The sequence below is a fragment of the methane-oxidizing endosymbiont of Gigantopelta aegis genome (assembly GCF_016097405.1).
In the GTDB taxonomy this organism is placed as follows: Bacteria; Pseudomonadota; Gammaproteobacteria; order Methylococcales; family Methylomonadaceae; genus Methylomarinum.
Genome location: NZ_JAEHGD010000001.1, coordinates 803,503 through 861,173 on the forward strand (window position 1 = coordinate 803,503; position 57,671 = coordinate 861,173).

At 44.3% G+C, this 57,671-nt stretch carries 51 protein-coding genes and 4 pseudogenes (2 of these 55 only partly in view); 20 read left to right on the forward strand and 35 right to left on the reverse strand.

The window, feature by feature from the left end; all coding sequences use genetic code 11:
- On the reverse strand, positions 1 to 557 hold the 5' portion of the coding sequence (locus JEU20_RS04055) for a DUF1775 domain-containing protein (RefSeq protein ID WP_198243773.1). It extends 268 nt beyond the left edge of the window; only the first 557 of its 825 coding nucleotides appear in the window; the start codon lies at positions 555 to 557; its stop codon lies off the left edge, out of view.
- Positions 558 to 744: 187 nt separating this feature from the next.
- Between JEU20_RS04055 and JEU20_RS04060 the strand changes: the two are divergent.
- Positions 745 to 1,823: pseudogene (locus tag JEU20_RS04060) on the forward strand (ISAs1 family transposase).
- Between the two features lie 93 nt (positions 1,824 to 1,916).
- Here the strand turns inward: JEU20_RS04060 and polA are convergent.
- A complete protein-coding gene (gene polA, locus JEU20_RS04065; RefSeq protein WP_425356674.1) occupies positions 1,917 to 4,640 on the reverse strand; it encodes a DNA polymerase I in 2,724 nt (907 codons plus the stop codon).
- 136 nt (positions 4,641 to 4,776) lie between these two features.
- On the opposite strand from polA, the gene JEU20_RS04070 reads away from it, so the two are divergent.
- Genes JEU20_RS04070 through JEU20_RS04095 form a run of 6 tightly spaced genes read left to right on the forward strand, consistent with a single transcriptional unit; the run spans position 4,777 to position 9,602 of the window.
- Positions 4,777 to 5,100 carry a phosphoribosyl-ATP diphosphatase gene (locus JEU20_RS04070; protein WP_198243775.1) on the forward strand — a complete coding sequence of 108 codons (324 nt, stop codon included), beginning with the start codon at positions 4,777 to 4,779 and terminating at the stop codon, positions 5,098 to 5,100.
- Between the two features lie 3 nt (positions 5,101 to 5,103).
- Positions 5,104 to 5,319 (forward strand): twin-arginine translocase TatA/TatE family subunit, encoded by a 216-nt coding sequence (gene tatA, locus JEU20_RS04075; protein ID WP_198243776.1) that lies wholly within the window; start codon positions 5,104 to 5,106, stop codon positions 5,317 to 5,319.
- 2 nt (positions 5,320 to 5,321) lie between these two features.
- Positions 5,322 to 5,621 carry a Sec-independent protein translocase protein TatB gene (gene tatB / locus JEU20_RS04080; RefSeq protein WP_198243777.1) on the forward strand — a complete coding sequence of 100 codons (300 nt, stop codon included), beginning with the start codon at positions 5,322 to 5,324 and terminating at the stop codon, positions 5,619 to 5,621.
- Positions 5,614 to 6,366, forward strand: a complete 753-nt coding sequence (gene tatC, locus JEU20_RS04085) for a twin-arginine translocase subunit TatC (RefSeq protein WP_198243778.1) — start codon at positions 5,614 to 5,616, stop codon at positions 6,364 to 6,366. The genes tatB and tatC overlap by 8 nt, the downstream gene beginning before the upstream one ends.
- Complete coding sequence (locus JEU20_RS04090; RefSeq protein ID WP_198243779.1) at positions 6,367 to 7,212, forward strand: peptidoglycan DD-metalloendopeptidase family protein; 846 nt, start codon at positions 6,367 to 6,369, stop codon at positions 7,210 to 7,212.
- 32 nt (positions 7,213 to 7,244) lie between these two features.
- A complete protein-coding gene (locus JEU20_RS04095; protein WP_245395095.1) occupies positions 7,245 to 9,602 on the forward strand; it encodes a penicillin-binding protein 1A in 2,358 nt (785 codons plus the stop codon).
- A gap of 374 nt (positions 9,603 to 9,976) precedes the next feature.
- Here JEU20_RS04095 and JEU20_RS04100 read toward each other — a convergent pair whose 3' ends face one another.
- Positions 9,977 to 11,290 carry a citrate synthase gene (locus JEU20_RS04100; protein ID WP_198243780.1) on the reverse strand — a complete coding sequence of 438 codons (1,314 nt, stop codon included), beginning with the start codon at positions 11,288 to 11,290 and terminating at the stop codon, positions 9,977 to 9,979.
- A gap of 62 nt (positions 11,291 to 11,352) precedes the next feature.
- Entirely contained in the window at positions 11,353 to 11,556 is a 204-nt protein-coding gene (gene rpmE / locus JEU20_RS04105; protein ID WP_198243781.1) for a 50S ribosomal protein L31, read from the reverse strand.
- Between the two features lie 90 nt (positions 11,557 to 11,646).
- Between rpmE and JEU20_RS04110 the strand changes: the two genes are divergently transcribed.
- Entirely contained in the window at positions 11,647 to 12,420 is a 774-nt protein-coding gene (locus tag JEU20_RS04110) for an exodeoxyribonuclease III (protein ID WP_198243782.1), read from the forward strand.
- Here the strand turns inward: JEU20_RS04110 and JEU20_RS04115 are convergent.
- Together JEU20_RS04115 and nhaD are read right to left on the reverse strand one after the other, a co-directional pair.
- On the reverse strand, positions 12,395 to 13,750 hold the full coding sequence (locus JEU20_RS04115; RefSeq protein WP_198243783.1) for an AmpG family muropeptide MFS transporter: 1,356 nt from the start codon (positions 13,748 to 13,750) through the stop codon (positions 12,395 to 12,397). The genes JEU20_RS04110 and JEU20_RS04115 overlap by 26 nt on opposite strands.
- A gap of 88 nt (positions 13,751 to 13,838) precedes the next feature.
- Positions 13,839 to 15,149, reverse strand: a complete 1,311-nt coding sequence (gene nhaD / locus JEU20_RS04120) for a sodium:proton antiporter NhaD (RefSeq protein WP_198245860.1) — start codon at positions 15,147 to 15,149, stop codon at positions 13,839 to 13,841.
- Positions 15,150 to 15,402: 253 nt separating this feature from the next.
- Here nhaD and JEU20_RS04125 point away from each other — a divergent pair, with 253 nt between their 5' ends.
- From JEU20_RS04125 to JEU20_RS04135, 3 genes are all read left to right on the forward strand, one after another.
- A complete protein-coding gene (locus JEU20_RS04125) occupies positions 15,403 to 17,058 on the forward strand; it encodes a nitrite/sulfite reductase (RefSeq protein ID WP_198243784.1) in 1,656 nt (551 codons plus the stop codon).
- The gene (locus JEU20_RS04130) at positions 17,045 to 17,500 is read left to right on the forward strand and encodes a DUF934 domain-containing protein (protein ID WP_198243785.1); all 456 of its coding nucleotides are present in this window, start codon (positions 17,045 to 17,047) and stop codon (positions 17,498 to 17,500) included. The genes JEU20_RS04125 and JEU20_RS04130 overlap by 14 nt, the downstream gene beginning before the upstream one ends.
- A gap of 387 nt (positions 17,501 to 17,887) precedes the next feature.
- Complete coding sequence (locus JEU20_RS04135; RefSeq protein WP_198243786.1) at positions 17,888 to 18,703, forward strand: ABC transporter substrate-binding protein; 816 nt, start codon at positions 17,888 to 17,890, stop codon at positions 18,701 to 18,703.
- Positions 18,704 to 18,754: 51 nt separating this feature from the next.
- Here the strand turns inward: JEU20_RS04135 and JEU20_RS04140 are convergent, their stop codons facing one another.
- The 3 genes from JEU20_RS04140 to JEU20_RS04150 form a co-directional block, all read right to left on the reverse strand.
- Positions 18,755 to 20,311: an IS3 family transposase gene (locus tag JEU20_RS04140; protein WP_198243245.1), complete on the reverse strand. Its 1,557-nt coding sequence runs from the start codon at positions 20,309 to 20,311 to the stop codon at positions 18,755 to 18,757.
- A 134-nt stretch (positions 20,312 to 20,445) separates the two neighbouring features.
- Positions 20,446 to 21,111, reverse strand: coding sequence for a sensor histidine kinase (locus JEU20_RS04145; RefSeq protein WP_198243787.1), 666 nt, complete (start codon positions 21,109 to 21,111; stop codon positions 20,446 to 20,448).
- Positions 21,101 to 22,726, reverse strand: a complete 1,626-nt coding sequence (locus JEU20_RS04150; protein WP_198243788.1) for a tetratricopeptide repeat protein — start codon at positions 22,724 to 22,726, stop codon at positions 21,101 to 21,103. Before JEU20_RS04150 ends, JEU20_RS04145 begins: the two co-directional genes overlap by 11 nt.
- A 248-nt stretch (positions 22,727 to 22,974) precedes the next feature.
- On the opposite strand from JEU20_RS04150, the gene htpG reads away from it, so the two are divergent.
- From htpG to galU, 5 genes are all read left to right on the forward strand, one after another.
- Positions 22,975 to 24,906 (forward strand): molecular chaperone HtpG, encoded by a 1,932-nt coding sequence (gene htpG, locus JEU20_RS04155; RefSeq protein WP_198243789.1) that lies wholly within the window; start codon positions 22,975 to 22,977, stop codon positions 24,904 to 24,906.
- 461 nt (positions 24,907 to 25,367) lie between these two features.
- Positions 25,368 to 25,685, forward strand: a complete 318-nt coding sequence (ppnP, locus tag JEU20_RS04160) for a pyrimidine/purine nucleoside phosphorylase (protein ID WP_198243790.1) — start codon at positions 25,368 to 25,370, stop codon at positions 25,683 to 25,685.
- 27 nt (positions 25,686 to 25,712) lie between these two features.
- The gene (locus JEU20_RS04165) at positions 25,713 to 27,938 is read left to right on the forward strand and encodes a fused MFS/spermidine synthase (protein ID WP_198243791.1); all 2,226 of its coding nucleotides are present in this window, start codon (positions 25,713 to 25,715) and stop codon (positions 27,936 to 27,938) included.
- A gap of 1 nt (position 27,939) precedes the next feature.
- Entirely contained in the window at positions 27,940 to 28,977 is a 1,038-nt protein-coding gene (gene lpxD, locus JEU20_RS04170) for a UDP-3-O-(3-hydroxymyristoyl)glucosamine N-acyltransferase (RefSeq protein ID WP_198243792.1), read from the forward strand.
- A 363-nt stretch (positions 28,978 to 29,340) separates the two neighbouring features.
- Positions 29,341 to 30,216 (forward strand): UTP--glucose-1-phosphate uridylyltransferase GalU, encoded by an 876-nt coding sequence (galU, locus tag JEU20_RS04175; protein ID WP_198243793.1) that lies wholly within the window; start codon positions 29,341 to 29,343, stop codon positions 30,214 to 30,216.
- An 11-nt stretch (positions 30,217 to 30,227) separates the two neighbouring features.
- Here the strand turns inward: galU and JEU20_RS04180 are convergent, their stop codons facing one another.
- From JEU20_RS04180 to JEU20_RS04190, 3 genes are all read right to left on the reverse strand, one after another.
- Entirely contained in the window at positions 30,228 to 31,109 is an 882-nt protein-coding gene (locus tag JEU20_RS04180; RefSeq protein ID WP_198243794.1) for a DMT family transporter, read from the reverse strand.
- 121 nt (positions 31,110 to 31,230) lie between these two features.
- Positions 31,231 to 32,622, reverse strand: a complete 1,392-nt coding sequence (pntB, locus tag JEU20_RS04185) for a Re/Si-specific NAD(P)(+) transhydrogenase subunit beta (protein WP_198243795.1) — start codon at positions 32,620 to 32,622, stop codon at positions 31,231 to 31,233.
- An 11-nt stretch (positions 32,623 to 32,633) separates the two neighbouring features.
- A complete protein-coding gene (locus tag JEU20_RS04190) occupies positions 32,634 to 34,199 on the reverse strand; it encodes a Re/Si-specific NAD(P)(+) transhydrogenase subunit alpha (protein WP_198243796.1) in 1,566 nt (521 codons plus the stop codon).
- 121 nt (positions 34,200 to 34,320) lie between these two features.
- Here JEU20_RS04190 and JEU20_RS04195 point away from each other — a divergent pair, with 121 nt between their 5' ends.
- Positions 34,321 to 34,785 carry a response regulator gene (locus tag JEU20_RS04195; RefSeq protein WP_198243797.1) on the forward strand — a complete coding sequence of 155 codons (465 nt, stop codon included), beginning with the start codon at positions 34,321 to 34,323 and terminating at the stop codon, positions 34,783 to 34,785.
- A gap of 202 nt (positions 34,786 to 34,987) precedes the next feature.
- Here JEU20_RS04195 and JEU20_RS15800 read toward each other — a convergent pair whose 3' ends face one another.
- Together JEU20_RS15800 and JEU20_RS15805 are read right to left on the reverse strand one after the other, a co-directional pair.
- Positions 34,988 to 35,884 (reverse strand): IS3 family transposase, encoded by an 897-nt coding sequence (locus JEU20_RS15800; protein WP_425356702.1) that lies wholly within the window; start codon positions 35,882 to 35,884, stop codon positions 34,988 to 34,990.
- Complete coding sequence (locus JEU20_RS15805) at positions 35,812 to 36,315, reverse strand: transposase (RefSeq protein ID WP_425356675.1); 504 nt, start codon at positions 36,313 to 36,315, stop codon at positions 35,812 to 35,814. The genes JEU20_RS15800 and JEU20_RS15805 overlap by 73 nt, the downstream gene beginning before the upstream one ends.
- A gap of 65 nt (positions 36,316 to 36,380) precedes the next feature.
- Here JEU20_RS15805 and JEU20_RS04205 point away from each other — a divergent pair.
- Positions 36,381 to 37,070 (forward strand): annotated as a pseudogene (locus JEU20_RS04205) (IS5 family transposase); the annotation flags it as partial.
- 440 nt (positions 37,071 to 37,510) lie between these two features.
- A complete protein-coding gene (locus JEU20_RS04210; RefSeq protein WP_198243798.1) occupies positions 37,511 to 38,383 on the forward strand; it encodes a PEP-CTERM sorting domain-containing protein in 873 nt (290 codons plus the stop codon).
- A 153-nt stretch (positions 38,384 to 38,536) separates the two neighbouring features.
- On the opposite strand, the gene JEU20_RS04215 is transcribed toward JEU20_RS04210, so the two are convergent.
- The 6 genes from JEU20_RS04215 to purM form a co-directional block, all read right to left on the reverse strand.
- Entirely contained in the window at positions 38,537 to 40,183 is a 1,647-nt protein-coding gene (locus JEU20_RS04215) for a tetratricopeptide repeat protein (RefSeq protein ID WP_214657283.1), read from the reverse strand.
- A 178-nt stretch (positions 40,184 to 40,361) separates the two neighbouring features.
- A complete protein-coding gene (locus JEU20_RS04220; protein WP_198243800.1) occupies positions 40,362 to 41,939 on the reverse strand; it encodes a metallophosphoesterase family protein in 1,578 nt (525 codons plus the stop codon).
- A complete protein-coding gene (locus tag JEU20_RS04225; RefSeq protein ID WP_198243801.1) occupies positions 41,936 to 45,058 on the reverse strand; it encodes an efflux RND transporter permease subunit in 3,123 nt (1,040 codons plus the stop codon). The genes JEU20_RS04220 and JEU20_RS04225 overlap by 4 nt, the downstream gene beginning before the upstream one ends.
- A 1-nt stretch (position 45,059) precedes the next feature.
- Complete coding sequence (locus JEU20_RS04230) at positions 45,060 to 46,049, reverse strand: efflux RND transporter periplasmic adaptor subunit (protein WP_198243802.1); 990 nt, start codon at positions 46,047 to 46,049, stop codon at positions 45,060 to 45,062.
- 115 nt (positions 46,050 to 46,164) lie between these two features.
- Complete coding sequence (locus JEU20_RS04235; RefSeq protein WP_198243803.1) at positions 46,165 to 46,860, reverse strand: ABC transporter permease; 696 nt, start codon at positions 46,858 to 46,860, stop codon at positions 46,165 to 46,167.
- Positions 46,861 to 46,898: 38 nt separating this feature from the next.
- Positions 46,899 to 47,939, reverse strand: a complete 1,041-nt coding sequence (gene purM, locus JEU20_RS04240) for a phosphoribosylformylglycinamidine cyclo-ligase (protein WP_198243804.1) — start codon at positions 47,937 to 47,939, stop codon at positions 46,899 to 46,901.
- A 115-nt stretch (positions 47,940 to 48,054) separates the two neighbouring features.
- On the opposite strand from purM, the gene JEU20_RS04245 reads away from it, so the two are divergent.
- Positions 48,055 to 48,819 (forward strand): DUF2066 domain-containing protein, encoded by a 765-nt coding sequence (locus JEU20_RS04245; protein WP_198243805.1) that lies wholly within the window; start codon positions 48,055 to 48,057, stop codon positions 48,817 to 48,819.
- On the opposite strand, the pseudogene JEU20_RS04250 reads toward JEU20_RS04245, so the two are convergent.
- The 15 genes and pseudogenes from JEU20_RS04250 to JEU20_RS04300 form a co-directional block, all read right to left on the reverse strand.
- Positions 48,812 to 49,560, reverse strand: a pseudogene (locus JEU20_RS04250) (IS5 family transposase). The gene JEU20_RS04245 and the pseudogene JEU20_RS04250 overlap by 8 nt on opposite strands.
- A 254-nt stretch (positions 49,561 to 49,814) precedes the next feature.
- Positions 49,815 to 50,333, reverse strand: a complete 519-nt coding sequence (locus JEU20_RS15580; RefSeq protein WP_342590453.1) for a glycosyltransferase family 9 protein — start codon at positions 50,331 to 50,333, stop codon at positions 49,815 to 49,817.
- Positions 50,300 to 50,653, reverse strand: a complete 354-nt coding sequence (locus JEU20_RS15585; RefSeq protein WP_342590454.1) for a glycosyltransferase family 9 protein — start codon at positions 50,651 to 50,653, stop codon at positions 50,300 to 50,302. Before JEU20_RS15585 ends, JEU20_RS15580 begins: the two co-directional genes overlap by 34 nt.
- Positions 50,637 to 50,960 (reverse strand): annotated as a pseudogene (locus tag JEU20_RS15010) (galactosyltransferase-related protein); the annotation flags it as partial. The pseudogene JEU20_RS15010 and the gene JEU20_RS15585, both read right to left, overlap by 17 nt.
- Positions 50,961 to 51,113: 153 nt before the next feature.
- Positions 51,114 to 51,479, reverse strand: a complete 366-nt coding sequence (locus tag JEU20_RS15015; RefSeq protein ID WP_245395098.1) for a glycosyltransferase — start codon at positions 51,477 to 51,479, stop codon at positions 51,114 to 51,116.
- Between the two features lie 300 nt (positions 51,480 to 51,779).
- On the reverse strand, positions 51,780 to 52,226 hold the full coding sequence (locus JEU20_RS15590; protein WP_342590455.1) for a glycosyltransferase family 2 protein: 447 nt from the start codon (positions 52,224 to 52,226) through the stop codon (positions 51,780 to 51,782).
- A gap of 30 nt (positions 52,227 to 52,256) precedes the next feature.
- The gene (locus tag JEU20_RS04270) at positions 52,257 to 52,823 is read right to left on the reverse strand and encodes a glycosyltransferase family 2 protein (protein ID WP_245395099.1); all 567 of its coding nucleotides are present in this window, start codon (positions 52,821 to 52,823) and stop codon (positions 52,257 to 52,259) included.
- 26 nt (positions 52,824 to 52,849) lie between these two features.
- Positions 52,850 to 53,080: a glycosyltransferase family 2 protein gene (locus tag JEU20_RS15020; protein ID WP_245395100.1), complete on the reverse strand. Its 231-nt coding sequence runs from the start codon at positions 53,078 to 53,080 to the stop codon at positions 52,850 to 52,852.
- Positions 53,081 to 53,092: 12 nt separating this feature from the next.
- Entirely contained in the window at positions 53,093 to 53,581 is a 489-nt protein-coding gene (locus JEU20_RS04275; protein ID WP_342590500.1) for an O-antigen ligase family protein, read from the reverse strand.
- Positions 53,582 to 54,410: 829 nt separating this feature from the next.
- Positions 54,411 to 54,692, reverse strand: a complete 282-nt coding sequence (locus JEU20_RS04280) for a hypothetical protein (RefSeq protein ID WP_198243807.1) — start codon at positions 54,690 to 54,692, stop codon at positions 54,411 to 54,413.
- Positions 54,631 to 55,161, reverse strand: a complete 531-nt coding sequence (locus tag JEU20_RS04285) for an O-methyltransferase (protein ID WP_198243808.1) — start codon at positions 55,159 to 55,161, stop codon at positions 54,631 to 54,633. Before JEU20_RS04285 ends, JEU20_RS04280 begins: the two co-directional genes overlap by 62 nt.
- On the reverse strand, positions 55,158 to 55,421 hold the full coding sequence (locus JEU20_RS15025; RefSeq protein ID WP_245395101.1) for a hypothetical protein: 264 nt from the start codon (positions 55,419 to 55,421) through the stop codon (positions 55,158 to 55,160). Before JEU20_RS15025 ends, JEU20_RS04285 begins: the two co-directional genes overlap by 4 nt.
- Positions 55,422 to 55,617: 196 nt before the next feature.
- Positions 55,618 to 56,043, reverse strand: coding sequence for a glycosyltransferase family 17 protein (locus JEU20_RS15030; RefSeq protein WP_245395102.1), 426 nt, complete (start codon positions 56,041 to 56,043; stop codon positions 55,618 to 55,620).
- 31 nt (positions 56,044 to 56,074) lie between these two features.
- The gene (locus tag JEU20_RS04295) at positions 56,075 to 57,145 is read right to left on the reverse strand and encodes an alginate O-acetyltransferase AlgX-related protein (RefSeq protein ID WP_198243809.1); all 1,071 of its coding nucleotides are present in this window, start codon (positions 57,143 to 57,145) and stop codon (positions 56,075 to 56,077) included.
- A protein-coding gene (locus JEU20_RS04300) for an IS5 family transposase (protein ID WP_198242941.1) crosses the window boundary here: on the reverse strand, positions 57,142 to 57,671 show its 3' portion. It continues 418 nt past the right edge of the window; the window shows 530 of its 948 coding nt (coding positions 419–948); its start codon lies off the right edge, out of view — the gene reads right to left on this strand; the stop codon is at positions 57,142 to 57,144. Before JEU20_RS04300 ends, JEU20_RS04295 begins: the two co-directional genes overlap by 4 nt.

Here is a 57,671-nt window from a genome sequence, read left to right on the forward strand (position 1 = left end):
TATCCTTCCTTGCAATACTGTATTGCCGGCATTTCCACTCTCAACTCACCCACACAACTGGCTGGATCAATTTTAGGAAATTTAGTCTTGATTTCCAGGTTATCGTAATGATCGTTATCAACATGCCCACCTAGCCACTTGATTGCCCGGGTATCCGTATCTTTCAATCCATGACTGTAGAAAGGACTGACATTTCCTTTGACAACCTTGACTTTTCGCCAGTTTCTGGACACTCTGGCTTTAGTACCCATCACCGCATTAGCCGGATACATCTCTCCGGTATGGCGATTTTTGGTATAAAAATCCGCTGACAATGCCATCGAATTTGGCAAAATCAACACCACATCTGTAGTTGGATAATGATTACGATTTGCATCCGAACAACTATGCGGTAGATTCAGGCTAATGAAGGCACTTTTGCCCTCCAGATATTCTCTGCCATCATCACCCAATGAAAAGAGATTTTCTGTCGCGATGTTCACATGAGCCGAAGCCAAACTGCTAGCAACCGCCATCAGACAGGCTGCCGTCGTTTTATAAAATTGTTTTTTCAACATTGAGCACTCCTTTTGTTTACAGGTTTACAGGAAAAATTTCCTTTAAACAAAGAAGCATCATTCATACCAAACAATTAATTCATTTTAAATTCAATACATTAACACAAATGAACCAGGGCAATCGGGTTTAAAAAAGGGTTGAAATTATAATTTAGATAAGGTATTGGTTTTATCATTTTGATTATAAATGACAGTTACCCCAACGGCCTCAATTATCCACCATTTTTCAACGATTGCTGATCCAAGAGTAGATCGGCGAAAGAAGCATCAACTCACTGATATATTTTTCATCACCTTGTGTGCGACTATTTGTGGAGCCGATAACTGGGTGGCCATTGAAAAATTTGGAAAGGCTAAAGAAAGCTGGTTCACTGAACAGCTTGGTTTAGAAAATGGAATCCCTTCACATGATACGTTGGGTGCTGTTTTTGCCGCCATAGATACGGAACAATTTAGTCAATGCTTCTCAAACTGGGTGGCCGATCTAGCGGACTTGGTTGAAGAAGATATTATTGCAATCTCAAATAAGTCAGCCATCTATATGGTGAGCGCCTGGTCGCGGAAAAACAGTTTGGTTTTAGGTCAGGCGAAAGTGGATGATAAATCCAATGAAATTACGGCCATACCCAAACTTCTGTCGCGTTTGGATATTGCAGGCGCTTTGATTACAATTGATGCAATGGGGTGCCAAAAGAAAATAGCCAAACAGATTATCGACCAAGGCGGTGACTATGTTTTGAGTTTAAAAGGAAATCATGGCACCTTACATGAGGATGTAAAGGCCTATTTTACATCCGCTTTATCGCCAGAAATTGCCACAAAAACCGTCAATGGTGAGCATGGGCGAATTGAAACGCGTTCTGTTCGTGTCACGGATGAGATTGAATGGTTAAAAAGGAGCATTCCTGGTCAGGATTAAAAAGTATTATTGCCGTCACAGCCACAAGAGAAGTGGATGAAAAAATAACCGAGGAAACACGCTATTTTATAAGCAGTTTAAGCGCAAACGATCCAAACAAGTTAGAGCATGCTGTTCGCGCTCATTGGGCGATTGAAAATAACTTGCATTGGGTTCTTGATCTTGCTTTTGATGAGGATAGCAACCGAACCCGCAAAGGATATAGTGCTTCAAACTTAGCTGTCATTCGACACATGGCCTTAAATTTAATAAAAGCCGAGGAAACGGCCAAAGTCGGTGTAAAAACCAAGCGAATGATGGCAGGGTGGGATAATGATTATTTACTCAAGATTCTTGGTGTAATTTAAACCCGATTGCCCTGACAAATGAACACTTTCAAAGAGAATCAAAAATGAGTGTTATACCTCATTTTTGATACGTTAAATAACATAGTTTAGTTATCAATGCGCTTCATCCCAGTTTTTACCCACGCCGACTTCAACCAACAACGGCACATCCAGCTCGGCAGCCGTACACATTTTATCGCGAATGATGTCGATACTGGCATCGAGCTGTGCTTCAGCTATTTCAAAAACCAGTTCATCATGGACTTGCATGACCATCTTGACATCAGGCGCTTGCTGTAAAATCCATTGGTCGGTCGCAATCATCGCACGCTTGATAATATCCGCCGCCGTCCCCTGCATCGGCGCATTAATCGCGGTGCGTTCGGCGTATTGGCGACGAGCCGCATTTCGGGACTTGATTTCGGGCAAATACAACCGGCGGCCGAACAAGGTTTCAACATAGCCTTGCTCATGCGCTTGCTGCCGAATTTTATCCATATAAGCTTTCACCCCTGGGTAACGCTCAAAATATAAATCAATATATTCCTGCGCCTGATTCCGGGGCAAGCCGAGTTGTTGGCCTAAACCGAAGGCAGACATGCCATAAATCAAACCAAAATTGATAGCCTTGGCCGAGCGCCTGAGATCTTGCGTGACTTGCTCAAGCGGTACGTCAAAAACTTCCGCCGCAGTAGCGCTATGAATATCGATGCCTTGCGAAAAAGCGTTCAGCAGCCCTTCATCTCCCGACAAATGCGCCATGATGCGTAATTCAATCTGGGAATAGTCGGCGGCGACAATTTTATAGCCGTCCTGGGCGATAAACGCTTGCCTGATCTTGCGCCCCTCCTCGGTACGAATCGGAATATTTTGCAGATTGGGGTCTGATGAGGACAAACGACCGGTCGCGGCGACCGCCTGATGATAGGAGGTATGCACACGGCCTGTTTTTGGATTGATCTGCTGCGGCAACTTGTCGGTATAGGTAGACTTCAGTTTGCTCAGACTGCGGTATTCTAATATCAGTTTCGGTAACGGATAATCCAGCGCCAGTTCCTGCAACACGGCTTCATTGGTCGAGGGTTGTCCTTTCGGCGTTTTTTTTAATACCGGCAGTTGTAATTTGTCGTACAGGATTTCCTGAATTTGTTTTGGCGAACCCAGGTTGAAAACTTGTCCTGCAATCTGATGCGCCTGTTGTTCTATGGATGTGATTTTACTGGCCAGCACCATGCTTTGTTGCGCCAGCATATCGCGATCGATTAATACACCGGTTCGCTCCATCCGCGACAACACCGGCACCAGTGGTATCTCTATATCCCGATACACCACTTCAAGCGTCGGGATTTGCTGCAGCTTTTCGATCAAAACGTGATGCAAACGCAAGGTAATATCGGCGTCTTCGGCCGCATACGGTGCCGCCTGCTCTAATGGCACCTGCTGAAAGGGCAATTGCTTAACGCCTTTCCCGGCGACATCTTCATAATGAATCGTATCTAGACCAAGATAGGTTTTGGCCAGGTCATCCATATTATGTTTAGTCGCCGTACTGTTATACACATACGATTCCAGCATGGTGTCATGCGCCATGCCTTGTAACTCAATGCCATGATTAGCGAGTACATTGGCATCATATTTCAGATTCTGGCCCACTTTAGCCTGCTGTGCATCCTCCAGCAGCGGCTTCAGGCGCGCCAGAGTCTGCGTTCTGTCTAACTGTTCCGGTGCATCCGGGTAATCATGCGCTAGCGGTAAATAGGCGGCAACACCTTCGGTAACAGCAAACGACACGCCGACAATCTCAGCCTGATTGTAATCCAGACTGGTGGTTTCGGTATCGAAAGCGAATAACTCTGCCTGTTGTAGCTGCGCCAACCAATCGTCTAACTGGACTTCAGTCAAAATGGTTTGATAATCGGCCTCGATAGAATGCGGGCTATTTTCAGCGTCCTGCGTGTCTTGCCGGCCAAAACCAATATCTTCTAATTGCCGTAACCAGGTCGAAAAACCTAATTTTGCCACTAATTCCTTCAACTTTGACAAATCTGGCTGGCGACATTTTAAATCGTCCAGCGAATAAGAAATGGGAATATCACATTTAATCGTCGTCAAAGCTTTTGATAGCGGTAGCTCACTGAGATGCTGACGTAAATTTTCACCGATCTTGCCTTTGATTTCATCGGCATGTTCAATCAGATTTTCCAGTGTTCCATACTGCTTCAACCATTTCGCCGCCGTTTTTGGCCCGACTTTCGGAACACCCGGAATATTATCGACACTGTCACCCATCAAGGCTAGATAATCGATAATCTGTTCTGGATTGACACCAAATTTTTCCATCACCCCCGTCCTGTCCATACGGGTGTCCGACATGGTGTTTTCCAGCATAATCTTGTCACTAACCAGCTGCGCCATATCTTTATCGCCCGTTGAAATCACCACATCATAGCCTTGCTGCTCGGCTTGTCTGGCCAGCGCACCAATGACATCGTCGGCCTCCACGTCCGGTTCCATAATCAATGGAATGCCCATCGCCTGAATCAACTCATGCAAGGGCTCGATTTGTACTCGCAAATCATCGGGCATGGGCGGGCGGTGCGATTTATATTCTTCATACATTTCATGTCGAAATGTGGGACCGGGGGCATCGAAAACGACGGTAAAATGATCGGTTTTATGCTCAGCCAGCAATTTTTTTAGCATATTCGCCACACCATAAATGGCGTTGGTTGGCATGCCTTCGGCATTAGTGAGCGGTGGAATGGCATGATAGGCACGAAATAAAAATGAGGAGCCATCCACCAATACCAGTTTTTTATTATTTTGTTCAGTCATCATTCCAGAGGATAATCAAAAATTTCAGTCCAACAATACAGCCTGCTAAAGGATGCCGCAAGCCTGTCACGATTACGGTTTTATTCCGGAAACGGTTATAATCAAAAATCATGCAACTTTTATCAGACAACACACTCAAATGAGCGACGTATTACAGCAACTGGCAGACGTTCTTGAACAGCGTAAATCTCAATCGGCCGACAGTTCCTATGTTGCCAGTCTTTATCATAAAGGCCTGGACCATATCTTGAAAAAAGTCGGCGAAGAATGCACCGAAACCATCGTTGCTGCCAAAAATGGTGAAGCCGAGCAGATCATTTACGAGACTGCCGACCTCTGGTTCCATTCCATGGTCATGCTGGCGCAGCTTGGTCTGGGTCCTGAGGATGTTTTAAACGAATTACAACGACGTTTCGGCTTGTCAGGGCTGGAAGAAAAAGCACAACGCACACAAAAGAGGTAACACATGGGCATCAGCGTGACACAATTATTGATTGTTTTGGTCATTGTTTTATTGCTTTTCGGCACCAAACGCTTGAAGAACTTAGGCTCAGACCTGGGTGGCGCTATCAAAGGGTTTAAGAAAGCCGTTAAAGATGGCAGCGAAAACGATACGAATTTACAGGAAAATGGCCAAACCCTGGAAGGTGAAGTGAATAAAAAAGACCACGAAAACGTTTAATCATGTTTGATATTGGTTTCTGGGAATTATGCCTGGTCGGACTCGTCAGCCTGTTAGTCATCGGCCCTGAAAATCTACCCAAAGCCGCCCGCATCGCCGGCTTCTGGGTTGGAAAAACGCGCAATATGGTGGCTTCCGTCAAGGCCGAAATCAAACAGGAATTACAGGCCGAAGAATTACGCCAAATCATGCAGCAACAAGCCGAGCTGGAAAAGGCTATGAGCGAAGGTGAAAAACACCTGGAGGCACTCAATAACGACGTCACACAATCTGTTCGGGATATTGAAAAAACGCATGACTGACGAATCTCTGGAAGAACAACCCTTCATCAGCCATCTGGTTGAACTGCGCAACCGACTGTTAAAAATCGTCTTATGCGTGTTACTGGTATTTCTTGCTGCGGCGCCCTTCGCCAATGAAATCTATCACTTCTTGTCCGGGCCGTTATTGAAACACTTGCCGGATAACAGCACCATGATTGCCATCGATGTGGCATCGCCTTTTTTTGCGCCGTTTAAACTGGCGCTGGTAGCCTCCATTTTTGTATCGATGCCGGTGATTTTGTATCAATTCTGGGCGTTTATCGCACCAGGTCTCTACAGCCATGAAAAACGACTGATTCTGCCACTGATGGTTGGCAGCACCGTGCTGTTTTTTGCTGGCGTCGCCTTCGCTTACTACGTCGTGTTTCCATTGGTTTTTGGTTTTCTGACCGCAGCCGCGCCTCAGGGTGTCACCGTGATGACTGACATCAGCAAATACCTGGATTTTGTGCTGACACTATTTTTTGCCTTTGGCATGGCATTTGAAGTCCCCATATTCACCATTTTACTGGTCTGGAGTGGCATCACGACAACGCAAAGCCTGTCTGAAAAACGCCCTTATGTGATTGTCGGGGCTTTTGTCATCGGTATGTTTTTAACACCACCTGATGCCATTTCACAAACCCTGCTGGCCGTTCCTATCTGGTTATTGTTTGAAATGGGCTTATTGTTTTCCCGTTTTTTTGTCAAAAAACGGGGCTCCGAAATGGAAGAAACACTATAAATGATTAAACTGCTTATGTTATTGCTGCTGGCATTACCACTTCAGGCTACCCCCTTGCCCAAAGCGCTTGCGGTGCCAGGCGGTATTGTCGAAATCGAACTAGGGTCAACACACCAGTCTAAACCCCGGGTTTTTTTTCAACAGCACAGAGTTCTGATCACAGCTCATGACGATCGCTGGCTGGCGGTGGTCGGCCTGCCTCTGTCGCTCAAACCTGGCAAACATACACTCACCGTATTTACTGCTGACAATACAAGCGCCGACATCGCATTTACCGTTCATGACAAAGCCTATCCGGAACAGCGCCTGACGATTACGAAAAAACGTATGGTCACAGGTTTTACCAAAGCCGATTTGAAAAAAATTGCTGCTGACAAAGTCGAAATGACTAAAGCCAAATCAGTCTGGAGTGAGACACCTGCCAAACTGGACTTTATCACGCCTGTCGATGGCCGCCTTAGCAGTCTGTTTGGTTTAAAACGCTTTTTTAATGATATTCCCAAGCGTCCACATAACGGACTGGACATCGCTGCCCCCACCGGCACCCCGGTACTGGCACCAACCGATGCAACCGTCATCAATACCGGGCATTATTATTTCAATGGCAATACTATTTTCCTCGATCATGGCCAGGGCCTGTTAAGTGCCTATTTGCATTTAAACCACATCCAGGTCAAAGCCGGTGATCAGGTCAAACAAGGCCAGCAAATCGGTACTGTCGGCGACACCGGCCGCGTTACTGGCCCGCACCTGCACTGGATTGTTTACCTGAATAAGTCTCCAGTTGACCCGGCCCTGTTTATCGCTCGCGACATTCCCCGCCTAGCGGCTCGGAATAAACACTAACCCATGCTTCTGACTACTCCAATTTAATCATCGTGTCACGTTTTGGATCATTTATAAAAACCACGGTCAAATGGCTGTTCGTGTTGTTTGTTATCAGCACATTGGCCGCCACGGTATTTGCCTGGCATTTTGTACAGCAACTTGAAAAAGAACTGCCCGATATCAAGCAGCTGGAAAATGTGCAATATCAGATTCCCTTGAGCATTTACAGCCAAGACAATCTGTTAATTGCCCGCTTTGGTGAGAAAAAACGTATTCCGATTACAATCGATGATGCCCCAGAACAGTTGATTCACGCTTTTCTGGCGGCTGAAGATGCCCGTTTCTACGATCATCCCGGCGTTGATTACCAAGGCCTGATACGCGCCGCCCTGCAACTGGCCTTGACCGGTAAAAAGAAACAAGGTGGCAGCACCATCACCATGCAGGTCACGCGTAACTTTCTGTTAACGCGGGAAAAAACCTACATTCGCAAATTAAAAGAAATTCTGCTTGCACTGGAAATAGAACGCGCCTATTCCAAAAATAAAATTCTTGAACTTTATCTGAATAAAATCTATCTCGGCCATCGCGCCTATGGTGTTGCAGCCGCATCCGAAACCTATTATGGCAAGCCGCTCAATGAATTGACCCTAGCGCAAATGGCCATGATTGCAGGATTGCCTAAAGCGCCCTCCCTCTACAACCCCGTCACCAATCCTGAACGCGCATTACAACGCCGGGATTATGTGCTCAATAGAATGCTCAAACTCGGCTTCATCAATCAAACTGATTACGATAAAGCGATAGCTCAACCTGTCACGGCAGCATTGGCATCACAGAAAAACAATATTGAACTGAATGCACCGTATATCGCCGAAATGGTACGTCAACAATTATATGAACAATATGGCGATGACGCGTATACCCGCGGCTTGAAGGTTTACACTACCATTACCCGCCCACTACAGACAGCTGCCACTGAAGCATTGAGAAACACATTGCATGCGTATGACGAACGCCATGGTTACCGTAGTCTGCCACACAAAAATATTGGTGATAACACTGACTTTAAGGCTGAAAAAGTCGGCGCAACCGAGCAGGCAAAAATTATTGCATTAACCGACAAAACAGCTACGGCCTTGTTAAGCGACCAGCGCCAGATTGAACTGGCCTGGGAACATATCAAATGGGCACGCCCTTTTAAAAGCCGCTATCGCTTAGGGGCGGAACTTAAATCAACCCATGATATTTTCCAAATCAATGACCTGATTCGGGTTAGACAATTGGCTGATGGTCAATGGGCCCTAGCGCAGATTCCAGAAGTTCAGGGCGCCTTTGTTGCGTTATATCCTGAAGACGGTAGTATCCTGGCGTTATCGGGGGGCTATGATTTCTTTTATAATAAATTCAATCACGTTACCCAGTCCAAACGCCAACCCGGCTCTGGCTTCAAACCCATTATTTACACCACCGCATTGGAACACGGTTTTACCGCCGCCAGCGTTATCAATGACGCACCTATCGTCATGAATAACGAAACCCCGGATGCCGATTGGCGCCCCGAAAACTACAGCCGTAAATTTTACGGACCAACGCCTCTGCGAACTGGGCTTAGAAAATCACGCAACCTGATCTCGATTCGTCTGTTACAAAGCTTAGGGATAAAAGAAGTGACCAAGACCGCCCTACGTTTCGGCTTCAATCCAGATCAAATCCCTAACAGCCTATCCCTGGCACTGGGCAGCGGCTATGCTACGCCCCTACAAATGGCACGTCTGTACGCCACATTCGCTAATGGCGGCTTTCTAATCACACCTTATTTTATCGATCGCATCGAAGATTATGAGGGCAACGTATTGTTTCAAGCCCGGCCCCTCATCGCTTGTCAGGGTGAATGTATTTCGGTCAGCGACAATGAACACCTAGCTCCACGCATCATTTCACCGCAGATCAACTTTCTGATGAATGATTTGTTACGCGACGTTGTCCGCCGCGGCACCGCTACCAAAGCAAAGGTATTGAATCGCAGTGACCTGGCAGGAAAAACCGGCACTACCAATGATCAACGTGATGCCTGGTTTAATGGCTTTACCCCCGATATTGCTGCCACCGCCTGGGTTGGTCTGGATAATCCAGCCCCTTTAGGACGAGGTGAAGTCGGCGGGCGCGCGGCGTTGCCCATGTGGATTGAATTTATGCGCACGGCATTGAATGGCAAACCCGAAAAAGAGCTTATCCCCCCTGAAAACATTATCCGCGTTCGAATTGATCCACAAACAGGCTTACGCGCTAATGCGGACAGCTTAGGTGTATGGGAATATTTTCGTCGCTCTCATGCGCCACGACAATATGCACCTATGCTGAATGATGAATTAAATACAACGGAGGACGATGAGGACTTGTTTTAACCATTAGCGCACAATAGCCTGAGCACAACACCAAGCAAAACATTCGCCTTACATCAACGTCACGTAAACTTTGATTATTAACTGATGTTACGCGGTGGCTCTTTAATTTCATTTCCATGATTCCCCGTCCACCATTACCGAGAAAGAAAAAGCCATCTCTGGGCTCTTTTTCTTATCGACACAGAGCGCACAGGGTTCTCCCCTGGTTCCCGCTCTTGCGTGGGAATGAGGGAAGAGTTACTGCGTAACATCAGTTATTAGATCAATAGATAATTGGATGACTATAGAGAAAAGAGTAACGCACGAAACAATTACCGATAGAGGGACCACGAAATGCATCAAAACGATCTGAACAATCGTTAAGCAAACAAGAATTATTGTCGTTCTTCAGGTGCGACATAATCGCGTCGGTCATAGCCAGTATAGATTTGACGGGGTCGACCGATACGCCGCGTAGGTTCTGCCATCATTTCCAGCCAATGCGATACCCAACCGGCCGTGCGTGCAATCACAAACATGACAGTGAGCATTTCTTCCGGAATTTTCAATGCTTTATAGATAATGCCTGAATAAAAATCGACATTAGGATAGAGTTTTTTCTCAATGAAATACTCATCTTTCAGTGCATACTCTTCCAACGCCATGGCCAATTCAAACATTGGATCATCCAGAGTGTATTTTTCCAGCACTTCATGACAGACTTCGCGCACGATAGTTGCACGTGGATCGAAATTTTTATACACACGGTGGCCAAAGCCCATCAAACGGAATGGATCATTTTTATCCTTAGCACGCGCAATAAATTCCGGAATACGGTCAACTGTGCCGATTTCAGCCAGCATGCTCAAAACGGCTTCGTTAGCACCGCCATGCGCAGGTCCCCACAGCGCTGAAATACCCGCCGCCACACAAGCATACGGATTAGCACCAGTGCTGCTGGCCAAACGCACGGTCGAGGTACTGGCATTTTGTTCATGATCGGCATGCAGGATAAATAAAACATCCAATGCTTTTACCGCAACCGGGTCAATATAATTTTCTTTATCGATGAATTTCTGCGATGGCAACGAAAACATCATGTTGAGAAAATTTTCGCAATAGCTCAAGTCCATTCGAGGATAAACGAATGGCCAGCCAACCGAATGGCGATAACAAGCTGCTGCAATCGTTGGCACTTTTGCCAACATTCGCATGGCAGAAATACGCCGATGTTCGGGATCGTTCATATCCAGTTCGCTATGATAGAACGCCGACAACGACCCCATGACGCCGACCATCATCGCCATCGGATGTGCGTCATAATGGAAGCCATCAAAAAAGCTCCGCAATGCCTCATGCAGCATCGTATGGTGATTTATTTCATCGACGAACCCTGCCAATTCATCGTCTTTAGGTAACTCGCCATTCATCAATAAATAGGCGACTTCCAGAAATGAACTGTTCTTGGCCAGTTGCTCGATCGGATAACCCCGATAAAGCAAAACGCCATTTTCTCCGTCGATATAGGTAATCGCACTTTTGCAACTGGCCGTCGACATAAAACCAGGGTCATAGGTAAACAGCCCCAATTGTTTATGCAGGGTTCCGATATCGATCCCGGCCTCGCCTTTAGTCCCCTTGACCAGTGGTAATTCCGCTTGTTGACCGGACTCAAGGATAATTTTTGCTTTATCTTGATCTTGCGACATAATCAGAATCTCTTGTCAGGGTGGTTAAAACCTAAATACTAAAAACGCGGCCTGAAACAGACTTATTGTTTTCCGAAACGTTTACGGAACTTATCAACACGGCCTGCCGTATCGACAACACGTTGCTTACCGGTATAAAAAGGATGGCAAGATGAGCATACTTCCACATGCAAATCTTTACACAATACCGAGCCTGTTTGGAAAGTATTACCGCAACCACAGGTAACTGTAATTTGTTTATATTCAGGATGAATTTCTGGTTTCATAATGTTCACAATGCCCAAAACGGGTTACATACTTGATAGAGAACTGCGTATAATACGACGTCCCAACTTAAATCGCAACTACCATTTATTATGCGTATCATTACTTTTAATGCCAATGGCATTCGCGCCGCTGAACGCAAGGGCTTTTTTAACTGGCTCAAACAGCAAAATGCCGATGTTGTTTGCATTCAGGAAACCAAAGCCCAGGAACATCAATTAAGCGCCGACGTCTTTTGTCCGACAGGTTATCATTGTTATTATCATGACGCCATAAAAAAAGGCTATAGCGGTGTTGCGCTATACTGCAAAAAAGAACCCGACACGCTTATAAAAGGCATCGGCTGGGATGATGTCGATGCGGAAGGCCGATTTATTGAAGCACAATTTGGAAATTTAAGCGTTATTTCTCTCTACCTTCCTTCGGGTTCTTCCAGTGAAGAACGCCAGGCCATTAAATTCAAGTTTTTAGATCGCTTTATGCCATGGCTGGAACAAGCCAGTCAGAATGGACGCGATTATATTATTTGTGGCGACTGGAATATCGCCCACAAAGAAATCGATTTAAAAAACTGGAAAGCCAATCAGAAAAACTCCGGCTTTTTACCAGAAGAGCGCGCCTGGATGGATCAGCTATTCGCTGAAAACAAATGGTACGACGCCTTCCGGCTGGTCAACTCGGACGCTGACCAATACACCTGGTGGTCCAATCGCGGCCAGGCTTGGGCCAAAAATGTCGGCTGGCGCATTGATTACCAGATCATCAGCGCCAGTTTAAAAGACAAAGTGTTAAGCGCCAGTATTTATAAAGATGAACGCTTTTCGGATCATGCGCCATTAATTATGGATTACGACTATCCATTTTAACCTTGTCACGCTGTACATACATTAAAATCATGACCAACGCGACAGCTGGCAAGCCAATCGCAGCGGCATACACAAAAAATGCCGGATAGCCAAATTGCTCAACAATTTCACCAGAAAAGCCACCGAGCAATTTGGCCGGCAATGTCATTAAGGAACTGAACAGCGCATATTGGGTGGCGGTATAGGCTGTATTGGTCAAGCTGGATAAATAGGCAATAAAAACTGCCGTCGCGATACCACCACTCAGATTATCAGCACTGATTACCATCGCTAATAAGACTAGATCAGGCGTCGATAGCGCTAAAAAGGCAAACAATACATTTGTCGCCGAAACTAAAATAGCACCTAATAACAGTGGCCGCATGATGCCATAGCGCAATACTAAAACGCCACCTAAAGACGCCCCAAATATGGTCATAAAAAACCCGAAAACTTTGCTGATTTCAGCAATTTCTGTCTTGCTAAAACCCAAGTCCAGATAAAACGGATTCGCCATCACGCCCATCGTAATATCGCTGAGCTTATAAATGGCAATCAATAGCAAAATAAGCATGCCTTTTTTACCATTGCGAACAAAAAATTCGACAAATGGTGCAATAATGGCGTCGGATACGGCCGCTACCAGCTTATTCCAGCGCGAGCGAACCTTCCCAACACCCAAGACATCTTCAACCACCTTTTCCGCGGCCTGCGCAATGCGATCGGCTTCATGTGCAGGCTCTTTTATCAGCAATACGGTCATCACCCCCACTGACATCATCGCCGCCATACTCAAATAAGCCGTTCGCCAATCAGCAAAATCGGCAATATAAAAGGCTCCGGCCCCAGCAACTAATAACGCAACCCGATAACCAAATACGTAAGCGGCGGCCATTGCCCCCTGGTACGCCGGCACAGCCGCCTCAATCCGGTAGGCATCGACAACAATATCCTGCGTCGCTGAACAAAAGGCCACCCAAACTGCCAGCAAAGCGATGTACTGCAGCTGCCTGTGCGGATCGGCCAAGGCCATACCGACTAACCCTAAGGCTATACCAGTTTGCGCCAACAACATCCAACTGCGACGCTTGCCGAACAGCCGGGTCATCATAGGTAGCGGCAAGCGATCGACAACCGGCGCCCAAAATACCTTGATGGAATAGGTCACACCGACCCAACTGAAATACCCAATAACGGACAAAGTGACGCCTTCATCCCGCAACCAGGCCGACAGCGTCGAAAAAACCAACAAATAAGGCAGACCTGCTGAAAACCCCAGAAATACCATCTGCAACACAACCGGCCGCAAATAAATTTTAAATTCACCCCAGCCGGTCTTTTTCATAACCATACACTTCTCCAAGCTATAATACGCGCCATCAGACAAAAAAAAGGGCAACCCATTGGATTGCCCTGTTTTATATCAAACAGTCGATGAACTAACCATTAACCAGATAATGCGCAAAAATACTCGCCGCGTAGCCTGCCGCAATCGCTGGCGTCCACTTCAGATGACTGAAGAAGGTGTATTTGTGATTGGATTGACCCATCAACGCAACACCTGCCGCCGATCCAACGGAGAGCATTGACCCACCGACACCCGCCGTCAAGGTCACCAACAACCACTGATACAAATCCATATCCAAATTCATGCTTAATACTGCGAACATCACCGGAATATTATCAACGATAGCCGATAAGATACCGACCAGGATATTTGCCCCGGTTTGTCCTAGACCATCATACATGGCGCCAGACAGCAATTCCAGATAACCAATATAGCCTAAGCCACCGACCGAGAAAACCACACCGAAGAAGAAAAACAGAGTATCCCATTCTGCATCTCTGACTTTTTCAAAAATATCAAATTTGCCACTCGTTTCTATAGAACCATAAAGTAAATTTATGCGGTAGCCATATATCATCAAAATAGACAAGCCCACCATCATCCCCATAAAAGGTGGCAAGTGCAGCACCTGCTTAAAGCTCACTGCGATGGTGATCGTCAATGCAAACAAAACACAAACCACGATGCCGCCCGGCTTAATCTGGACAGCCGCCTCATGCGTTTCTTCAGGGTACTCATCAGGAACAGCCATATACATGATGGCAGCCGGCACAACATAGTTAACGACCGAAGGTATAAATAATTTAAAGAAATCAAAAAATTCAGCATAGCCTGCCTGCCAGACCATTAAGGTCGTAATATCGCCAAATGGACTGAACGCGCCACCGGCATTAGCTGCAACGACAAGATTGACAAAACCGATGGAAACAAATTTTTCATTATTACCACCGACCGCCAGTACCACCGCGCCAACCAACAGGGCTGATGTCAGGTTATCGGCAACCGCCGACAAAAAGAAGGTGATAATGCCAGTAATCCAGAACAATTTCCGATAGCCAAACCCACGCCTGACCATCCATGAGCGTAAGGCTTCAAATACATTGCGCTCGGCCATCGCGTTGATATAGGTCATCGCCACCAACAAAAACAGCATCAACTCGGCGTATTCTTTGAGGTTGAATTCAAACGCTTCATGCAAATCTTCGGTTGAAACCCCGGCCTCGCTCGCCAGTATCGCAGCATGCGCCCAAATAATACCGGCTGCCAGAATAACCGGTTTGGATTTCCGTAGCCCAGTGAACTCTTCGGCCATGACAAAGCCATAGGCAATGATAAAAATCAGAACGGTATAAATTCCCCGCTCTGTTCCCGTCAGCCCCAGATTGGTAAATTCCGCAGCCATTGCCACTTGCGGCCCTAGCAAGACACCTGCCAGAATAATCATTAAGCGTAACAAAACAACCCCCTACCCTTTGTAAATATTGAAATTGTGAATATTTTTCAACCGGAAGAGCAAGCGCTAAAGCGCAGCCCACCGAGTCGTAAGAATGGTAATAACAAACAACCGGCTATATTATCACCATCTATTTATCTTTGTCATTTAATCAATCCCAGTATATCATTAACGCTTCCTATTAAATGATCTTACCTAGTCCATGTATCAATATAACGATATCGATCAAACGCTTGTCGATGAACGGGTGGCCCAATATCGCGGGCAAACCGAACGCTATCTAAAAGGCGAAATCGGTGAAGATGAATTTCGCGCCCTGCGGCTGATGAATGGTTTATATATTCAGACCCATGCCCCGATGCTCAGGGTTGCCATCCCGTATGGCTTGCTCGCCTCAAAGCAGGTTCGTAAGCTGGCTGAAATTGCACGTAAATATGACAAAGGCTATTGCCATTTTTCCACGCGTCAGAATGTTCAGTATAATTGGCCTAAATTAGAACAAGTGCCTGATATTCTGGCCGAACTCGCCAGCGTTCAAATGCACGCCATTCAAACCAGCGGCAACTGCATGCGCAACACGACAACCGACCACCTTGCAGGTGTTTGCCCAGATGAACTGGAAGACCCAAGACCCTGGTGTGAGATTATTCGCCAATGGACGACGTTGCATCCCGAATTTGCTTATTTACCCCGCAAATTCAAAATCGCCGTCAGCAGTTCGGCAACGGATCGCGCGGCAACACAATTCCACGACATTGGCGTGCATATCGTTAAAAACGCTCAGGGCGAAACCGGTTTCCGCATTTTAGTCGGTGGCGGACTCGGTAGAACGCCGATAATTGGCACCGAAATCAAAGCCTTTTTGGAGCCCAAATATCTGCTCGCTTATCTCGATGCCATTTTGCGCATTTACAATCTGTACGGCCGCCGCGATAACAAATACAAGGCGCGCATCAAAATTTTAGTCCGCGAAGAAGGCATCGATAAAATCCGTGAAAAAGTCGAACAGGAATGGCTGAAAAACCGAGACAAGTTGATCTTAAAACAAGAAAAAATTGATCATATCAAAAGCTTTTTTAGGCCACCGGCTTATGATCCGAATGCCAATCAAGATCAAAGCTTAAGCTCTCATCAGCAACAAAATCCAGCGTTTGCACGCTGGTTAGAAAAGAATGTTTGCGCCCATAAACAGCCGGGCTACCGCAATGTTATGCTGTCGCTGAAAGCGCCTGACTCGCCGCCGGGCGATATTACCGCCGAACAACTCGATGCGGTCGCCGATTTGGCCGACCAGTACAGTTTTGGCGAAGTACGCACCACACATCGGCAGAATCTGGTTCTGGCAGATGTCAAACAAGCCGATTTATTCCCATTATGGCAGCGTTTGGTCGACATTAAACTGGCAACACCCAATATCGGCACGGCAACCGATATGATTTGCTGTCCAGGGCTTGATTTTTGCAGCCTGGCAAATGCTGGCTCCATTGGCGTCGCACGCGAAATCAACGAGGCTTTAGATGATATTGATTATGTTCATGATATCGGTGAATTGAAAATCAATATGTCTGGCTGCATGAATGGCTGCGCCCATCAAAGCGTAGGGCATATCGGTATTTTAGGCGTCGATAAAAAAGGCAGTGAATGGTATCAAATCACCTTAGGCGGCTCTTCTGAAAACGAAGCAGCCATCGGAAAACGCTTAGGGCCTGCGGTCGCCAAAAATGAAATAACACCGGCGATTCGTAAGATTTTAGATATTTACCTAAAACAGCGCCAACACGAAGAAGAAACCTTCCTTGAAACTGTCAACCGTATTGGCATTGACCCTTTTAAAGAGCACGTTTATGCAAATCATTAAAGATCGCCAAATTATCGAAAACAACTGGTCGTTTATCGAGGATGACCAAGCCTTGCCAACGGGTAACGTGATTATCAGCGTATCACGCTGGCAGACCGGAAAGCCACAATTACAGCAACATGTCGCGCAACTAGGCCTGCGCTTACAACCAAGCGACAATGTTGCCGACATTGCGCAGGACTTAGCGCATTTTGACCTGATCGACTTGCACTTCCCGGTCTTTACCGATGGCCGGGGGTTTTCTCAAGCAAAACTATTGCGCGACCGTTACCAGTATGCCGGCGAAATTCGCGCTAGCGGTAATTTTATGGTTGATCAAGTTTTTTATATGACCAAAGTTGGCATCAATGCGTTTGAATTAAACAACGAAAAACAACTCCCTCTCGCCATTTCCCTGATGGACGATTTTTCGGTCAGTTATCAAGAATTGCTGTTCGCTTAAATAATACACACAGAACCTAGACAGCATTATTCAGGTTCTGTGTGATACATTTCACACAACCCCACATTGTCTATTCAACATCAGTTGCCCTCACCTGACAACTACCAAGGCATAACCTATAATCAAAACTAAACCGTGGCTACACAGCGTAATCAATTGAATAAGAAGAACTTAATATCAGTTTCTTATGGAGAAGTGGATGTGACATTCATGTTACAAGCCTACAAGGATGTATTCACGGCGTCTTCTGGAACAAATAACTGATATTAAATGTTTATATACGCTGAGTAGCTGCACTAAACCGAGTATTACGTAGGCCCCATTATGAGTTTTTTTGGCAACATAGCCAGAGCATTTGTGCTTCTATTGTTTATAGGACTATCTATCTTGCTGACAGGATGCAAGCCGCCTGAAAAACCTCTGCGCTTAGGGAGTAATATCTGGATTGGTTACGAAACCTTGCACCTAGCCCAGAAGCAGGGCTATTACGATGACCTGGTATTAAAGCTAGTTCAAATGCCATCGGCGACCGATGTCATGCACGCTTTTCGCCATCACATGCTGGAACTTGCCGCACTCACTCTTGATGAAGCATTGTCGTTAAAACAAACCGAAGATGACATTCAGATTATTTTGGTTTTTGATTTTTCACAGGGCGCAGATATTCTACTCGGCCAACCTGAAATCAAGACACTGGCTCAACTGAAAAATAAAAAAGTAGGTGTTGAAAATACCGCAGTAGGCGCTATTTTACTGGATAGCGCATTAACTGAGGCACAATTAACGTCTGCCGATATCAAGATTATTCCCCTGACCGCCAACGAACATCAACAAGCCTTTAATACACACCAAGTTGATGCTGTGGTGACTTTTGAGCCCATCAAAACACAGCTATTAGCACAAGGCGCGAACAACCTGTTTGATAGCCGCCATATTCCAAATCGTATCGTTGATGTCTTAGTCGTTCGCAAAGACATTGCCAATCAATATCCCGAAGCGATTCAGAAATTGCTTTCCGGCTACTTCAAAGCCTTAGACTATCTTTCCGCCCACCCCACTCAAGCCGCTGAAAAAATTGCACCGCGCATGCATGTCTCAAGTGATACGGTGGCCAAACAATATGACGGCATCAAAATTCCCTCTCGGATCGAAAATATCGCCTTATTAAGACACGATCAAGCCTTGTTATCTCCAACTCGCTAAATGTCAACCAACCTGTCGCATTTTTTGCAATAATTTACGAAATGAATTTTATTAAGCTGCTTGACATTCTGTTGTGTTGAAATTTTCCTTATCCGGATTAAGATAAACATGGCCAATGGGCGTTAAATTTCGTGTTTGTCGTCCATTCCATCGCTCTGGATTGTCTCTTTTTGCTTGCTCGATGACTCGTTTTCTTTTTTCGAGTACGGCGCTGTCTAAGCCGTTATGGCGTTGGTTGGGTGTTACAAACTTGAGCGCACTGTGTTGATGTTCATTGTTGAACCAACAAACGAAAGCTTCAACCCAGTTCCTGGCTTCGCTTAATGTTTTAAAAGGGTTTTCTGGAAAGGTATGATGATATTTGACTGTTTTAAATAACGATTCTGAATAAGGATTATCATTACTGACACGAGGTCTGCTGAACGACGTGGCAATGTCTAAATCGACCAATTTGGCCCTTAATGTTGCGCCTTTCATCGGACTGCCGTTGTCAGAATGTATCACCAATTGCTTTTTGTCGATGTTTTCCCGGCGAGCGATATCTTCGATCAAATCAGCAGCGTGTGCGCTTGATTCGGCATCATGAACTTGCCAGCCTACGATTTTCCGACTATAGATGTCCATCACCATGTAGAGGTAAAAATACTGCCCTTTGACGGGGCTTAATAAATACGTAATATCCCACGAGTAGATTTGATTGGCCTGTGTGGCTTTGAGTGACTGCGGTTTATTATGCTGACCTGCGGCTCCTTTAGCTCTGTGCTTAAGCTGGTTGTGGGCTTTCATGACACGATAAAAGGTTGATTCTGATGCGAGATAGCAGCCCAAATCCAATAACCTCGGAACGATTTGATGCGGCGTTAAAGCGCTGTATTCCGGTTTATTAATCACGGTGATGATTTCTTGCTTGATGGCCTCGGATAATTGATTGTGCACAGGCGCTGTATTGTGCAGTCGTAGGTCTTCTGAGAGTCCTTCTCCCCGGTTCCAACGCTGATAGGTTCGAGCTGATATACCCACCAGTTCACAGGCTAATTTCTGCCGCGCTCCATTGTCAACGGCTTCATCAATGAGTGCGCTGTAGTGTTGGCGATCTGAGTAGGCGATTAATCGGCCGCCTTTTCCCCCAGATCGCTTGGCACTTTTTGATAACACCAGTAAAGCCGCTGTTTCTGATAACGCTTTCTCTTTGCGGTTTAGCTCCTTATGCAAACGCTTGTTTTCTTGTTTGAGTTTTGTTTGCGCCTGTTTATATACGGATTCTGTTGATTTAGATTCTGACAAAAATTCCGCTTTCCAGGTATTTAGATGATGTAAGTAGATGCCTTGTTCACGACAATAGGCGCTAGCCTGATCATCGGTGAGATGATGACAATGAACAATGGCTTCAAAACGTTCTACTGTATTCCAATCTTGAGGGCTTTTTTCTTTTGACATGTTTGACTCTGTTTTTTCGAGTTGATTTTTCTTAGCTAACCGAATCCATTTTTGAAGTGTGGAGTAACCCACACCTAAAGTAACTGCAATTTGCTTTAGCGATTGTTCTGGTCTTCTGGATAATGCTTTTTCTACTGATTGTACTTTAAATTCTTGGCTAAATACGCTCATTTTTGTCTCCTGATTTAAAATTTCCTAGGCGACAGGTATGTTGACATAGGGGGATAATGGCGTATGGCGTCTTGTAGATATTCGATTCTACTTCGGGGGAGTCTATTACTCTATCGCATAGACTCCCTCGTACATTACGGCAAAAATAGCCGAAAGCGGGCGCCACCGAGCCGGCTGTCATTATCGATTTTAATGTAGCCTCGGCGTCCGTTGTTTTCATGCAGGGCGGCGATAGTGGATACAAAGTGTAATCCAAGACCGGTATTGCCGCTGATCCAGTCAAGCTTGTCCAGGTCGTTAGGGTCAGTCTCTAGCATGGCGGCCGGGTAACCTTCACCGTCATCTTCTATGGCCAGGCAGATAAAATCGCCTTCGGGGTAGGCGGATAAAAAAATGCTGCTGCGGCTGTAACGTTGTGCGTTGTTTAACAGCGTAGATAGCGCGTTGCATACTAGAGTGTTGTCGCAAAACAGCAAGTCGGCTTTACACTGAATCGACAGGCTGATGTGGCGACCTTCCAGCAAGAGGATATGTTGGGCGCGGACTTCGGCCAGAATGTCGCTGGCGGGGTGTTCATCAATATCGGCTTGAAATTTGTTATGATCAATTTTATATAGGACCAACAATTGCATCAGGCTGTTGTTGATGCGATGGGTTTCAAATTCCAGTTGCAGTAAGTTAGGGTCGTTCTGATATTTGGTCGAGAAGATGCGAGTTAGCTGCAATACGACACTCAAGGAGTTTTTTATATCGTGAATAGTTGATGCTAACAGGGTTGGAAAATGGTTTTTAGTTTGCATACTTTTCGTGTTGGGGCTGTAATTGGTTGATTTCTATCTGTAATTGGCCTATTTTTTGTTGCGGAATCTCAAGCTCTTGAGCTAGGCGAAGCTGATTCTGGATTTTTTGATAGTTATGTTGATTCTTTTCAGTTTTTAGTTTGAACAACTGGATTTTGATTATATTTAATAAAATTGTTTGATTATGCGGCATTCTCTCAAATGCATTTTCAAACAGGCTCAGCGCCTCTTCAATTTTTCCTTGTTCAAACAAGGCGACACCCCGGTTATTCAGATCAATTAATTCTTTTTTGGTTTGTTTGATCAGGTTGTCTGAAAAGCCCTTAAGGTCAAGTTGCTTTTGCATGTGTTGAATTTCTGCAATAAAGCCTTCATCATCAATATGGTTTTTAATCAAGGGACTGAGGATTTCAAGCGCTAAGGATTCTTTTTTATGCAGAAAACAGGTCTTACTGAGCTCAAGCAGGAGTTCTTTTGGCAGGCTTTTCTCGATAGATTGGCTTAAATTCAAGGCTTTATTTAATGAATCGTCAGCCTGTTTTGGCGCTTTTCGATGCAAGTGAATTTCAGACTCAACTAAAAGAGCGCGTATTTCAGCTTCGCTGTCATGTCTGAATTCGTCGCGCAGCATGTTTAAAACATTAAAAGCATCGTGGGTTTTATTATTATCGTTATAGGTTTTTGCCAGGGCGGCAAAATCGCCACTACTTTTGTGGATGGAATTTTTGCCTAATTTGATCACTTGTTTGAAGGCGTTTTCAGCATGCTCAAGATGCTGATTTCGATAAGCTGTTGCGCCTAGTTTTTTTTGTCTGAGGATGGCATTCGGTGAAAGCTCTACCGCTTTTGATAATATGTGTTCGGCTTTTTCAGGTTGATCAATTTGCTGATAGACTTGGCTAAGCCAGTCATAACATTCGATAAATAAAGGTGTTTTCTGTAAGATACTGTTAAACAAATCAATCGCTTGTTCGATGTGTCCGGCGCGAAATGCAATAATACCTAAACCTAGTCGTGCCCAAGGTAGTTCGCGCCTTTGCAGTATTTGTAGATAAATCTCTTCAGCCTTTGTTAAGTCATCAATGGCTAGCGCTAATTCCGCCCGTTTACGCAGCAGAATGAGGTGATGTTGCGTTTTTTGGCGTAGTAGTTGATCGCAATAATGTATCGCTTGAGCATAATTATTATCGTCAACGGCTTGCTGGATTGGGCAAAGCAATTGCTTGAGTAATAAATTGCGCTTCAGGCGAATGGATAACTGATGTGCGTTAAAGGGTTTGGTTAAATATTCATCAGGTTTAACATCCATGGCCCCTAATACCATTTGTGGCGTTTGTTCGCCGGAGATGATGATGAAAATGGCTTTAAAAGGAAGTAGCTTCAGCGTACGCACTTCTTCTAGTAGTTGCAGGCTGTTTTTGCCGACACCTAAGTTGTAATCGGCCAGAATGATGTCAAAAGAGCGTTTGCGAATGGCGGCCAATGCTTTTCCTGCATTGCTTGCTTCGACGACATGCTCGATATCCAAGGTGTAGAGCATGCTGCAGATAGATTTGCGCATAAATGGATTATCTTCAATCAGCAGGATTTTTTTGTCAGCTAGATTAATAGTCATATCCTATAGAAAAAGGTTATCAGATTCGTTTTTGTCGGTATCAAGGCGAAAAATACCGCTATGGCCTTTTAATACACATTTTTTCAAAGTTGTCATTCCATTGACGACAAAGAGGCGGCTGGGATAATAATAAAAGTCATGTTTGAAGAGTATAGTTGTGGATTGATAATTTTCTACCCTTGAAATTTTTTTGTTGACCCCCATATTGCGAAGCGATTCGTTATTTTTTAATAGGAAAGAGAAAAACCATGAGTGTTGAAACCCAAAAAGAAACCTTAGGCTTTCAAACAGAAGTCAAGCATCTGTTAGACCTGATGATCCACTCCTTGTATAGCAACAAGGAGATTTTTTTACGGGAATTGATTTCCAATGCCTCGGATGCGATCGATAAATTGCGTTTTGAGGCACTGGCTGATGATAGCCTGTATGAAGGTGACAGCGATCTGAAAATCAAAGTCTCTGTCGATAAGGATGCTAGAACCATTACCGTGTCGGATAATGGTATTGGTATGACGCGCGAAGAGGTGCAAAAACATATCGGCACCATCGCCAAATCAGGCACCAAAGAATTTTTCGAAAAACTGACCGGTGACCAGGCCAAAGACAGCGAGCTGATTGGGCAATTCGGCGTGGGTTTCTACTCTGCCTTTATCGTGGCGGATAAGGTGACGCTGATTACGCGCAAAGCGGGCGAAAAAGAAGCTGTGCGTTGGGAATCGGAAGGTAAAGGTGAGTACACCTTGGAATCAGCCGAAAAAGCCACACATGGCACTGATGTGATTCTGCATCTGAAAGAAGGTGAGGATGAGTTTCTGGATGAATTTCGGTTACGTAGCATTATCAAAAAGTTCTCCGATCATATCTCTGTGCCCATCGTGATGGATCGTGAAATTCCGGCAGAAAAAGATGACGAAGGCAATGAAACGGCGCCGGCTCGAGTTGAGGAAGAAGTAGTCAACAGTGCGTCGGCGTTGTGGACCTTGCCGAAAGAGGAGATCAGCGAAGAAGAATATAACGAATTTTACAAACATGTCGGCCATGACTTCCAGGATCCTTTAGCCTATGTTCATAGCCGGGTGGAAGGTAATGTGGAATATACACTGTTGCTGTATATTCCAGCTAAAGCGCCATTTGATTTATGGGATCGCGACGCTAAACATGGCGTCAAGCTGTATGTGAAAAAAGTCTTTATCACCGATGACGCCGAGAAATTGATGCCGCGTTATTTGCGTTTCGTGCGCGGTGTGATTGATACCGACTCTTTGCCATTGAATGTGTCGCGCGAAATATTGCAGCAAAGCAAGCAGATCAATGTAATCAAAGCTGGCGCTGTGAAAAAAGTCTTAGGGTTATTGGAATCGTTGGTCAAAGATGAGCCTGAAAAATATGCGCAATTCTGGGAGCAGTTTGGCAATGTGATGAAAGAAGGCGTTATCGAAGACATCAAAAATCGCGAGCGCATCGCCAAATTATTGCGTTTTTCTTCAACTCAGAGTGATCAGCCCAAACAGGATGTATCGCTGGAAGATTATGTCAGCCGCATGAAGGAAGGGCAGGACAAAATCTATTACATTACAGCCGACAGCTTTGCTGCGGCTAAAAACAGCCCGCATCTGGAAATCTTCCGTAAGAAAGGCATTGAAGTACTGTTATTGTCTGACAAAATTGATGAGTGGCTGGTGTCTAGTTTGACCGAATTTGATGGTAAACCGTTGCAATCGATTGCTAAAGGTGAACTGGATCTGGATAAATTCGAGTCGGAAGAGGAGAAGAAACAGCAGGAAGAAGTCAGCAAGGAATTTGAATCGGTACTGAAGCAGATTAAAGACGTGTTGGGCGATAAAATCAAGGATGTGAAAGTCAGTCATCGTTTGACCGATTCACCCGCCTGCCTAGTTACCGAAGCGCATGATATGAGCTTGAATATGGAACGCATTATGAAAGAAGCCGGACAAAACCTGAATATGCTGGGTATAGGGGGAACTAAACCGATTTTGGAAATCAACCCGCAGCATGAAATTGTCACGGCATTGAAGGAAGAACAGGATGACGCACGTTTTGCCGATATTGTGCAAATTCTGTTTGATCAGGCCATTTTAAGCGAAGGCGGGCAGCTTGATGATCCTGCGGCATTCGTGCATAAGTTGAATGTTTTATTGCGTGATTTATTGAAAAAATAAGCTGAAATAATATCTAATTTGCTCTGTATCTTATATGATTTTTTGAGTGCGTAACATATTGATATATAATTATTTTTAGCATTACTGGTCAGGGTGGGTGCGGGCGGTCAGCTCTACCCATCCTGCCAAAACAACTATTTAACCCATTACTGGAACCTGTTTAAGACCTCTGAGCCACTGCTATTGTTTTAGCTTAGGTTTTATACTCGAAATCTTCCTGTTTCGTACAAACTCTGGCTTTTGTGCGTCATCTGTACACAAATTACAGTGATTCGTAATAATCTTGGGCAGGTTCCAAGCATTTAACCTTCCCCCTTACTCTCGATAAAAAAATGAATCATTAGTATGCTCTTGTCTATATACAAAGACTATATTCAACAATGATTTATTGGTTTTTGTAGCAAGGCTGGGTTGAATTCGGTCGCCTGATGATATACTGCGACTATTTTGGAGACCGAAAAATGACCGAATTTAACAATGTAACCGTGGTTAAAAAAGCCAATGTCTACTTTGATGGCAATGTCAGCAGTCGGACGCTCAAATTTACCGATGGCAGCACCAAAACATTAGGCTTCATGTTGCCGGGGGAATACCATTTTAATACAGTGGATAAAGAACGGATGGAAGTTTTAGACGGTGAGTTACATGCGTTATTACCAGGACAGGATGATTGGCAAGTATTCAACGCAGGTGAGCAGTTTTATGTGCCGGCCAATAGTCAGTTTAGCGTAAAAGCCATGACGCCGGTCGATTATTGTTGTTCCTTTATCAACGCTTAAAGCCCTTTATAGACAGTCAGAAAAAGCATGAATACAGTCCAGTCACCTGAAGACAAAAGTTATGCCCGGATGATACTGTTTGCCGGAACCCTATTTATCAGTGCAACACTGATGTTTGTCGTACAGCCGATGTTCGGCAAATTATTATTGCCATTATTAGGGGGAACGCCAGCCGTTTGGAACACCTGCATGGTGTTTTATCAGATGGTATTGTTTTTGGGCTATCTCTATGCCCACTTTTTATCCGGCAGGCTCGAAACCCGGCGCCAGATTCAGATTCATCTGGCCATTATTGTGTTGAGTCTGATCGCTTTGCCGGTGGCATTGCCCGAGGGGATTACGCCACCAACCGAGTCTAATCCGACATTTTGGCTGGTAGCGGTTCTATTTATCGCCATCGGCCTGCCATTTTTTGTGGTGTCAACTACTGCGCCCTTATTGCAAAAATGGTTTTCCCGTGTCGGTCATCATACTAGCGATGATCCGTATTATCTGTATGCCGCCAGCAATGCAGGCAGTTTGTTGGCCTTGTTGAGTTATCCCTTTATCATTGAGCCAAATATTGGCCTGGCACAACAACAATTTATCTGGTCACTGGGCTATGCCTTATTGATTCTGTTGATTGCTTTTTGCGCCTGGGCCTTATGGCGCAGCCAAACGGCTGATGCGAGCTTCGAGTCTGCGACGGATGACGCGCCGACGCTGAATTATCAAACCCGCTTGTATTGGCTGGCGTTGGCTTTTGTGCCCTCCAGTTTGCTGCTGGGACTGACCAACTTCATCAGTACCGATATTGCTTCGGTGCCGCTGTTGTGGATTATTCCGCTGACTTTATATTTGCTGTCGTTTGTTCTGGTCTTTTCTAACTGGGCGCCGAGGATTCATCCCTTCATGTTGGCCGCGCAGCCGGTCATTTTGTTGCCCTTTATTGCGTTTTCTTTTATCAATCCAGCGGTCTTGCCTTATTGGTTGAATCTGTTGTTGCATCTGTTGGCTTTTTTTATGGCTATTATGGTGTGTCATGGAGAGCTGGCCAAAAACAGGCCGCATACCCGGCATTTAACCGATTTTTACCTGATTATGTCATTTGCGGGCATGTTAGGTGGTATGTTCAACACGTTTGTCGCACCGTTTGTGTTTGACGGGGTTTATGAATATCCAATCATGATTGTGGCAGCGTTGATGTTACGGCCGGGGTTTTTCGGCCAGCACTGGCGGGGTCAGTTGTGGTTGCCGGCATTGATACTTATTGCTGGTTTTGTGGTTTATTTCAGCACCGATCAGTTACCGGCTTATCTGGACAGTATCGGTGTGGTGCTGATTTTATTGGCCGGAGTGACTTATGCCTTCAGACAGCAGCCGCTCAGCCTGGCGCTTTTGACCGGTTTGATTTTGTTTTTCAGTCATGGCCTACACAGCTTACTATCCAATACTTTGTACCAGGAGCGCAGCTTCTTCGGCGTTTTTTCGGTGCGAGAAGCGGTGATGCTGGATGAACAGCAGCGGCCGGAAAAATATCACGAACTGTTCCATGGTACGACCAAACACGGCGCACAGCGCTTAAAACCGCCTTATGTCACAACGCCTTACACCTATTACAGCAAACCGGGGCCGATGGGACAGTTGTTTAAAGTGTATGACAGCCAGGACGCGCACTGGTCGATCGCTTCAGTGGGATTAGGGGCGGGTGCGCTGGCCTGTTATGCCAAACCCACACAAAACTGGCGTTTTTATGAGATTGATCCGTTAGTTATCAAGATTGCCAAAACCCCAAAATATTTCAGTTACTTGAGTCAATGCGCGCCATCAGCGCCGATTATTGTCGGCGATGCGCGACTGTCATTGCAGCATGAGCCTGATCAGCAGTTTGATTTATTGATTTTGGATGCCTTCAGTTCGGATTCAGTGCCTACGCATTTGTTGACGCAGGAGGCTATGGATTTGTATTTTGCCAAGTTAAAGGCTGATGGCATTCTGGCTTTTCATATTACCAACCGGCATTTGGCACTCAAAAAAGTGCTGGCTGACCATGCTCAAAAACTGAAACTGGCAGCGTTGATTCAGGAATTTAAACCGCCTGCCGATGCGATTTCGCTGATTGTGGCGACCGACTGGGTGGTGATGTCAAAAGATGCCAGACGTCTTGAAGCCTTGCAACAAAGCCGACTTGGCAAATGGCAGAAATTACCGCTATATTTTGATATGAAATCATGGACCGATGATTTTACTAACATCGTGGAAATCTGGAAATAATATGATAAGCATTGAACAATTGGCTACGCTGTGCGAGGCCGACATACAGGGTAAAAATACGACGGAGCATATTTATTCGGCCGCCGATATTATGCATGCTGAACAAGGGCAGGTGACGGTCCTCAGTGACGCTAAATACAAAAAATATCTGGTCGATTGCAAAGCCTCGGCTTGCTTTATCAGCCCCAAGCTGATTCCGGAGCAAGTGCCGGAGCATATAACTTTACTGGTATGTGCGGACCCTGAAATGGCGTTCCTTGAAGCCGTCAGACTGTTGCATCCAGATATTGAATTCAATAAAACTATCTCTGATAAGGCCGATATTGCAGATTCAGCCAGCCTCGGGCACGCGCTTTATATCGGCGCCTTTGCGACGATTGGGCAAGACAGCCAAATTGGTGATTACAGTGAAATTCATCCTGGCGTGCATATCGGACGCAATGTCAACATTGGTCAGCATTGCAAAATCTATCCCAATGCGGTGATTTACGACAACACGGTGATCGGCGACCATGTCATTATTCATTCCGGTGCGGTTATCGCGGCAGATGGATTTGGCTATAAATACCGTAATAATCAACATGTTAAAGTACCACATGTGGGCAATGTGGTAATTGCCGATCATGTGGAAATAGGTGCCAATACCTGTATTGACCGGGGTGCGCTAGGCTCGACCGTGATCGGGGCCGGCAGTAAAATCGATAACCTGGTGCAGTTAGGGCATAACAACCAGGTCGGACGGAATGTGATTATTTGTGGGCAGTCGGGGATTTCAGGGTCATGTGTGATTGAGGATGGGGCGATTTTAGCCGGCAGCTCTGGCATTGCCGATCACGTCAAAATAGGCCAGCAGGCCGTCGTCATGGCTCGTTCCGGCGTTTCGCAAGATGTCAAAGCCGGCACCCAGGTCTGGGGCAGTCCGGCGAAAGACCGTAAAGTGGCGTGGAAAGAACTGGCGGCTTTGAGTAAATTGCCCGAAGTGTTAAAAGCCTTTAAAGCACTGCAACTACGGGTCAGCAAACTCGAGCAGGAAAAGTAACCAACATTATTTGTAACTGCTCACCCGGTTGTGTTTTAGCCGGAGTAGGTCATTGATTTATCAGGACACGTGAATACATCCATGTAGTTCTGCATAACATCCCTGTTATGCAAGCCTGATAAATCAACAACCTACACCTGCTTTTTAGAGGGGGTGAGTAGATACCATTATTTGTAATTTAAACAGGATAGCGATTCTTGACTGAAATCATTATCGAACAGAGCGATCATTCGTATCGCCATTCCGTAGGGGCAATTCATGAATTGCCCCTACATGTTAGGATTAACTCGGCCGTAAATTCATCATACAAGTTACGTCTGCGTAATATCAGTTCATGATTTAAACAGGATAACGATACATATTATGAAACCAAAAATTAGCAAAGCTGTTTTCCCCGTCGCCGGTCTCGGTACTCGGTTTTTACCGGCCACTAAGGCCAGTCCCAAAGAAATGTTACCGATTGTGGATAAGCCGTTGATTCAATATGCGGTAGAGGAAGCCGTTGCGGCTGGTATCGACACCATGGTTTTTGTGACCGGGCGCAACAAACGCGCGATTCCGGATCATTTCGATAAGGCTTATGAGCTGGAAATGGAGCTGGAAAAAAGCGGTAAAACCAAGCTGTTGGAAATGTTGCGAAACATGATTCCCGAGCATATTTCTTGCGTCTTTATCCGTCAGTCAGAAGCCTTAGGACTAGGGCATGCCGTATTATGCGCGCGGCCGGTTGTCGGCGATGAGCCGTTTGCCGTCATTTTGGCTGATGATTTAATCGAAGATGCCGATCGCGGTTGTATGGCGCAAATGACAGCATTGTTTGAGCAACAGTCGCACAGTATTTTAGGGGTTGAGCCGGTCGATCCGAGTGAAACCGATAAATACGGTATCGTCGAGATTGAACAAGCCGGGGAGCGGGTTGGAAAATTACAAACCATTGTCGAAAAACCGAAGCCGGAACAGGCACCGTCAAACCTGGCTGTGGTCGGGCGTTATATTCTGACGCCGGCGATTTTTGACAAACTGGAAAAGACCCAGCGTGGTGCCGGCGGTGAGATTCAATTGACCGATGCGATTGCCGACCTGATGAATGATGAGCCGGTGCTGTCGTATCAGTTTGAAGGCAATCGCTATGATTGTGGCTCTAAATTAGGTTATGTCATCGCTAATGTGGAACACGCTTTATTGCATGACGATATTAAAGACGAATTTATTGCGTATTTGCGGAGCATGACGCTTTAATCCGAGTCGTGTCAGCGTAATTGCCGACTGCGGCGATCAAAAAACTGATGCAGTAATAATGCACTTAAAATCAGCGCCGTGCCCAGCATCACTTTAGGTGTTATCGGTTCGTGATTGATGCTGTAACCCAGATATAAGGCCATAACGGGCGAAATAATCGTGATAAAGGCCACGTTGGTTGCAGGCAGATGAATCAGCACATAGTAATACATGGCGAAACCAAAGGTGGTCGCGACAACGCCTAAATAAAGGATGGCCGTCGCCGCACGCCAACTGATGCTAGCGGGTAGTTGCCCCTGTTCCAGTGTATACCAGCTTAATAAATACAGTGGCATGGCGAATAACAAACCGCCCGAGACCTGTGTCATGGCCGGTAAGTGAGCATCTATTTTTTTGACCCAGACAGCGCTGGCAGCGTGCAAGGTCGCTGCCAGTAATACGCCGAGCATGCCGGCAATTGCCTGCGGACTCAGTTCCAATGCTGAGCTGAACATCATCGCCAATCCACCGGTGCCTAAAAGATAAGACGTTATTTTGCCGATACTTAAGCTTTTTTCATTTAAAACCAGTGCCGCCATAAATGCTGTAATGAATGGCGTCAGGCCAAAAATAACCGAAATCCAGCCGGAAGGAATCAGCCGCGAGGCCCAATATACCGCTATCATGGCGCCAAAGATTTGTAATGCAATGGCCAGATAGGTTTGCCTGGCTTTTGAATGAAAAGGTAGCTTTTGCCGCCGCAGTAATAAAATCAGAGCGACGCAAATAAAGCCAATCAGCATGCGAGAGGCTGCGCCAAACACAAATCCCGCGCCTTCCGCGCTCCATTTAATGGCTAATGGTGTGGTCGCCCAAAGCAGAATAACGCTGATATAAGCTAAAAATACGCGCATTTAATCCTCAGATAAATCCATATATTATAACGGCGTTACCTGAGAGGGAGGTAATCGGATGGGATAACACCCGTCATACCGGTTTAGATGGTGGGTATGACGGGAGGAAAGAGATGTTACATCACTGTTGCAAACCCTTCAAAACAGCCTGTAAGCTTTCATTGGCATCGCCAAATAACATACGGGTGTTTTCATGCACAAACAAAGGGTTACCGACACCGGCGTAACCGGCGGCCATGCTGCGTTTTAAGACAATGGTGGCTTTGCCTTTCCAGCATTCCAGTACCGGCATGCCGGCAATCGGGCTGTTTGGGTCGTCCAATGCAGAAGGGTTGACGATATCGTTAGCGCCGATAACCAGGGTGACATCGACATTCGGAAAGTCCTCGTTGATTTCTTCCATTTCATAGACAATGTCGTACGGCACTTTAGCTTCTGCCAGCAAAACATTCATATGACCAGGCATGCGTCCGGCCACCGGATGAATGGCGAAGCGAACCTGTTTGTTCTGTTCGCGCAGCAGCTTAGTGATTTCATAGACGGTATGCTGCGCTTGCGCTACGGCCATTCCATAGCCTGGGATGATGACGATATTTTTTGCATCACGCAACATATCGACGACATCGGCGGTATCGACCGATTGTACTTCACCTTCAACTTCGGCGGCTTCACCGGCATTATCACTGCCAAAACCACCGGCGATAACGCTGAGAAAATGCCGGTTCATGGCGCGGCACATGATATAGCTCAAGATAGCACCGCTGCTGCCGACCAATGCGCCGGTGACAATCAGCAGATCATTGCTCAGCATAAAGCCTGTGGCTGCTGCGGCCCAGCCGGAATAACTGTTTAACATGGAAACGACTACTGGCATGTCGGCACCACCTATTGCCATGACCATGTGTACGCCGAAAGCGAATGCAATCAGGGTCATAAAAATCAATGGCCACAAACCACCGCCTGTTTCAGCGCCGGTCAGGAACAGATTGCCCAGCCAGATGAACAGTGCGATCATGCCCAGATTGAGCAGATGGCGGCCGGGTAATAAAATCGGTTTACCACTGATTTTTCCGCATAATTTTCCAAACGCGATGACCGAGCCGGAAAAGGTGATCGCGCCAATCAGAACGCCGACATAGATTTCCACCTCATGAATTGTTTTTTCGACGCCGCTTAAGGTGCTGCTGTGGTCGATGAAGTTAGCGTAGCCGACCAGTACTGCGGCCATCCCGACCAGGCTATGCATAATGGCGACCAGTTCCGGCATTTGTGTCATTTCGACTTTAAATGCAGCTTTAGCACCGATAAAACCACCAATCAATAAAGCGACGATCAAGATGGCGTAAGCTGTGACCGATTCACTCAGCAATGTTGCGATAATCGCAATCAGCATACCCGCCATACCGTAATAATTACCACGGCGTGCGGTTTCCTGATTACTGAGTCCGCTCAGGCTTAAAATGAACAGAATAGAAGCGACAATGTATGACATTGTAACAAGACCTTGTGACATGATAATTTCTCCTATTTCCTGAACATTTCAAGCATGCGACGGGTCACCAGGAAGCCGCCGGCAATATTAATCGAGGCGATCAGCACGGCAAGTCCAGATAATAACGTAATCATAAAGCCGGGGGACGATATCTGTAGAATCGCGCCGATGATAATGATGCCGCTAATGGCATTAGTAACGCTCATCAGTGGCGTATGCAGCGATGGCGTGACATTCCAGATGACTTGATAGCCCACGAAACAGGTTAAAACGAATACGGTAAAATGCGCCATGAACGACTCTGGCGCGACCGAGCCTATTCCATACAATGCGCCTGCCAACGCACCTAATAATAACAGCTGCTTGACTCCTTCCGGTAGTGCAGGTTTGGGTTCAGGTGGTGCTTCCTCAGTTTTGGGTTTAGCCGCTTCCGCCTTTTGCGGTGCGGCGCTGAGTTTGGGGGGCGGTGGCGGCCAGGTGATCTGGCCTTCTTTAATGACGGTGGCACCGCGGATAACCTCATCGTCCATATTGATGACCAGCTTGCCGTTTTTCTTCGGGCATAAATCAGCCAACAAATGTCTGAGATTAGTGCCGTAAAGCTGGCTGGCTTGATTTGCCATGCGACTGGGCAGGTTGGTGTAGCCGATAATGGTGACGCCGTGTTCGGTGACGATCCTGTCCTTTTTGGTCAAGGCACAGTTACCGCCTTGTTCAGCGGCTAAATCGACGATGACGCTGCCAGGCTTCATGGACTTTACCATTTCCTCGGTGATGAGTGTTGGCGCTGGCTTACCCGGAATCAATGCTGTCGTGATGATAATGTCGACGTCTTTAGCTTGTTCGGCAAACAGTGCCATCTCAGCCTTAATAAATTCTTCCGACATGGTTTTGGCATAACCGCCGCTACCGGAACCATCTTCTTCAACATCGAGCATTAAAAATTCGGCATCCATGCTTTCGATTTGTTCTTTAACTTCCGGTCGCGTATCGAAAGCCCGAACCACAGCGCCGAGGCTTTTTGCCGCGCCAATTGCGGCAAGACCTGCGACACCGGCGCCTATTACGAGCACTTTGGCCGGCGGGATTCTACCGGCCGCCGTGATCTGACCGGTAAAAAAGCGGCCAAAATGCTGTGCCGCTTCAACGACAGCGCGGTAGCCTGCAATATTAGCCATTGAGCTCAAGGCATCCATTTTCTGAGCGCGGGACAGCCGAGGAATGCTGTCAACAGCCAGCACGGTCACTTTTTTAGCCGCCAGTCGTTCTAAGAGTTTTTTATTCTGTGCCGGCCAGATAAAGCTGATCAAAACCTGGCCCTCATGCATTAAATCAACTTCATCATATTTTAATGCCGTGTGCTTTTGTGGAGCCCTGACTTTGAGAATAATATCGGCATCACGCCAGAGTTTATTCACGTCTTTTTCTATTTTGACACCAACTTCCTCGTAGGCAGCATCGGGAATATCAGCGCCGACACCGGCCTGAGTTTCCAGTATGACATCAAAACCGAGCTTGATCAGTTTTGCGGCAGAGTCCGGGGTTGCGGCGACACGCTGTTCGCCCTTGTGTATTTCTTTTGGGATACCAATTTTCATAAGCTCTCCTGGGCATTTATGAAGGTCTATGCCAGCATAAGAGATAAGGTGATTTATTTCAATGTTTTATGCTCGTAATTTTCCGCTACAATGAAAACTAAGAAAGATTAGATGCAGATGAATGAAAATTTTAATTGTTGATGACAGTAGGAGTATCCGGAACATGGTCGGGGCATGTACCCAAAGTATGGGACATGATGTCGTATTTGCTGAAAATGGGCGGCAATGTCTGGAATATATCGCTAAAAATACGGTAGATTTGATTTTAATGGATGTGGAAATGCCGGAAATGAATGGCGTGGAAGCGACGCGTATGATTCGTAAAATCAAACAGGATGATTGGTTTCCTATTGTTTTTTTCAGCGCTAAAGACACCGATGAGAGTTTTGCCGATGGCATATTGGCCGGTGGCGATGCTTATTTGATCAAGCCTTTGAATCTTTCGCGTTTGCAATTAACCATTATTGCGATGGAGCGTATTTATGATATGCGACAAAAACCGCTAAATGTCAACCAACCTGTCGCATTTTTTGCAATAATTTACGAAATGAATTTTATTAAGCTGCTTGACATTCTGTTGTGTTGAAATTTTCCTTATCCGGATTAAGATAAACATGGCCAATGGGCGTTAAATTTCGTGTTTGTCGTCCATTCCATCGCTCTGGATTGTCTCTTTTTGCTTGCTCGATGACTCGTTTTCTTTTTTCGAGTACGGCGCTGTCTAAGCCGTTATGGCGTTGGTTGGGTGTTACAAACTTGAGCGCACTGTGTTGATGTTCATTGTTGAACTAACAAACGAAAGCTTCAACCCAGTTCCTGGCTTCGCTTAATGTTTTAAAAGGGTTTTCTGGAAAGGTATGATGATATTTGACTGTTTTAAATAACGATTCTGAATAAGGATTATCATTACTGACACGAGGTCTGCTGAACGACGTGGCAATGTCTAAATCGACCAATTTGGCCCTTAATGTTGCGCCTTTCATCGGACTGCCGTTGTCAGAATGTATCACCAATTGCTTTTTGTCGATGTTTTCCCGGCGAGCGATATCTTCGATCAAATCAGCAGCGTGTGCGCTTGATTCGGCATCATGAACTTGCCAGCCTACGATTTTCCGACTATAGATGTCCATCACCATGTAGAGGTAAAAATACTGCCCTTTGACGGGGCTTAATAAATACGTAATATCCCACGAGTAGATTTGATTGGCCTGTGTGGCTTTGAGTGACTGCGGTTTATTATGCTGACCTGCGGCTCCTTTAGCTCTGTGCTTAAGCTGGTTGTGGGCTTTCATGACACGATAAAAGGTTGATTCTGATGCGAGATAGCAGCCCAAATCCAATAACCTCGGAACGATTTGATGCGGCGTTAAAGCGCTGTATTCCGGTTTATTAATCACGGTGATGATTTCTTGCTTGATGGCCTCGGATAATTGATTGTGCACAGGCGCTGTATTGTGCAGTCGTAGGTCTTCTGAGAGTCCTTCTCCCCGGTTCCAACGCTGATAGGTTCGAGCTGATATACCCACCAGTTCACAGGCTAATTTCTGCCGCGCTCCATTGTCAACGGCTTCATCAATGAGTGCGCTGTAGTGTTGGCGATCTGAGTAGGCGATTAATCGGCCGCCTTTTCCCCCAGATCGCTTGGCACTTTTTTTGATAACACCAGTAAAGCCGCTGTTTCTGATAACGCTTTCTCTTTGCGGTTTAGCTCCTTATGCAAACGCTTGTTTTCTTGTTTGAGTTTTGTTTGCGCCTGTTTATATACGGATTCTGTTGATTTAGATTCTGACAAAAATTCCGCTTTCCAGGTATTTAGATGATGTAAGTAGATGCCTTGTTCACGACAATAGGCGCTAGCCTGATCATCGGTGAGATGATGACAATGAACAATGGCTTCAAAACGTTCTACTGTATTCCAATCTTGAGGGCTTTTTTCTTTTGACATGTTTGACTCTGTTTTTTCGAGTTGATTTTTCTTAGCTAACCGAATCCATTTTTGAAGTGTGGAGTAACCCACACCTAAAGTAACTGCAATTTGCTTTAGCGATTGTTCTGGTCTTCTGGATAATGCTTTTTCTACTGATTGTACTTTAAATTCTTGGCTAAATACGCTCATTTTTGTCTCCTGATTTAAAATTTCCTAGGCGACAGGTATGTTGACATAGGGGGTTAGTCCAGTTATTAAAGCTGTCTATCCAGATTCCTCATTACAGTACATTAAGTCGCCGCCAGCAAACTCTGGAGGTTCGGCTGCCTCGTTCAAGCAGTCGAACGCCAAGACACTTAGTCGTCGATTCGACCGGCTTAAAAGTCTACGGTGAAGGCGAGTGGAAAGTTCGCAAACATGGTGCCAGCAAGCGCAGAACCTGGCGTAAACTCCATATCATGGTTGATGCACAAACGCAGGAAGTCGTGGCAGTTGAGATGACGGCTAATTTTGTTGGTGATTCCGAAGTCTTGCCGGATTTATTAGAGCAGCTGGATGAACACGACCAAGTTGCCAGTGTGGCGGCGGATGGCGCTTATGATACGATCCAGTGTCATCAGGCGATTCGTAACAAAGGCGCCGATGCATTGATACCGCCGCGGGAAGGGGCGGTGGAATGGCCGAGTGATGAAGATGGGAGAACTCATCCAAGAACAGCGATTGTTCAACGTTGCGCTGAAATCGGGAGAAAGGCATGGAAACAAGAAAGTGGTTATCATCAACGCAGCCTGGCTGAAACGGCTATGTTTCGCATCAAAACGCTCTTTAGTGGCCAATTAAAAAACCGGACCTTTGCGGCTCAGATGGTTGAGGCGTATCTCCGCGTCGGCGCAATGAATAAAATGACAGGCCTGGGTATGCCTGAAAGTTATTCTGTTTCATGAATAAAGACTGGAATTTAAGAAAAGAGTACGCTGTGGATTATTTATGCAACAAAGCCGAGCGATTTTCGCAAAAAGTTTACGAACCATATCTTTTCAACCTCTTGTACATCAAGACCTGAAAAATATTGTAGAATTATAAACCCTTATTTTGGTGAAATTTCCACTACACCATTGGTAACAAACTCTCATTGAACCATCACGGATTGGAAGCACCTGTTTAACCTCCAAGCAAAGCTAAGATTTTTTACTCATCCTTCTATCCACATTGAAATCACAGATTCAAGTCTTTAACAACAATTTAAGTGTCATTTTTTTTTACACTTCTGGATGTAAATTCATATAGAATGACTTAATTCCACTAAAAAACAATGACTTACAATATTGGCACCCTTTGTGCTTTATTATTTTTGTCTTAATTAAAATTATTTCGGAGAAAAAAAATGAATTTTTTTAAACAAACAATACTCGTTTCTACACTGAGTGCCGCTGCAATGAGTGTGCAAGCAACACCCTTTTATATTGATTTAAATGGAACTGGTGTCGGTAATGGCTTTTCTGATGCAACAAATTGTCCTACCTGCACCTCAGATGCAAATGAATTAACTGTCAAATATCAATCTCATACAGCTATTGACTTGGCTTCAGCAGGAGGAGCAGGCCTGGATGTAGGGGATACTTTAGTTACCACTGGAGGCTATTCAACTGATGGTTTTTCAGTGAATGCTGTCACAGGATTGAATCCATCGGGTGCAGACTACGGATTCAGTAATACTTCATTTGCTGCCGCAAATGACTGGGGATTAACGTTTGAATTTAATTTGATTGGTCAGGTGGCTTCGGTTATTAACGGCACTGATGTAGGTGATGTCATCTATAATGGCGGTTATATTGATATGCTTTTTGTAAAGTTCGATGGGTTGGGGGGTATTGCTTCAACAGAGCAAGCTATGAGATTGAATGTTACTGGAAGCGACTTGGATAATAATTCAAATTTATTGATATTTGGTACCTTGGATTTTTCACTTAATACAGGAAATACATACGATAGCCTATTTAATATTCAAGGTGGGGCCAGTTGTGCTGGTGACATCAGCTTTAGAGGGTTGGCAGAATGTGTGCCGGCATTAGATTTTACTTTTGTAATTGATCAGAATCTAAATCAACCGAGCGTCGAGAGTCTAGTTGGAAACATTTTAACTGTTGGTGGAACTCATGATGGAAGTTTAGCTTTTAATGTTCCTGAACCAAGCACTCTTGCTTTGTTGAGTTCTGTATTATTTGGTTTAGGGGGTGCATTGCGCCGGAAAGCATAAACAGATCCTGAAAGGAATAGCTTGAAGCCTGACAGTCCTAAACAACTGTCAGGTTTTTTTGCACTCAAAAAATGAATTAATTCAAATTCGACCTGAAAGTCATTTCTGAAAAATCAGTAAATCAGGTCGAGCCTGAACTACTGAGAGCAAAACTCATTGCCATTCTTGTAAATGACCTATTGCTTCCGGCAGTTCCGAACCATAAGTATTAACTAATTCCTGTAAAATTTTTATCGCTGTTTCCCTGTTACCGTTCGCATAATAGGCTTCAGTCAAATGTAACTGGATTTCTGGCATGCTAGACTTAGCTGCCACCTGTTTGAGAATTTTTAAAGCCTGTTGCTTATCGCCATATTTTAAAAGAATCACTCCATACGTATCGGCGATTGCCACAGAATCAGGTGCTTTTTCGTAGGCTTTTTTTGCAAAACCCAGGGCTTTAGCATTGCCTTGTTGATAAAGTGACCAGGCCAGGTTGTTCAAGATTATTGGATTATCGGGCTGTTTTACGAGTAATGCCTGATAATATTGGCCTGCCTGGTCATATTTTTCAGCCTTTTGATAGGCATTCGCCAGCCGGAAACGAATCTGACCATTATCTGGATACTTATCCAATTCGCTCTTCAAGAACGAAATCGCTTCATCCGGTTTGTGTTGAAGTGAATAAATACTAACGATACGATCCAGTATTTTAATGGCCGGGCTAATCTGATAGGCACGCTGATAATTTTTGAGTGCCTGTTGATATTTTTTCTGCGCTACATAAACATTGCCTAACAAAATGTTGCCAACGCTGATGTCTGGAGATTGCTCTTTAACCTGTTGGGCAATGAACAGTGCCTGGTCAAATTGCTTTTGTTTAAGCAAAAAAGCGGTTTTATATGCCAATATCAAATTTGGATTTTTTAGATTACTTGCGGCTTCATCAAGTAAAGCGGTGACCTCATCAGCCTTGTCATTTTGTTGACTCAATAATCTGGCGAGTAAAAAGCGATGCTTCACATCCTTGGGGTGTTTGGCAATTATCTGGCGTAGCGTTTGCTCTGCTGCCGCTAAATGCTGATTGACTACTTGAGCTTCGGCTAAAAACGAAAGCGCGGCAAGGTTTTCTGGATAGCGTTTGACTAAATCGGTTGCCAGAGACTCTACTTTATCCGGTTTCTTCTCGGTCAAATACATTCTCCCTAACATTTGACCAATTTCGACCTGTGCATCCGTATTATCTTTCAGCGTTTGTTTGGCATTTAACAGCACTTTTTCAGCAGCCTTAAGCCCTTCTTGTTGCAGTGCAATGTCCGCTAAAACCTGATAAATAATCAATGCCTTCGGTTGGATTTTTTGTGCTTGTTGTATATATCTTTTTGCCTGGTCATATTGTTTGCTATCTAATTTTAGTTTAGCTAACCCAACTAAAGCCTGGGCATTATCCGACTTCACACTCAGGGCTTTTTGATAGTACTTTTCCGCTTCATCAGGCTGTTTATCTAAAATAGCGAGTAATGCTTTCAAATTATAATAAATTGCCTGTTTGGGATCATCTTGAATCAAATTGGCCAATTTTTGTTTGGCTTCATCCCATTTATTTTGCTTAATTAATTGCAGAATCTGCCGATAATTTTCACCTAACTGCTGCCTCGCCTTTTCTTGCTCAAACTCTTGCGGCTGTTGGAGTAACGACGGCATATTAAACAGCTCGTCCTGCTGTTCTTTATCAGCCTCATTATAAAGTGCAGCATAAGCTGAATAACTGCCGCAAAGGATAGTGAGAAGCAGCATCAATCTTTGTTTTTTAATATTCATCATTGAATTCCTGTGTTTTTAAATCATTGAATATCACTCTAACCTGATAAGCATTCTACAAGTTAGAATAGTAGCATTATATCTCTTCTGCAACTGACACCATTGAGAGATATACAAGTTTAAGCCTCATGATCTCTGGGTCTTAAATTACACACCTAGGAATGACGAAGAACAAGCATTACAACCTGCCAAAGTCCACCATCTCATCAGTGTCAGAAAAATTTACAATGCGTTCATGTCGAATTAAATGGCGGGGGGTGAGGCTATCTGCGGCAAAAGCAACCAAGCGCAGTATTTTTTTCTGATTGGCGGTATTGAGGCTTAAAATATTCAGATTAAAATACACCCGGCCATCGTATTTTGATGGCGTACCAGCAGAAGGGCCGCAGACTATGATTGCAATATTATTTTGCAAGATTGCGCTATGTGACACAGGAGAGCTACCTTGCAAACAAGCCTCTATCGAATTTTTTTCGACAAAGGCTTGTAATAATTCATGGTTTTTAATGGGGTTGGCAGTCGGCAGCGTATCTACCCGATATACTGTTTGATAAAAATCTCGGCTTTCCGGGCTGATGGATTGGGTATCAAACCACACGGGCGCATGGTGCATCAGGATAATAAAACGATAATCCTCACTATTTTCCTGACGGCTTATTTCATGTTCAATCGTTTCAATCTGTTCCTGTCCGATCGCACCGTCTGGCAAATTGCCATGCATCACGCTGTTCAGGCTGATTATCGCCAACTTTTGTTGCTCAAACCAGCAAACCTTGGCGGTTTGAAAGCTAATTGCCGTGCGGTACCCTTCGTTGATATTGCCATCGTTACGCACATCGCGTCGGCCAAACACAAATAGCGGCGTTTCAATCCCCAGTGTTTCCAAAAAACGCCAAAATTGTCGTACTTCGTCCACATGCTCTTCGCCAGGACTAGCCAGTAAATTTCCGCTAATAACGGGAACAATACGGCTGTTTTCGCCAAGTTCATCAATCAATATCCGAATGCAGTGTTTTAACTGCGACAGCCGAAAAGCCGTTGCGCGAGAGCCAATGGCCAAGTCACTTAACTGCAAAATATGCAGTGTTTTTTCCTGTTGTTCATACGCTTCAGAAAACGCCTGTTGATACTGAACCGATAACACGGCCAGATTCAGACCCTGATCGGCATACAGCTTATTAAAGACCCATTGCAGACGCGCCTCAATGTCAATTTCCATATATCCTTGCGAATGAAGCGGTAAAAAAACCACTTCCGCCCCCGGTATCAAAATAAACAGCCCGGGCCATTCCAGCCGTCGGGCGAGCAATCCATGCAAGGCTGGATGAATATCCATTACGGCCATATCCTGTTGATAGGGTTTGTCTAGTTGCAAAATTGCACCTGTCATGTGCTCCTGGCTTTTGCCATAAAAACCAACCAGCTCCGGGTCACACAGTATTTTGTCGATGCAGCGATCACGTCCCGAGGGAATTGTAATGAGCAGCCAAGGCTTGGTTTCAAAATAATGGCGTAGGCGTTGATAGTAAGGTGCGATTAGCGTATGACCGTCTTGTTGTTCCAGTTGTTGACTGAGTGTTTGCAATGGTTGCAGTCTGGATTCAGGTGCATGCAGCATAGCTTCCATCACTGTCAGTTTTTTTAACAGTAGCTGCAGCCGCATCCTGTCGGCTTTTCCTTGCCCAAGCCCGGCAATACTCACGCTGGGATCAAGTATTTTGAGCAAATGGTTAGTCAAACCAATATCAAAACTCATGCTTTTTCTTCCCTTTCCTTAATCAAATCCCAAACAACCGGCGCCACCCATAAGGTCAATAGCGTCGCCACGCCTAACCCGCAGACAAACGTCGACGCCATTGCGCCCCAAACGATGGAATAACTGGGAATCCCCAAGGCCATCGGCAACAGTCCTAAAAAGGTAGTCAAGGTAGTCAGAATAATCGGCCTTAAACGAATTTGAATAGCCTGCTCAATTGCTTCGCGTCGGCTCAAGCCAGTCCGATAGCCTTTATTCATAAATTCGATCAACACCAGCGCATCATTGACGACAACACCAATCACACCAATGATGGCGATGAAGCTGTTGATGGTAAACAAAGATTGTGCCAAAAACTTGCCAAAGACGATGCCAATAATGGCAAACAATACCGCAAACAAAATAATGGCCGGCTGCATATAGGACTGAAACTGTGTTGCCAGAATGATATAAATCATCATCATGGCAATAAGAAATGCAAACAGCAGTGATTGATAGGATTTTTGCGTGCTTTCATATTCGCCACTGAACAAGATCGTCACCCCTGGGTATTGATCGCGAATCGTGGCATAGTATTGACTGACCGCATTGACAACGGAATTGGCGGAAACCGGCGCACCTGTTTTTAAATCGGATTTAATGCTGACGGCTCGTTGACCGTGATAACGATGTAATTCCCCCGGCTCTTGTTCCTGCCTGAGTTCGACCAAATCACCCAGTAAAATGGGTCGGGTGGCACTTTCTACAACGGGCACCAGCAATGCCTGCTCTGGGGTGTAAAGACGCATTTTATCGTAATACAGCTTTAAATCAATCTCCTCGTCTCTGGCCCGATATTGACCAATATAACGCCCGTCCAGCACACTGCCTGCCAATCTTGCCACGTCCTGACTGTTCAAGTTATATTCTTTCACCCGGTCTTGCTGGACATCAAAATGATAAAGGCGCTTTGGCAATCCTTTGTTATTTTCCATCTCGATCAGATAAGGCGCAATATCAGGCTGTGATTGTAAAAAAGCCAAAATCTTGTCTGCCAGCGCATTAACCTTCTCGCTGTCATCGCCCAGTATTTTTATATTAACGGGTTTACCGGCTGGTGGCTGTTCTTTAAGAGGGTGAACATGTAATACAAAACCTTCTTTTTCAAACTGGTTTTTCAGTTTTTCCCTGACTTCTTCCAGATATTGAATTGGGTCATTGATTGATCTTTTGTCCTTAGATGGCAAGGTCACAATAACCAGGCCCAAGTTGTTGCCATTGATGAATTCATAATCATCATTCATTATGGTTCCAGCCATACCGACTGCTGACTCAATCTTATCCGGCCCTTCCTTGAGAATGGCTGTTGATATTGCTCTGACCTGCTTGTCCATTTCTGCCAATGATGCGTTAGGCTCCCCGCGGATATCAATAAAGTACACACCATAATCTGCTGGAAAAAACTGGGTTTTAACCAGCGGCAAAATGCCGGTAATAGAAACGAACATGATGCCGATTGACAAGACAAACAAAACCAGAATTGACACAATCGTCGTTTTACGAAAAGTCAGTGTCCAGTTCAGTACCCGCTGAGTTAGCCGCCGTAAAAAGGCGACGATAAAATTATCTTCTTCCAGCCGGTGCGACAACATTTTGGCCTTTTGTGGGCCGAAATCCAGATAATGCACTGGCAGTATAAAAAAACATTCAAACAGCGAGGCAACCAGCGCAAAACAGACAATCGCCGGAATCTGCACAAAAAACTGACCGGTCGGCCCTGACATCAGAAACAGGGGTAAAAATGCCGCAATCGTCGTCAAAGTCGAGGATAAAACCGGCAAAGCCACTTCCCCGACCCCTTCGACAATGGCTTCGTAGGTTTGGTAACCTTTTTGGATATATCGATAGATATTTTCTGTCACGACAATGGCATCATCGACAATAATGCCCGACACCAGGACAAAGGTGAATAAAGTCAATTCATTAAAGCTGTAATGCAATACATGCATTAACAACATGGTAAATAAAAATGAAAATGGGATACCAATACTGATCAGACCGGCATTGCGAAATCCCATAAAATACCAGGAAATAAATGCCACCAGAAACATGCCGACAACAAAATTCCAGCCCAGCGTGGACAGCCCATCGTTAATCCGAATAGAAGAGTCCTGCGTTAAAATAACATCAAGCTGTTCGGCATCAATGAGAGGTTTAAAAGTTTCCAGTACTTGTAAAACATCTTTTTTAATGGCCAGCGCACTGCCTTCGGGCGTTTTTATCACATGCAAAGCAATGGCATTTTTACCATTGATCGTGGAAATCACACTGGGATTGCGATAATCAAACCCCATTTGGCTGGTCAAATCTGCCAGACGAATAAAACTACCATCACCATCACGGCGAATAACAGCATTCAACAAGGTATCCCGATCCTGGAATTTTTCATCGACTTTGATCAAAAATTCTTCTTTGCCAGACTCTAATTTGCCAGCCGTGACGGAAATATTGATTTGTTGCAGTGCCGTCGCTACTTCGTTAAAGCTGATACCGTAAAATCGTAAGCGTTCAGGGTTCAGATAAACATGGAACTCCCGCTCCAGTTTCCCCAACACCAATACTTTCTTGACGCCATTGATTTTTTTCAAGGAGGCTTTGATTTGATCCGCCATCAATGCCAGCGCCCGGTTCTCATGATTGCCGCCTAAATTGATCACGATTACCGGAACCATAACTCCCATGGTGACTTCATCTATCTGCGGTTGCAGGGCTTGGTCGGGCAAATCCTTTTTGGCATTAAGAATATTAAAACGAATTTCGTCATATAACGCTTTGTAATCGCTGTCATCGACGAATTTGACGGTGATATAGGAATGCTCGGCCTGGGAAGATGAAGAAATCCATTCGATATTTTCAATATCTTCGATGGCTTCTTCCAGTTTTCGCGTCACTAGGGTTTCGACATCCACCGGCGAAGCACCGGGGTAATCGGTGACGATTTTGACTTTTGCCATGTTAATGTCGGGATAACGCTCGGTGGGTAGCGCAAACATGGCAAAACAGCCGGCAATCATCAATAAAATGAACAGCAGGTTAAAAAAGACCTTTTGCTCCAGTGAAAAACGGCCTAAGGCATTCATATTATTTTTTCAAGCGCTTGAATTGATCGCCAACGCGTATTTCCGTTGAACGGATTTGTACTCGCTCATTGTTCAGGCTGCTCAATAACTTCACTCGAATGCGTTTGCCGTCTTTGCGTTGCAGCCAGTATTCTTCAAAGCGTTCTTCAATAGCCTGTTTAGGCACAGTAAAGACCTGGCTTTTTTGGTCGGCTATATTTAACGTCAACTCGCAGCGCATACCGCCTTGAATCGTGGAAGGGAATTTTTCAATCCGTAAATCAACTCGAATCTTACGAGTTTTTTCGTCAAAGGCGGGCGAAATATGATCGATTTTTGCCGGTACCGTCACGCCAATATCCGGAAAAAACAGTTTTAATGATGCTGCCTCAGCTTTCAAAGCCTGTAGTTCGGGTAAAGACAAGGTTAATGGGATGCTTAATTGCTGATAATTACCCGCCTCGCCTAAAACCTGGCCTTCATTGACCCATTGACCGGGCTCTATATCACGTTTCGTCACTAACCATCCAGGCGGTGCCTTGATACAATGTCGTTTTTTTAATTCTTGCAGGCGCTTTTTACGTAAGCTCTCAATCGCGGCTAAATGGCGCGCTTCGTTCAACTTACGCTCCAGATTATCCAGCACAGTGACGGCTGATGTTTGTTTTCTGACCAGTTTTTTATGCCGCTCAACTTCTTTCTTGAAGTATTTAATATCGCCATAATGCCGGGAAATCGCATTTTGCGCCGATTGAATATCAATCTTGACAAATACATCGTCCAAACAGGCAAACAATCCGGACTGGGGAATCGGCTCACCCACATCGGCATAAACAGTAACCACCTTGCCAGACACTTCGGAAATCAATGGCATTTTTGCCTGCGCCCGGGTGAAGCCCGTAATTTTTATGCCTCTGACGGCAGGTTCAGCTGTCACCCATTCCTGAGCTACCAACGACATGGAATAAAACACGCACAAGAACGCTACGCCGAAAAATCGTAAAACAGTCATTATCGCCTCACCCAGAAAGCTGCAGAAAAAACACTCAAAATAAGCGGAGAAATCCATTCGGGAAGCGCTGATTTATTCGCGCTTCCTTAGAAGTATAGTTAAAAACAACCGGAATTCAACGCCGTAACAAAGTGAGAAAACACGCCGTTGACAGGCCAGATGAGGCAAAAATCATCATCATAACCATAATTTGATAACGCGCCGCGATAAACGGCGAGGTGCCCGATAAAATTTGCCCGGTCATCATACCAGGCAAAGAAACAAGGCCGACGGCAAGCAAAGCATTAAGGGTTGGGATCAAGGCGGTATTAAACGCGCAATTGCGTGCCATCAAAAAACTTATCCCCTTGTCACGTTCAGCATAAAAGCGTTCGGCAGCCAGGCTGATGCTGGTCATCGTGTTGGCAAACACCATTCCGCCTAAGGGTATGGCATAACGCGCCTGATACCAGGGTTGCAGATTCAACACCGGATCGACAATAATCCAGAAGGTAAAACCACCACCTGCACCAATGGCAACAAAGGTTTTAATAAACAAACGGATGCGTTCAGGTTTTACCGTCCCCAACGCAATCCAGCTGGAAAACAGCAGCATCACGAGTAAGATAGCCAGCGTCACCCAGGCCGAATCGGAATCAAAAATAGCACTCAACACATAGCCAACCAGCAAAAGCTGGATTAGCATGCGACAAATCGCATAAACACTTTGGCCAATACCGACTTTCCAGTGCAACATGATCAACAAAACTATGCTCACTGGAATCAATGTAAATGCAAGGCTTTCAAGCGGGATGGTTTGAATAGTCTGCATGAGGCCGGCCGGTTTAAGAGCTCTGAAGTAAGTTGGCTTTATGTGTAAATGACTGCGGCCTTTTGCGCCGAAACAATCTGTCCGATTGAATAAACGGTTTCCCCTTGTTGGCGTAAAATATCCAAGGTTTGTGCTTCATCGTCTTTAGCCACACAAACGATCATACCGATACCGCAATTGAAGGTCATCAACATATCAGCTTGGGCAACATGTCCTGTCTGCTGCAACCAGCCGAAGATATCCGGCATCGTCCAACTGGATAAGTCAATTTCAGCTGCCAATGTGCCCGGTAATACGCGAGGTAGATTTTCTGTGATGCCGCCGCCCGTAATATGCGAAAAGGCATGCACTGGAACCGATTCCAATAGTTTCAGTAATGATTTGACATAAATCCGAGTCGGCGTCAGCAAAACCTCTGCCAGCTTTTTGCCTTGAAAATCATCGTTTAACGAAATCCCACGTGTGTCCAAAATTTTACGAATCAAGGAATAGCCATTTGAATGCGGCCCTGATGAGGCAATGCCTATGAGTTTATCCCCGGCTTGAACGCGACTGCCATCGATGATGTTTGCTTTTTCAACAATACCGACTGAAAACCCCGCCAAATCATAGTCACCGTCGGCATACATACCCGGCATTTCGGCGGTTTCCCCGCCAACCAACGCACAACCTGCCAGCTCACAACCCTTGCCAATGCCTTCCACTACGGCCGCTGCGGTATCCACATCCAGCTTGCCAGTCGCAAAATAATCTAGAAAAAACAAGGGTTCTGCCGCTTGCACAATAATGTCATTGACACACATCGCAACCAGGTCGATGCCCACCGTGTCATGAATACCCGCATCGATCGCCAATTTTAATTTGGTGCCGACACCATCGGTACCGGAAACCAGAACCGGCTGCTGAAATCGATCCAGCGGCAATTCAAATAACGAGCCAAAACCGCCTAATCCGGCCATCACGCCAGCCGTACGGGTGCGGGCGGCAATAGGTTTTATGCGTTCAACCAATGCATTACCAGCATCAATATCGACACCGGCGCTTTTATAATCCAAACTGTCTTGAGGTTGTGTAGTCAATGTTCAACATCCAGGCTAAAGTTAAAAGGGTTATAACCGATATTGTACTATATAGTTTTCATCCTATTCGCGTAAGTTTTAGCGTCTGTAACCGACAGCCACAGAGGAGGCGGGTTTGAAAAAAATATTTTTTGCCTTGTTTCTGTTTTGTCAAACCTTATCGGCCGTTGAAGTTGAAGGTTTGTATGAAACTGAAGTACTGGCTGACAGCCGTTCTGTGACCGATCGCAATAAGGCGATCCGTCACGCCTTGCAGATTGTTTTAAATCGCGTGGTAATCGCACGGGATCATAATCACCCCCTAATAAAAACTGCATTGGAGGCAGCACCACTTTATGTGCGTGAATTTCAATTTTCTCTAGGGTCTAACAGCGCCGCTAGAAACCGACAAAACCGCTTGCTCCGCGTCCGTTTTGATGAACACATGCTGCAAACCTTGTTTAAAAACGGCGGCGTCGGTCTATGGAATGAAATTCGCCCCGAAACCTTGCTTTGGCTGATTGTCGAGAAAAATGGTCAGCGCCGATTTTATCAAGCCGACAACATGCCAGAGGTGGAGTTTGAACTAGCCCGGGCCGCCCGTCTTACCGGGTTGCCACTAATTTTCCCTTTGCTGGATATGGAAGAACAACGCTTCCTCACGCCTAATGATGTCCTCAGCGCCGATCCAAAATTATTACTGGATGTTTCCAGTCGCTATGATGTGGTTTCGATATTAACCGGCCGTTTACACCAATCCGGCCAATGCTGGCAAGGCGAATGGGCGCTCTACTTCAATCAAAAAATTCACCAGTGGGGACAGGATAACTGTCAGACACTTGAAGACACTGCCCTTGCAGGACTACAACAAGTCTATAGGGGCTGTTGCCATTTCACATAGGTAACCATAAAAAGGCGCAAGCCAGAGCGATAGAGCCTTCAAAATTTCGTTTGAGTTTGTCATATCGCGTGGCGATCGCTCTGAAATGCTTAAGTCTTGCAAACACATTTTCAACGAGATGGCGATATTTGTAGAGACACCAATCCATTTCATCATTTCCCCGAGTTGAATTTTTTTCTTGGGATAACAGGAACAGCCCCTTTGTCTTTAATTTGAAGACGTAATGCTTCACTGTCATAGCCTCTGTCAGCAACTATATAGTCACCTTTTGGGAGCTCTGCAACTAATTTCGGTGCTTCTTTACAGTCATGAACTTCGCCGCCTGTCACTGAGAAATGAATAGGAAGACCACAGGCATCAACGGCCATATGAATTTTACTGGTGTTCCCGGCGACAGATTTCCCTATCGCTGTTTCTTGTTCACAGGCCGCACCACTACTATGCTGATGTGCTTTCACAATACTCCCATCAATAAATTCCCATTCCAGGTCTGGATCAACAACCAAGGCGTTAAAAATACCCATCAGTTTTTCTTTACGAGACCAGTCATTGAATCGTTTATATACCGCATTCCAATTACCAAAAGCCGTGGGTAAATCTCTCCAGGGACAACCTACTCGCAAGCGATAAAAAAATACCTTCGACTGTTTTTCGAAGACAAGGTTTGTCATAAATTCCCATTTTCAACATAATTATCTTCAGTTTCTCCCAAAGTTCATCCGTAAGCATTTGTCGGGGCATAGTTTGCTTGTTTTTGAGTCAAAATAAACAATCTATGTGGCGGAGTTATTGAATTTCAAGGGGATTTTCAAAACGGCAACAGCCCCTAGTGTTTTATCGAATTATTATGGGGTTAAGCAAACTGGCGCGAAGCATTTATTGCAATGAAGTGGTTTTTTCATGTTTGATGGGCTACAGCTGCTTAACTGCTCGCAACACATCTTCCGCCTTAATCAAGCGCATACAATCGTGATGCTGCAATGGACAAACCCGTTTCATGCAGGGTTGGCAGGGTAAATCTTTTTAATAATGATACTTTTTGCATTTTGCCATTGCGCCGTTTCTTTATCCTGAGTCGGACCAAAAACAGTCACCGTCGGCACCTGGAACGCGGCGGCCAGATGCATTGGTCCACTGTCACCGGTAATCATCAAATCCAACCCTGTGATCGCATCAATCAGTTCATCCACTGACGTTTTTCCTGCCAGGTTTTGATAATTTTCAACACCAGACTTTTTTAATCCTTCTTCAATATCGGCAGCAATATCTATCTCATTCGGCCCTCCGAAAATAATAATATCGTATTGACAGGCTAACGCTGCTGCCACTTTAGCGAATTCTTCAGGATACCATCTTTTGGCAGAACCATAACTGGCGCCAGGGTTGATACCTAACAAGGGGCGTTGCGGTTTATTTTTAACCGCTTTCCGGTAAATTTTAAGCCGTCCAGGGACAACTGTACGACCTGTACAGACACTGATTAATTGGTTGTATTTCTCAACCTGATGGCCCATTTGACAGGCCTTTTGTCAAATTGATATTTACGATCCGCCTGTACTAACCCTTTAAACACACGCGAACGCAAGGATGAACGAAAGGAAACAAACAGTTCAAACCGACCTAGCTGCCTGGCCGTTTTAAACAGCGCCGGGTAAGATTTATCCAGGACAATTGATTGAATCAACCGTGGATGCTCGGTAAAAACAGCCACAGAAACAGGGGAGCCGATGGCAACCCATTCTGCCTGTGGATAACGGGCCAGAAGATTCTCAATAGCTGGCGTCGCCATCACGCAATCGCCAAGCCATGTTGGGAGCTCAATCAGTATTTTCACGATGACTCTTGCTTAAATATTGACTCATACCCTGGCTGGCTTGAATCAAATTTTCATCCGCTAATCGCTGCATTAAACGCGCGTAGTTTTCAGATTGCTTGTCACGACTATTGTGTGAATGCCATAAGTGTAAAACGGGTACGGCAAAGCGCCCTTCCTTACGCTTAATCCCATTATGAATCAGCCGAATCACCAAATCGGAATCCTCATAGCCCCAACCTTCAAACGCTTCATCAAAGCCATTGACGGCCATAAAATCCTGCCTGGACAGCGCCAGATTACAGGTCATCGCCTTCTGCCAACGCTTAGGGTGCCAATAACGAAAAAGTCAAATGGAATCGACAGCAGAGGTAATAAGCGATTGATTTTGCCTGTCAACCAACAACCCATAAAAAAAAGAAGACCGTTTTCTGATGTAAAGAAGTGTGTTGCTGTAGAACCGTTTGTGTAAAATTTTGGCTTAATAAAACACGATTCCCCGGTACAAAAAACCGCTCTCAGCCAGTTCCCGATGTTTTTGAATAAAATCAGGAAAAACAATACAATCGCCATCCAAAAAAACAAGATAATCACCGGCACTTAAAGCCACCGCCTTATTACGAATCGTCCCCGCTCTAAACCCCTTATCGGCCTGATAAGCATGTTTAAGTGGTACAGGTGATTGCGATTTGAGTGTCTGAACTAAATCATGTGTATCTTGGGTTGAGCCGTCATCAGCAATGATGATCTCAAAATGCCTATCATCCTGAGCAAACAAACTCTCAAGACAAGCCCGCAGAGCCTCGGGCCAATTATAGGTAGTGACGATAACAGAAATCAGTTTCATCCTTGTTGTTTACGCTGTAAATCCCATAGTTTCAAATACTTATAATAGGTTCCTTCCGCATTGGAAATTGCCAACATCAACCCTTGGGCACCATCTAAAAAGCAGCTTTAACAAAATAGGTTCTAAAAAGCCCAAAACCCTTTCAAAATAGCGGTCGATAAATGAGTCGATTTGCCTTGTTCAAACATTTTTGGGCACCCAAGGATGAATAACTATTAATTTTATCCAACACTTCCTCGGGATTGACAAAAGCCTCGTGCAATAAGGGCTGCTGCAACCTTTCTATATTTCCGTCCACAATTACCCGCTCATGCACCAAATCTGGTGAAAAACGTCCAGCCTGTCGCTGAAACAATCGCAACACATAATCCGGCCACCAGCCGCCATGCCTGATTTGCCGGCCACAATAACTGGAAAGACGTGGTATTTCATAGCCTTGCACATCATCCCTAAGCATCGCTTGTTGTATTTCTTTTTTAAACTGTCCGTCACCTGCTCATCGGCATCAATAGATAACACCCAGTCTCCCGTCGCCTTATCCAGGGCACGTTGTTTCTGCACACCAAAACCTAGCCAGTCGGTTTCGTACACAAGCGGCGTATATTGCCGACAAAGCGAAACGGTGTTATCCGTACTCCCTGAATCCAGCACAATAATCTCATCCGCCCAACTGACCGATTCAAGACAGCGTGTGATATGCTCCGCCTCGTTTTTGGTGATGATGATAATGCTAAGTCTGAATTTCATTATAAAAACAGCAAAACACGGACTGGCTGTTTATTGCCAGCGAAAATCATTATCAACACGCAACCCGTGCATGGTCATACCGAATTGGGCGAGTTCAGCCTCCCGCCAATCTTTATGTAATCGCTTGCGCCGCATCTTGTTTAGTTTTCTTTGTAGCCAACTTTGCTGTAACAAGCGATAATTATATCGGTATCCTAAACCATCTTTTTCAGATAAGCCCCGTTCCTTTTTCATAGCCGTTTGAGTAATGGAGCCGAAATGATGTAGCCAGGATGCACCGGTCATACCGGTAGCAATACCGGCTTTATCAAGTTCATGGAAAAACAGTGTATCTTCATATCCCAACAATTTGGGAACAGGCTGAAAATATCCGACCTCCATCCAGACCGATTGATGTACCGCAAGACACACAGCATGACGCCCACCTTGACGAAGACTATTATTCATCAATGACGAGGCGTTTTGAGCAAATGCTGAAAAATCATAATCAAGTTCACCTTCAATAAGCGCCGGTGAAATCACCTTTAAATTATTTTTCTCTGCCGTCCCAATCAAATTCTCAATCCAGCCAGACGAAACCAGAACGTCATTGTTCATAATAATAGTCCATTCCGATTGCAAGGCTAACGCCCCTGATTCCAGGCAACACCACACCCAAGATTGGCAGAATTTAAAATAAGCCCACCTAATGATAATGATTGAAGATAATTCCGGGTATCATCCGTGGAGCCATTATCAACAACCACCAAACGACTCAAATCATCGCCCTGCCTAACCATACTTTCAATACATTGCCGCGTATATTCAACCTGGTTATAACAGGCAAAAGTCACTACATAATCTAATTTACTCATAGCACAATAATGTTAATAATTAATTTTACCTGTTTCTGACGCCTTTATCTTTTCACTAAAAATCTGGGCAAAAAGGCCGGCAATGGTGAGTCCATAAAATGTTGAAGTATATTTCAAATTGAATACTTCTATGCTGATACTACAGATCATCACAGTGATAATATATGAAATACCCAGGCGTGAAGCTTCAGAAATACGTGTATTGCTATCAAATGCATTTCTAAAAAACAATACTAGTGGTATAAAAAACAAACATAATACAGACAGTCCGCCTAATATACCAGAGCGCAACATATTCGCCAATAATTCATTATGAGGACCACAACAAGCCATAGTTTTCTTAGCAAAACCTGAAGCTGTTGAACTAAACCAGGGCTTATCCAGGAAAACGGTATAACCTTGATCACCATAGCCAAATATAGGATTATGTAAGAACAGTTGCCATGCTATTTTCCACATTGAAAACCTGACACTAGTTGAGGTATCTATATTAGACCCAATAAACCAATTTTTTACCTCTAAAAACCACTGGAAAAGCGATCAATAATATTTGGAAACAAAAACAAAACAAATAATAAAAACAGAGAAAAGACAAAAATAGAGTTTTTAATAAAAACTTTTGTCATCTGTTTATAGTTAAAGAATATCCATACCAGAATAGAAATGCCAAGCGCTATCCAAGAAGCCCGAGTCTGAGACCCTACAACTAGAATCAAACCAACTAAGAAACCCGTTAATTGGTAAGCAATATAGAACCTAGATGTTTGTAATCCAAGCCTAATATTAAATAAACAGAAACCAGCCAAAACAGCTGAATAGGTACCAAAAGAATTAGGTCTTACAAAATAAGTTGCAAACCTTCCCCTTCTCGCTCAATAATATCCGCACCATAAAATAACACAATACAAATCAAAAATATTGCTACCGGAGAAGAAAAAGCAATTATTTTTTATAATTTACATTTTTATATATAAAAAATAACATTATAAATATAGAATAAAGCATTCGCGTCGGTCCATCAAAATATTTATACGCCCAGTTTCCAATATACGCATGATTTACCAAAACTGCCATAGTTGGAAGCGAAAGTGTTATTAATACCGGTATCAATTTTTAACTATTTTAGCGTCCCTTAAATAAGTAATGCTATTTTTTAGGAAAAATAATGAAACTATTAGAAGCAAAAGAAACATTTATTCGTCATTCCTCTGATAGACAAAAGACCTGCAATACCAGAGAAAATAACAACAACTAGAAATACGTCAAAAGCAAAATTCTGACGTCTCCCTATAACATTTAAACTCGAAAAATATTCATTAAACATTTGATATCATTTTTTAAGTTTAAGTCCATCACTCATATCGACTAAGCCAGTACCACTCCAGTGTCCAAATGAAGACATATCTAACTTTGGTGAGTCAATTGAAAACCATAAATCAATCATATTCTTAAACCGAATATCATCCAACATCAAAACCCGTCCCTTCTTCGGTTTTAGCTTAGTCAGATAAGAAATAAACTGATATTCAAAATGACCATCCTTAGGCCCGTCACAAAAAAATAAAACTTGCAGAATCCAGTAAATCTTTAAATTCCATAAAATTTCTTTCATCAGACAAATCAACTAAGTGCTGAGTTAACTTTCCTGAGGAGAATAAGTCATCATTTAAATAAGATGGAAATTCATTCCAGGCTACAACATCAAAAGTAATAACTTTTGAGCTACTTGGAAGCCCATGAACCATAGACAACGACCCCATCCCTGTATATGTGCCAATTTCAATAGCTATACCTGGAGATAGCTCATTCATTAATGCAGTTAACAACCTGTAATGTTCTCCAGGATAAATATTAAAAAAAACTGAATCTTCCAGATGAGTCTGAAAATCAAATGTTATTTCATTAGCCCAAGCATTATTAATCGATTTTATCGACAAATCTATAATAAAATCACTTGGCAATACATCATCAGGTGAATAAGCTAAAGTGTCTATGGAATGACCTATTGGAGAGTTAACAGGTACATATTTATGTAACTCTACACCAATATTTTTTAAAATAATATTCAGTAATTTTCTCATAATAGAGGGCTCTCCTCTGCCTCAACCGGCAAAATAAATTTATCATAAATATGAATATTATCGAGTAGATATTTAGGAAAGATGTCATCTATAGCTTGAGGGCTATACCGTGCATTTGGTTTAATAAAATCTTTACCGCTATAAATCATACTTCTAATATAATTAAAATCTTTATATTCTGACTTGTTAAATTCTTGATGGGCTGTATTCTCAAGTTTTTTATAATATCGCCTATAGAAAATATCCAGGTAAAATGCCACCCACCATCCAAAATAGTCTGCGTATATCTTCTTCTAAACCATGATCTTTTGATGGCTCTAAGAAGACCGGTTGACTTATAAGACCTTACACTAGTAGCATTACCCTGGAAAAATTCATAAGGTTATGGTAAGTCGTTATTTTTGAGCCCAACCATATATTGCTATTTGGAATCAATCTACCTTTTTATCCACATCTCTAGCCAATAGTTATTAAAAAATAACTATAATACCGTTGACAAAAATCACCTCTTAAATATTTGTCAGGATCATATAAAAAAATATTTTCCGGGTTGGGTATTTCATCTAAATCTGAAATTAAGATAAGATCCTCGGGCTCTGCATCAAAGAGGCCATTTATTATATTATTCCGTATAAAATTTTCATTTTTCCAGAAATCATTTTCACCTTTTGGCCTTTCATCCAACCTGACATATCTGATTTTACTCATATATTTTGAAAATCTTTTTCTGTCGAAGTTAACGTCCCTGTCTATCCCTGTATGACTATAGCTCGCTTCTGATATAACAAAATAATCCACATAATCCCAAAGCGTTTCCAGACGTAACTGTAATAACATGTCCTCGTTAAAATAACAAAAACAGTCATAAACCTTCTTGTTCACATTTTTTCCTCTTTTTCTAACTAATCTGAAATTAAGGTGAGGCAATATAAGGCAATTCTCTTTCAATCACCTCTTCGATAACAATATCAGGTTGGTATTGATCTATATATTTAGTCAGTTTCTGGTAACTTATCTTCCCGGGAATATAGGTCACACTGTTAAATTTTCTGGAAAAATACGGCTGTAATGCTTTGAAGAACGAATCTCGGAAAACAATCAAGCGTAATTGTTGATTTTCACAAATCGTTGTATAGACAATAGCCGCTTCCTTGTCAGTTTCTTCATTATGTTGTTTACAGCTATTCTTAAAAACCGGATAAGGATTATCTTCTTCTATTTCAAGACCTGCAAATCTAGCTAAATCACCTTCTGAAAAATTTAAATTTTTAAACTCATGGTCGGATAATAAATAAGGCTCTAACAAACCAGGAAATTCCTTTTCAATCCGTTTCATAATTTCAAATTGTGCTACATTGGCCCCCATATAATTCCAATGCGTATCTGTTTTATAATATAATTGATATTTATTTTTTAAGCCATTTAATGCTGGGCGAAGATCTATCACATTAACATCTGTATATTTATACAGATAAGCCAGCAACTGATCCATCGCAGAATATGGATTCTGCCTTACAATATAATCAGGCATTTTATCAAAGTATATCGTATGTTTATTAGGCGCTACTATAAAGAAATAATCTATGCCTTTATTCTTTAGCCAACGATTTAATTGCGCAATATTTTTAGCGAATACTTCGAGCTCTTTGTCAGAGTATAAATTGACATGTATTGCATCGCCTATGGGGTCGCCATATTCGATATACCCAGGTTTTACCCCGCCTAAAAACATCCAGCCATCTTTTCCTATTGTAACATCATCAAAAGAAGCACTCTTATTTATTTTATTCTCTATCTTAAAATAGAGCTTAGTTAGAAGTTCTCTAAAGCCAAAATGATCAGAATAATATTCATTAAATTCCTGAGCAAAACTGGAAATATCACTTGAAAACGAAGGAAATGGCGCTAAATTCCTTCTTTCAATGGCTTTGTTGCATAAATAATCCACAGCGTACTCTTTTCTTAAATTCCAGTCTTTATTCATGAAACAGAATAACTTTCAGGCATACCCAGGCCTGTCATTTTATTCATTGCGCCGACGCGGAGATACGCCTCAACCATCTGAGCCGCAAAGGTCCGGTTTTTTAATTGGCCACTAAAGAGCGTTTTGATGCGAAACATAGCCGTTTCAGCCAGGCTGCGTTGATGATAACCACTTTCTTGTTTCCATGCCTTTCTCCCGATTTCAGCGCAACGTTGAACAATCGCTGTTCTTGGATGAGTTCTCCCATCTTCATCACTCGGCCATTCCACCGCCCCTTCCCGCGGCGGTATCAATGCATCGGCGCCTTTGTTACGAATCGCCTGATGACACTGGATCGTATCATAAGCGCCATCCGCCGCCACACTGGCAACTTGGTCGTGTTCATCCAGCTGCTCTAATAAATCCGGCAAGACTTCGGAATCACCAACAAAATTAGCCGTCATCTCAACTGCCACGACTTCCTGCGTTTGTGCATCAACCATGATATGGAGTTTACGCCAGGTTCTGCGCTTGCTGGCACCATGTT

Bases quoted from the DNA above. Each gene is read 5' to 3' on its own strand.
- polA (WP_425356674.1), bottom strand. From the start codon at position 4,640: ATGATGACTGAACAAAATAATAAAAAACTGGTATTGGTGGATGGCTCC.
- JEU20_RS04070 (WP_198243775.1), top strand. From the start codon at position 4,777: ATGAGCGACGTATTACAGCAACTGGCAGACGTTCTTGAACAGCGTAAA.
- tatA (WP_198243776.1), top strand. From the start codon at position 5,104: ATGGGCATCAGCGTGACACAATTATTGATTGTTTTGGTCATTGTTTTA.
- tatB (WP_198243777.1), top strand. From the start codon at position 5,322: ATGTTTGATATTGGTTTCTGGGAATTATGCCTGGTCGGACTCGTCAGC.
- tatC (WP_198243778.1), top strand. From the start codon at position 5,614: ATGACTGACGAATCTCTGGAAGAACAACCCTTCATCAGCCATCTGGTT.
- JEU20_RS04090 (WP_198243779.1), top strand. From the start codon at position 6,367: ATGATTAAACTGCTTATGTTATTGCTGCTGGCATTACCACTTCAGGCT.
- JEU20_RS04100 (WP_198243780.1), bottom strand. From the start codon at position 11,290: ATGTCGCAAGATCAAGATAAAGCAAAAATTATCCTTGAGTCCGGTCAA.
- rpmE (WP_198243781.1), bottom strand. From the start codon at position 11,556: ATGAAACCAGAAATTCATCCTGAATATAAACAAATTACAGTTACCTGT.
- JEU20_RS04110 (WP_198243782.1), top strand. From the start codon at position 11,647: ATGCGTATCATTACTTTTAATGCCAATGGCATTCGCGCCGCTGAACGC.
- JEU20_RS04115 (WP_198243783.1), bottom strand. From the start codon at position 13,750: ATGGTTATGAAAAAGACCGGCTGGGGTGAATTTAAAATTTATTTGCGG.
- nhaD (WP_198245860.1), bottom strand. From the start codon at position 15,149: ATGGCTGCGGAATTTACCAATCTGGGGCTGACGGGAACAGAGCGGGGA.
- JEU20_RS04125 (WP_198243784.1), top strand. From the start codon at position 15,403: ATGTATCAATATAACGATATCGATCAAACGCTTGTCGATGAACGGGTG.
- JEU20_RS04130 (WP_198243785.1), top strand. From the start codon at position 17,045: ATGCAAATCATTAAAGATCGCCAAATTATCGAAAACAACTGGTCGTTT.
- JEU20_RS04140 (WP_198243245.1), bottom strand. From the start codon at position 20,311: ATGAGCGTATTTAGCCAAGAATTTAAAGTACAATCAGTAGAAAAAGCA.
- JEU20_RS04145 (WP_198243787.1), bottom strand. From the start codon at position 21,111: ATGCAAACTAAAAACCATTTTCCAACCCTGTTAGCATCAACTATTCAC.
- JEU20_RS04150 (WP_198243788.1), bottom strand. From the start codon at position 22,726: ATGACTATTAATCTAGCTGACAAAAAAATCCTGCTGATTGAAGATAAT.
- htpG (WP_198243789.1), top strand. From the start codon at position 22,975: ATGAGTGTTGAAACCCAAAAAGAAACCTTAGGCTTTCAAACAGAAGTC.
- ppnP (WP_198243790.1), top strand. From the start codon at position 25,368: ATGACCGAATTTAACAATGTAACCGTGGTTAAAAAAGCCAATGTCTAC.
- JEU20_RS04165 (WP_198243791.1), top strand. From the start codon at position 25,713: ATGAATACAGTCCAGTCACCTGAAGACAAAAGTTATGCCCGGATGATA.
- lpxD (WP_198243792.1), top strand. From the start codon at position 27,940: ATGATAAGCATTGAACAATTGGCTACGCTGTGCGAGGCCGACATACAG.
- galU (WP_198243793.1), top strand. From the start codon at position 29,341: ATGAAACCAAAAATTAGCAAAGCTGTTTTCCCCGTCGCCGGTCTCGGT.
- JEU20_RS04180 (WP_198243794.1), bottom strand. From the start codon at position 31,109: ATGCGCGTATTTTTAGCTTATATCAGCGTTATTCTGCTTTGGGCGACC.
- pntB (WP_198243795.1), bottom strand. From the start codon at position 32,622: ATGTCACAAGGTCTTGTTACAATGTCATACATTGTCGCTTCTATTCTG.
- JEU20_RS04190 (WP_198243796.1), bottom strand. From the start codon at position 34,199: ATGAAAATTGGTATCCCAAAAGAAATACACAAGGGCGAACAGCGTGTC.
- JEU20_RS04195 (WP_198243797.1), top strand. From the start codon at position 34,321: ATGAAAATTTTAATTGTTGATGACAGTAGGAGTATCCGGAACATGGTC.
- JEU20_RS15805 (WP_425356675.1), bottom strand. From the start codon at position 36,315: ATGAGCGTATTTAGCCAAGAATTTAAAGTACAATCAGTAGAAAAAGCA.
- JEU20_RS04210 (WP_198243798.1), top strand. From the start codon at position 37,511: ATGAATTTTTTTAAACAAACAATACTCGTTTCTACACTGAGTGCCGCT.
- JEU20_RS04215 (WP_214657283.1), bottom strand. From the start codon at position 40,183: ATGAATATTAAAAAACAAAGATTGATGCTGCTTCTCACTATCCTTTGC.
- JEU20_RS04220 (WP_198243800.1), bottom strand. From the start codon at position 41,939: ATGAGTTTTGATATTGGTTTGACTAACCATTTGCTCAAAATACTTGAT.
- JEU20_RS04225 (WP_198243801.1), bottom strand. From the start codon at position 45,058: ATGAATGCCTTAGGCCGTTTTTCACTGGAGCAAAAGGTCTTTTTTAAC.
- JEU20_RS04230 (WP_198243802.1), bottom strand. From the start codon at position 46,049: ATGACTGTTTTACGATTTTTCGGCGTAGCGTTCTTGTGCGTGTTTTAT.
- JEU20_RS04235 (WP_198243803.1), bottom strand. From the start codon at position 46,860: ATGCAGACTATTCAAACCATCCCGCTTGAAAGCCTTGCATTTACATTG.
- JEU20_RS15580 (WP_342590453.1), bottom strand. From the start codon at position 50,333: ATGGGCCATCAGGTTGAGAAATACAACCAATTAATCAGTGTCTGTACA.
- JEU20_RS15015 (WP_245395098.1), bottom strand. From the start codon at position 51,479: ATGAAACTGATTTCTGTTATCGTCACTACCTATAATTGGCCCGAGGCT.
- JEU20_RS15590 (WP_342590455.1), bottom strand. From the start codon at position 52,226: ATGAAATTCAGACTTAGCATTATCATCATCACCAAAAACGAGGCGGAG.
- JEU20_RS04270 (WP_245395099.1), bottom strand. From the start codon at position 52,823: ATGAACAATGACGTTCTGGTTTCGTCTGGCTGGATTGAGAATTTGATT.
- JEU20_RS15020 (WP_245395100.1), bottom strand. From the start codon at position 53,080: ATGAGTAAATTAGATTATGTAGTGACTTTTGCCTGTTATAACCAGGTT.
- JEU20_RS04280 (WP_198243807.1), bottom strand. From the start codon at position 54,692: ATGAAAGAAATTTTATGGAATTTAAAGATTTACTGGATTCTGCAAGTT.
- JEU20_RS04285 (WP_198243808.1), bottom strand. From the start codon at position 55,161: ATGAGAAAATTACTGAATATTATTTTAAAAAATATTGGTGTAGAGTTA.
- JEU20_RS04295 (WP_198243809.1), bottom strand. From the start codon at position 57,145: ATGAATAAAGACTGGAATTTAAGAAAAGAGTACGCTGTGGATTATTTA.